At 64.8% G+C, this 42,115-nt stretch carries 35 protein-coding genes; 8 read left to right on the top strand and 27 right to left on the bottom strand.

The genetic code is table 11. The features are described from left to right. Positions 1-447 precede the first annotated feature (447 nt). Both AC1VXC_RS13090 and AC1VXC_RS13085 read right to left on the bottom strand, forming a co-directional pair. Positions 448-1,209 carry a porin family protein gene (locus AC1VXC_RS13090; RefSeq protein ID WP_481539579.1) on the bottom strand — a complete coding sequence of 254 codons (762 nt, stop codon included), beginning with the start codon at positions 1,207-1,209 and terminating at the stop codon, positions 448-450. Positions 1,210-1,261: 52 nt separating this feature from the next. Continuing rightward, positions 1,262-2,326, bottom strand: a complete 1,065-nt coding sequence (locus AC1VXC_RS13085; protein ID WP_481539578.1) for a linear amide C-N hydrolase — start codon at positions 2,324-2,326, stop codon at positions 1,262-1,264. Between the two features lie 161 nt (positions 2,327-2,487). Here AC1VXC_RS13085 and AC1VXC_RS13080 point away from each other — a divergent pair, with 161 nt between their 5' ends. Further along, on the top strand, positions 2,488-2,814 hold the full coding sequence (locus AC1VXC_RS13080; protein WP_481539577.1) for a hypothetical protein: 327 nt from the start codon (positions 2,488-2,490) through the stop codon (positions 2,812-2,814). A 114-nt stretch (positions 2,815-2,928) separates the two neighbouring features. Here AC1VXC_RS13080 and dcp read toward each other — a convergent pair whose 3' ends face one another. From dcp to AC1VXC_RS13040, 8 genes are all read right to left on the bottom strand, one after another. Then, positions 2,929-5,088 (bottom strand): peptidyl-dipeptidase Dcp, encoded by a 2,160-nt coding sequence (gene dcp / locus AC1VXC_RS13075; protein ID WP_481539576.1) that lies wholly within the window; start codon positions 5,086-5,088, stop codon positions 2,929-2,931. Positions 5,089-5,194: 106 nt separating this feature from the next. Beyond that, positions 5,195-5,797 (bottom strand): lysophospholipid acyltransferase family protein, encoded by a 603-nt coding sequence (locus AC1VXC_RS13070; RefSeq protein WP_313174041.1) that lies wholly within the window; start codon positions 5,795-5,797, stop codon positions 5,195-5,197. A gap of 3 nt (positions 5,798-5,800) precedes the next feature. Further along, positions 5,801-6,232: an alternative ribosome rescue aminoacyl-tRNA hydrolase ArfB gene (gene arfB / locus AC1VXC_RS13065; protein ID WP_481539575.1), complete on the bottom strand. Its 432-nt coding sequence runs from the start codon at positions 6,230-6,232 to the stop codon at positions 5,801-5,803. A 522-nt stretch (positions 6,233-6,754) separates the two neighbouring features. After that, positions 6,755-7,690 (bottom strand): hypothetical protein, encoded by a 936-nt coding sequence (locus tag AC1VXC_RS13060; RefSeq protein ID WP_481527278.1) that lies wholly within the window; start codon positions 7,688-7,690, stop codon positions 6,755-6,757. Further along, positions 7,687-10,047 (bottom strand): LTA synthase family protein, encoded by a 2,361-nt coding sequence (locus AC1VXC_RS13055; RefSeq protein WP_481539574.1) that lies wholly within the window; start codon positions 10,045-10,047, stop codon positions 7,687-7,689. The genes AC1VXC_RS13060 and AC1VXC_RS13055 overlap by 4 nt, the downstream gene beginning before the upstream one ends. Positions 10,048-10,061: 14 nt before the next feature. Beyond that, positions 10,062-11,339, bottom strand: coding sequence for a YaiO family outer membrane beta-barrel protein (locus tag AC1VXC_RS13050; RefSeq protein WP_481539573.1), 1,278 nt, complete (start codon positions 11,337-11,339; stop codon positions 10,062-10,064). Between the two features lie 17 nt (positions 11,340-11,356). After that, the gene (locus AC1VXC_RS13045; RefSeq protein WP_481527275.1) at positions 11,357-12,880 is read right to left on the bottom strand and encodes a glycosyltransferase family 2 protein; all 1,524 of its coding nucleotides are present in this window, start codon (positions 12,878-12,880) and stop codon (positions 11,357-11,359) included. Continuing rightward, positions 12,877-13,938 (bottom strand): HEAT repeat domain-containing protein, encoded by a 1,062-nt coding sequence (locus AC1VXC_RS13040; RefSeq protein ID WP_481539572.1) that lies wholly within the window; start codon positions 13,936-13,938, stop codon positions 12,877-12,879. Before AC1VXC_RS13040 ends, AC1VXC_RS13045 begins: the two co-directional genes overlap by 4 nt. A gap of 374 nt (positions 13,939-14,312) precedes the next feature. Here AC1VXC_RS13040 and AC1VXC_RS13035 point away from each other — a divergent pair, with 374 nt between their 5' ends. After that, positions 14,313-14,774, top strand: coding sequence for a DUF2059 domain-containing protein (locus AC1VXC_RS13035; RefSeq protein WP_313174097.1), 462 nt, complete (start codon positions 14,313-14,315; stop codon positions 14,772-14,774). A gap of 301 nt (positions 14,775-15,075) precedes the next feature. Here AC1VXC_RS13035 and AC1VXC_RS13030 read toward each other — a convergent pair whose 3' ends face one another. The 3 genes from AC1VXC_RS13030 to AC1VXC_RS13020 are packed head-to-tail and all read right to left on the bottom strand — an operon-like array spanning position 15,076 to position 18,130. Continuing rightward, a complete protein-coding gene (locus AC1VXC_RS13030) occupies positions 15,076-15,819 on the bottom strand; it encodes a pseudouridine synthase (protein WP_481539571.1) in 744 nt (247 codons plus the stop codon). Further along, positions 15,816-17,483: a ubiquinone biosynthesis regulatory protein kinase UbiB gene (gene ubiB / locus AC1VXC_RS13025; RefSeq protein ID WP_481539570.1), complete on the bottom strand. Its 1,668-nt coding sequence runs from the start codon at positions 17,481-17,483 to the stop codon at positions 15,816-15,818. Before ubiB ends, AC1VXC_RS13030 begins: the two co-directional genes overlap by 4 nt. Further along, a complete protein-coding gene (locus tag AC1VXC_RS13020; RefSeq protein ID WP_293705923.1) occupies positions 17,480-18,130 on the bottom strand; it encodes a ubiquinone biosynthesis accessory factor UbiJ in 651 nt (216 codons plus the stop codon). Before AC1VXC_RS13020 ends, ubiB begins: the two co-directional genes overlap by 4 nt. 295 nt (positions 18,131-18,425) lie before the next feature. On the opposite strand from AC1VXC_RS13020, the gene ddlA reads away from it, so the two are divergent. Next, positions 18,426-19,529, top strand: coding sequence for a D-alanine--D-alanine ligase (gene ddlA, locus AC1VXC_RS13015; RefSeq protein ID WP_481527271.1), 1,104 nt, complete (start codon positions 18,426-18,428; stop codon positions 19,527-19,529). Between the two features lie 75 nt (positions 19,530-19,604). Here ddlA and AC1VXC_RS13010 read toward each other — a convergent pair whose 3' ends face one another. From AC1VXC_RS13010 to oleC, 4 genes are all read right to left on the bottom strand, one after another. After that, positions 19,605-19,760, bottom strand: coding sequence for a DUF1328 domain-containing protein (locus tag AC1VXC_RS13010; RefSeq protein ID WP_282269396.1), 156 nt, complete (start codon positions 19,758-19,760; stop codon positions 19,605-19,607). A gap of 102 nt (positions 19,761-19,862) precedes the next feature. Further along, positions 19,863-20,849, bottom strand: a complete 987-nt coding sequence (gene oleD / locus AC1VXC_RS13005; RefSeq protein ID WP_313494333.1) for a 2-alkyl-3-oxoalkanoate reductase — start codon at positions 20,847-20,849, stop codon at positions 19,863-19,865. A gap of 210 nt (positions 20,850-21,059) precedes the next feature. Then, positions 21,060-21,446, bottom strand: a complete 387-nt coding sequence (locus tag AC1VXC_RS13000) for an endonuclease domain-containing protein (protein WP_313494335.1) — start codon at positions 21,444-21,446, stop codon at positions 21,060-21,062. 342 nt (positions 21,447-21,788) lie between these two features. Then, complete coding sequence (gene oleC / locus AC1VXC_RS12995; protein WP_481539307.1) at positions 21,789-23,432, bottom strand: olefin beta-lactone synthetase; 1,644 nt, start codon at positions 23,430-23,432, stop codon at positions 21,789-21,791. A 104-nt stretch (positions 23,433-23,536) separates the two neighbouring features. On the opposite strand from oleC, the gene AC1VXC_RS12990 reads away from it, so the two are divergent. Then, the gene (locus tag AC1VXC_RS12990; protein ID WP_313174059.1) at positions 23,537-23,968 is read left to right on the top strand and encodes a YkgJ family cysteine cluster protein; all 432 of its coding nucleotides are present in this window, start codon (positions 23,537-23,539) and stop codon (positions 23,966-23,968) included. 234 nt (positions 23,969-24,202) lie between these two features. Here AC1VXC_RS12990 and AC1VXC_RS12985 read toward each other — a convergent pair whose 3' ends face one another. The 5 genes from AC1VXC_RS12985 to AC1VXC_RS12965 form a co-directional block, all read right to left on the bottom strand. After that, positions 24,203-24,892 carry a phospholipase D-like domain-containing protein gene (locus AC1VXC_RS12985; protein WP_313174061.1) on the bottom strand — a complete coding sequence of 230 codons (690 nt, stop codon included), beginning with the start codon at positions 24,890-24,892 and terminating at the stop codon, positions 24,203-24,205. A gap of 758 nt (positions 24,893-25,650) precedes the next feature. After that, positions 25,651-26,544, bottom strand: a complete 894-nt coding sequence (locus AC1VXC_RS12980; protein WP_313174062.1) for an alpha/beta fold hydrolase — start codon at positions 26,542-26,544, stop codon at positions 25,651-25,653. Positions 26,545-26,804: 260 nt separating this feature from the next. Beyond that, positions 26,805-27,821 carry a 3-oxoacyl-ACP synthase III gene (locus AC1VXC_RS12975; protein ID WP_313174064.1) on the bottom strand — a complete coding sequence of 339 codons (1,017 nt, stop codon included), beginning with the start codon at positions 27,819-27,821 and terminating at the stop codon, positions 26,805-26,807. A 122-nt stretch (positions 27,822-27,943) separates the two neighbouring features. Further along, a complete protein-coding gene (locus tag AC1VXC_RS12970; RefSeq protein WP_481539306.1) occupies positions 27,944-28,261 on the bottom strand; it encodes a DUF4156 domain-containing protein in 318 nt (105 codons plus the stop codon). Between the two features lie 294 nt (positions 28,262-28,555). Then, positions 28,556-31,411 carry a M16 family metallopeptidase gene (locus AC1VXC_RS12965; RefSeq protein ID WP_482995054.1) on the bottom strand — a complete coding sequence of 952 codons (2,856 nt, stop codon included), beginning with the start codon at positions 31,409-31,411 and terminating at the stop codon, positions 28,556-28,558. 352 nt (positions 31,412-31,763) lie between these two features. On the opposite strand from AC1VXC_RS12965, the gene AC1VXC_RS12960 reads away from it, so the two are divergent. Beyond that, a complete protein-coding gene (locus AC1VXC_RS12960) occupies positions 31,764-32,168 on the top strand; it encodes a hypothetical protein (protein WP_313174069.1) in 405 nt (134 codons plus the stop codon). Between the two features lie 37 nt (positions 32,169-32,205). Further along, on the top strand, positions 32,206-32,685 hold the full coding sequence (gene trmL, locus AC1VXC_RS12955) for a tRNA (uridine(34)/cytosine(34)/5-carboxymethylaminomethyluridine(34)-2'-O)-methyltransferase TrmL (RefSeq protein ID WP_057627589.1): 480 nt from the start codon (positions 32,206-32,208) through the stop codon (positions 32,683-32,685). A 233-nt stretch (positions 32,686-32,918) separates the two neighbouring features. Here trmL and AC1VXC_RS12950 read toward each other — a convergent pair whose 3' ends face one another. The 5 genes from AC1VXC_RS12950 to AC1VXC_RS12930 are packed head-to-tail and all read right to left on the bottom strand — an operon-like array spanning position 32,919 to position 39,711. Continuing rightward, positions 32,919-34,163 (bottom strand): CaiB/BaiF CoA transferase family protein, encoded by a 1,245-nt coding sequence (locus tag AC1VXC_RS12950; RefSeq protein ID WP_481539304.1) that lies wholly within the window; start codon positions 34,161-34,163, stop codon positions 32,919-32,921. After that, positions 34,160-35,557, bottom strand: coding sequence for an amidase (locus tag AC1VXC_RS12945; RefSeq protein ID WP_481539303.1), 1,398 nt, complete (start codon positions 35,555-35,557; stop codon positions 34,160-34,162). The genes AC1VXC_RS12950 and AC1VXC_RS12945 overlap by 4 nt, the downstream gene beginning before the upstream one ends. 10 nt (positions 35,558-35,567) lie before the next feature. After that, positions 35,568-36,965, bottom strand: a complete 1,398-nt coding sequence (locus AC1VXC_RS12940; protein ID WP_481539302.1) for a phenylacetate--CoA ligase family protein — start codon at positions 36,963-36,965, stop codon at positions 35,568-35,570. Beyond that, positions 36,962-38,353: an MmgE/PrpD family protein gene (locus AC1VXC_RS12935; RefSeq protein ID WP_481539301.1), complete on the bottom strand. Its 1,392-nt coding sequence runs from the start codon at positions 38,351-38,353 to the stop codon at positions 36,962-36,964. Before AC1VXC_RS12935 ends, AC1VXC_RS12940 begins: the two co-directional genes overlap by 4 nt. Continuing rightward, positions 38,353-39,711: an MmgE/PrpD family protein gene (locus tag AC1VXC_RS12930; RefSeq protein ID WP_481539300.1), complete on the bottom strand. Its 1,359-nt coding sequence runs from the start codon at positions 39,709-39,711 to the stop codon at positions 38,353-38,355. Before AC1VXC_RS12930 ends, AC1VXC_RS12935 begins: the two co-directional genes overlap by 1 nt. 134 nt (positions 39,712-39,845) lie before the next feature. Here AC1VXC_RS12930 and AC1VXC_RS12925 point away from each other — a divergent pair, with 134 nt between their 5' ends. Both AC1VXC_RS12925 and AC1VXC_RS12920 read left to right on the top strand, forming a co-directional pair. Beyond that, positions 39,846-41,090, top strand: a complete 1,245-nt coding sequence (locus AC1VXC_RS12925) for an acetyl-CoA hydrolase/transferase family protein (protein WP_313174080.1) — start codon at positions 39,846-39,848, stop codon at positions 41,088-41,090. A 16-nt stretch (positions 41,091-41,106) separates the two neighbouring features. Beyond that, entirely contained in the window at positions 41,107-41,847 is a 741-nt protein-coding gene (locus tag AC1VXC_RS12920) for a GntR family transcriptional regulator (protein WP_481539299.1), read from the top strand. The last annotated feature ends 268 nt before the right edge of the window (positions 41,848-42,115 follow it).

Here is a 42,115-nt window from a genome sequence, read left to right as displayed (position 1 = left end):
GGAATGGATACGCGCGACCGGGTATTGGAAGGCGGATCCGAACGAGCTGTAGTGCCGTCCCATGCTCGGCAGAGGCTTTCCCGGTAAGGCTCCAGCCGAGCATGGCTCGGCTCTACACGGCCAAAAGCTACCCCTCCCCAGCCCTCCCCCTTCGCTACGCGAAAGGTGGGGGGCCAAGCTGTAGTGCCGAGCCATGCTCGGCAGAGGCTTCCCCGGTAAGGCTCCAGCCGAGCATGGCTCGGCTCTACACGGCCAAAAGCTACCCCTCCCCAGCCCTCCCCTTCGCTGCGCGAAAGGGAGGGGGCGAAGCTTTGCCCCTCCCCTTTGGCGTAGCCAAGGGGGAGGTTGGGAGGGGGTTGGTTTTGCTTTGGGCATTTGAGGGCTACTGCTCAGAGCACCCCTCCCTAACCCTCCCCTTGGCCTTCGGCCAAAGGGAGGGGACCAAAGCTACAGCCGCTTACCGAACTGGTACGTCACACCCAGCATCGGGCCGGACAGGGACACGTCCAGGCGCTTGCCCCTGTCGCGATAATCCAGGCTCTGGTGGCGGTAGCCCATCGAGACGAACAGGTTCTCCGTTGCCTGGTAGTTGGCCAGCGCCAACAGCTGCCAGGTCGAATCCGAACCCACACCAAAACCGCCCACATCCCCATAGGCAATGCTGCTCCAGCGCGGGCTCAGCGTCTGCCGCCAACGCACGCCGGCAATCGGGTCGACGAAGGTGGAATCCGAACGGGCAGACACCAGGCCAGGCACGTTCACCGCTGCATTGATGTCCCAGTAACGCGCGCCGGCCAACAGGTCGATGCCGGTGCGCTCGTTCGCTGACCAGGCATAGCCTGCCGTCACCGTTGCCGAGGTCTGCTTCACTTTCACGTGTGCTGCCACGCCAATCGGCAGCGGCGTCGAATCCGAGGTGGAGGCGTGGGTGAAATCGGCCTGCAGCACGAAGTTGCCACGGCGCGCGGTGCCGGTGATGAAGGCCGCCGCGTCCAGGTTGTCCATCAGCTCGGAGAAGGACTTTTGTACGTCCGCCATCGGTGCGCTGCGGAACGGCCGAACTTGCCCTTCCATGCCGCTCATCCACACATAAGGCGTGGCCTGGAAGCGCCAGCTGTCGTCGTTGTCGTTGCTCTGTGCGTGCGCGAGCGGCATGCCGCCCATTGCCAACAGCAGGCACAGGCATTTACGGGTGAATCGGGTGTTCATTGAAGCTCCAGATAGTGCGCGCCCGGTTTCCCGGGCACGCCGATTGCTCGCCTTATACGCCCAGGAAACGGAACGGCTTGGCGTCCTTGAACTGGGCGTTGGCTTCACCCGAATAGATGGTGCGCTGCTGGTTACCCAGGTCCAGACGCTTCACCTTGCCCTTGCCTTCGCTGAAATCGATCTTCTTCAGGTCCACCCAGAACACATTGGTCGCCAGCGCCGACTCGAAGTAATAGCGCATGCGCGACTGGTCGGACACTGTGCGCCAGCGCGTCGAGGAAATATTCGGCTGGTCCGGGGTGGTGATGCCGTACGGCACCGATACATTGCGGATCACGCCGAACACGCTGGCGGTGGATTCCACCGGGTCGGTCGACTTGGGAATGGCGTCGATATAGAAGGCAGCGCGCGCAAAGCGGTCCGAGGCGCGATTGGTGCCCGGCAACATCACCGTGCCGCCGATCTGGCGCCAGTAGGTTTCCAGCGCCAGCTGCTCTTCGAAGATCGGCGAGTTGGTCATCACCTTGTAGTCGCGGCTGTGATGGATGACCTGCTTGCCCTTGATGTACTCGATGATGGCGCTGTCGCCACTGGCATCGGAGATGGACAGGTGCAAGGTGGCCAGGCGCTGCTCGCCGGGTGCTGCGTCGCTGACCAGGGTGAAGGGCTCGGTGCTCAGCACCTTCACCGCTTCCTCGACGGTTGCGAAGTTGTCGAGCATGTACTGCGTCCACACCGAGATGGCCAGGCCGGGCTTGCCGCTGTTGCGCTCGGGGTATTCGGATTCGGCCAGCCACAGCAGGTTGGCGACCAGGCCGGCCTCGTTCATGCCGTCGGTGGTGGAAATGTCATAGGCGCTGGCGATGACGCTGCCATAGCGCGAGGTCCACTTCAGCGTATCCGGGCCGGTCTCGCCGCTGCGCTGCATGCCACGCGGGAACATCCACAGATGGGTGCCGGTGTCGATCTTGTAGTCCATCGAACGGCCGGTAAAGATCTCGTTCCCGGCGCCGTGATAGACGAAACGGGTGCAGGCATCGGCTTCGGACTGCACGCCGGCCATTCCGAACAACACGGTGGCACAGGCGGCAATAATGGATCGCTTGGCTGATTTCATGGGGTGAGCTTCCTTTGCTGGATCAGGTCAGAGATGCAATCGGAATGATCCTAACAGCCATTCATTGTCCTATCGCGACAGGGTTGGCAGTCCTGAAAAACAGCAACCAGACAATGGGCCACTGCTATGCTCCGCACATATTCGAACGGAGGAACTGCCCCATGCCTCAAATCACACTGCGTCACACCGCTGCCATCCTGCGCCCGCTGCTGGTCGGTGGCCTGCTGAGCATCGCCCTGAGCGGCTGCCTGAGTGCGCCGCCGGTCAGCGACGACCCCAACTTCGGCCGCTGCAGCGACGCCTCGCTGCAATGGGCAGTGGGCACGGTCAATGACGAAGCCACCGTGCGCCGCCTGAAAAAGGAGAGCGGTGCAGGCCTGGTCAATCCGATCAGCCCGACCACGATTGTTTCCCGCGATATCCGCCAGGATCGCCTGCGCGTCTACACCGATGCCAACAACGTCATCACCAAGGTGCGTTGCGAGTAACACCAGCGCGCTGCAGCCTGCAGCACAGCACGCGCACAAACACGAACGGCAGGGTTTCCCCTGCCGTTCGTCGTTTCACACGCTCACAAGTGCGAGCGCTTGTTTCAAGGCCGCTTACTTCAAACCGCGGTTGTGCAGCAGCGGCTCGACGCTCGGGTCCTTGCCGCGGAAATCACGGTAGGCCGTCGCCAGGTCACGGGTATTGCCGATCGACAGGATCTTGTCACGGAATACCTGGCCGTTCTCGCGGCTCAGCCCACCGTTCTCCTTGAACCACTCGAAGGCGTCGTGGTCGATCATCTCCGCCCAGAAATAGGCGTAGTAACCGGCCGAATAACCGCCGCCCCAGATGTGGTCGAAGTAGCTGCTGCGGTAACGCGGCGGCACCTGGGCCAGGTCTACCTTGTAGCGCTTCAGCGCATCGGCTTCGAACTTGTCCACATCCTGCAGCGGTGCGTCAGCGCCCTGCGTATGCCAAGCCAGGTCGAGCAGCGCCGCCGACAGGTACTCGGTGGTCATGTAACCCTGGTTGAAGGTCTTGGCCTTGGCGATCTTGTCGACCAGCTCCTGCGGCATCGCTGCCTTGGTCTGGTAGTGCTTGGCGTAGTTGGCGAACACCTTCGGGTCCGAGGCCCAGTGCTCGTTGAACTGCGACGGGAACTCGACGAAGTCACGCGGCACGCCGGTGCCGGCCACGCTGGGGTACTTGGTCTTGGAGAACATGCCATGCAGGGCGTGGCCGAACTCGTGGAACATGGTGGTCACGTCGTCCCAGCTCAGCAGCGCGGGCTGGCCGGCGGCAGGCTTGGTGAAGTTGCTGACGTTGTAGACCACCGGCTTGGTGCCGGTCAGGCCGTCCTGCTCGACGAACACGTCCATCCAGGCGCCGCCGGACTTGCTGTCGCGCTTGAAGAAGTCGGCATAGAACAGCGCCAGCGGCTGGCCGTCGGCATCGGTGACTTCAAACACGCGTACGTCCGGGTGATACACCGGCAGGTCCTTGCGTTCCTTGAAGGTCAGGCCGTAGAGCTGGTTGGCGGCGTAGAAGACGCCGTTCTGCAGCACATTGTCCATCTCGAAGTACGGCTTGATCTGCGACTCGTCCAGGTCGTACTTGGCCTTGCGCACCTGCTCGGCGTAGAAGTCCCAGTCCGATGCGGAGGCCTTGAAGCCACCCTTCTGTGCGTCGATGACTTTCTGGATCTCGGCCAGCTCGCCGCGTGCCTTGGCGGTGGCCGCCGGCACGGTGTCGGTCAGCAGTTTGAGCGCGTTGGCCGGCGTCTGCGCCATCTGATCGGTGAGGTTGTAGGCGGCGTAGTTCGGGAAGCCAAGCAGCTTGGCCTTGGCCGCACGCAGCTGGGCCAGGCGCTGGATGATGGCGCGGGTGTCGTTGGCATCGCCGTGCTCGGTGCGGGTTTCCGAGGCTTGCAGCACCTTGGCGCGCACGTCGCGGTCCTGCAGCGAGCCGAGTGCCGGCTGCTGGGTGGTGTTCTGCAGGCTCAGCACCCACTTGCCGTCCAGCTTGCGGCCCTTGGCCGCGTCTTCGGCAGCGGCGATGTCGCCTTCGGACAGACCCGCCAGCTGCGCCTTGTCGTCGATCACCACCGCACCGGCGGCGGTGGCCGCGACCAGCTTGTTGTGGAAGTCGTTGGACAGGGTGGCCTCTTCGGCGTTGTACTGCTTCAAGGTTTCCTTGTCGGTATCGCTGAGCTCGGCACCGGCCTTGACGAAGCCCTTGTAGGTTTCCTCGACCACGCGCAGCTGCTCGGCATCCAGGCCGGCTTCAGCGCGGCCGTCATAGACGGTCTTGATGCGCGCGAACAGCTTCGGGTCCAGGTGGATGGCGTCGCTGTGGGCGGCCAACTTGGGCACCACGTCTTCCTGGATCTTCTGCCGCTCCGGGTTGGTATCGGCCTGCACCACGCTGAAGAACACGCGGCTGACGCGGTCCAGGATGGCGCCGGACTTCTCCATCGGCAGCAAGGTGTTGTCGAAGGTGGCCGGCTGGCTGTTGTCGGTGATCTGCTTGATCTCGGCCAGCTGCTGGCGCATGCCTTCCTCGAAGGCCGGCAGGTAGTCACTGTCCTTGATCTTGTCGAACGCCGGCGCCTGGAACGGCAGCGAGCTGGCGGTCATGAACGGGTTGGTCGAGGCATCGGCCGGCTGGCCTGCCTGGTCAGGGGTGGTGGCGGTCACGGGGGCGGTGGACTCCTTGCCGGAACAGGCGGCCAGCGCAAGGCTGATGGCGGCGGCCAGGACAACGGTACGCGACATGAAACGGCTCCTTGGGAACGGGCTTCGAACAGCCCTTTACCCTACTCCCTTCGCCTGTTTGCGGCATGTGCCGATGGTGGCGCCAAGCCGCGCCCGGCGCGGTGGCTCAGCCGGTGCCGCGGTTGCGCCCCATCCACTGCCGGTACCACTGGCGGATGGCCGCCATATCGGCCACATCGTCACCGCTGGTATGGAAGACCGGACCGAAGCCGATCACCTTTTCCGGGTAGTGGAAATAGGCCGGGATGATGGGCACGTCGGCCATGCGGGCGATTTTCAGGAATCCGCCCTTCCATTCCGTCACCTGCTTGCGGGTGCCTTCGGGCGCCAGCGCATACCAGACCTGTTCGCTGTCGCGGATCATCGCCACCGCCTGGCCCACCGTGCCCTGCGGCGAACTGCGGTCCAGCGGCACCACGCCCAGCCGGCGCAGCACCACGCTCAGCGGCCACCAGAACAGCTTGTCCTTGCCAAGAATGCGCGCCTCCAGGCCCAGCGCCATCTTTGCCGCCAGGCCCCACAGGCCATCCCAGTTGGAGGAATGCGGCGCGGCAATCACCACTGCCTTGGCCAGGTCCGGCACCGGCCCACGGATATGCCAGCCGCCCAGGCGCAGGATGCTGCGGCCCAGCCAACGGCTGAAGGCGGCACCTTTACGCTGCGGGACGGCGGCAGGAACAACCGGAACGGTCGGTGGCGTGTTGCTCAAGCACTACTCCCAATTACGTGTGGAACGGCCGCGCTTGACCTGCGCGCGTTCCTTTTTCTGATCCAGCCGGCGCAGCTTGGAGCCATAGGTTGGCTTGGTCGCCACGCGTGCCTTGGGCACGCTCAGGCTGGCCTGGATGAAGCTGACAAGACGTTCGCGCGCATCCTGGCGGTTACGGTCCTGGGTGCGGAAGCGCTGCGCATCGATCACCAGCACGCCTTCGCTGGTGACCCGGCGGTCGCGGCGGGCCAGCAGGCGCTCACGCAGTGGTTCGGGCAGGGACGGCGAGCCGGCGATGTCGAAACGCAGCTCCACAGCGGTGGAGACCTTGTTGACGTTCTGGCCGCCGGCGCCGGAGGCGCGCACGAAGCGTTCGACGATCTCCGTTTCCGGTATCGCCAATCGTTCCGAGATTTCAATCTGCTCCGTCGCCATCGGCGCATTGTAAGGGCTGTTGCCCCTTCCCTTGCGCGCAGCGCAGGGGAGGGTTGGGGAGGGGTGCTTTTCGCAGCTGACGTTGAGCACTCGAGCCGCCAAGGTAGGCCGGGGAAGCGCAGCTTGAGAGCTGGATTTTGCTGGGCGGCTACGGCTTTAAAAGCACCCCTCCCCAGCCCTCCCCTTTGCTGCGCAAAAGGGAGGGAGCTCAAGCAAGAGCACCCCTCCCCGGCCCTCCCCCTTTGCTACGCAAAAGGGAGGGGGCGAAGCGTGCACTCGCGAGGTCTGCGGGGGCGCAGCCATCTGCCCCCTCCCTTGCGCGCAGCGCAGGGGAGGGTTGGGGAGGGGTGCTTTTCGCGGCTGACGTTGAGCACTCGAACCGCCAAGGTAGGCCGGGGAAGCGCAGCTTGAGAGCTGGATTTTGCTGGGCGGCTACAGCTTTAAAAGCACCCCTCCCCAGCCCTCCCCTTTGCTACGCAAAAGGGAGGGGGCGAAGCGTGCACAAAAAGGACCTCGCCCCCTTTACTCCCAGTAGCGCCCCGCCCAGCGCCGGTAGGCGCGGTAGTGATGGATCGCAAAACCATCAAACGAGGGCTCGTTGCGCAGCGCACGCTCCACCTTGCGCACTTCCTGCTCGAACACCTTCGGGCCTTCTTCGTCGAAGGTCACCTTGTTGATGTCGTTGGGTGAAACCTCCAGCCCAATCACCACCTTCTTGCCAACTTCATTGGCATAGGCGATCTCGCTGGCCGCATGCGACAGGATGCTGTCACGGCCCTCTGCCTTGTCGCGGTAGTCCATCAAGGCCACGTAGTCGTAGATATTGATGGTGTGTTCACTGACCGGGCGATGACGGCCGTTCCAGTCCACCTCGATGCCGTCCAGCCAGAACGGAATCGCCGGGCCGACCGCCAAGGTCGCACCGCTCTCCTGCTTGATGCGCATCACCGCCGCGCTCATGTCCAGGAAACCAATCAGCAGGTCCGCGCGGGTGTCGTCCTCCCATTCGTCGAGGATATGCGGCTCGATGTCGAGGTTGGCGCCATCAAAGCGCGCAGCTTCCGGCACCGAGGCGTTGTAATCCACCACCCGGCGGAACATCGCCTCGGCCTCCTTGCGGTGCTCCGGCAACACGTACTTCTGCGTGCTCAGGTACCAGGAACCCAGCAAGGCATAGACCTTCATGTTCTTGCCGTGCAAGCGCTCGATGAAGGCGCGGTACAGCTGCGGCTGCTCGACGATGAGGTTGCGGTCCTTGTAAGCATCGGCATACAGATACACGGTGTCGATGCGCTGCGACTTGAGATACGCCACCGCCTCATCGGCGACCGCCGGATCCTCGATCATCGCGTACGACTCGGCTTCCCAGGTCCATATCGCGCGGCTGGCCGCTGCCGCCTGCGCCATCGGCAATACACACAGCACGGCCAGCAGGCCCAGGCCAAACGCGCGGCTCATTGCGACTTCTCCGCGGCGGCGGCAACGTCCACCGGCAGGCGATAACGGCCCTGCCCGATCGCCTTGCCGCTGTCCGGGTCGGAAGGGAAGACGGATACATAACAGTGGCCACCGCAATCCTGCGGCAGGCGCAGCTGCAGCTGCACCTGTTGACTGCCACCGGGCGGCAGCTGCATGGCCTGCCCATACACTTCCTGCAGTTCGCGACCGTCTTCAGCGGACATCACCGCCAGTGGCACGAAGACCCGGCTGGGCTTGGGATCGCCGCTGCTGAACACCGCCGTCAGCCGCACCCCGTCGGCGGCCGCCGCAAGCTCGGCCGAGGCCAGCGACAAGCCGTGCGCCAGCGGTGCATCCGCCACCTCGGCTGCGGACGCCGGTGCGCTATACGCCACCAGCCTGGGTGTCGCGCCCTCCGGCGTCAGCGCGTTCTTCTGCATGAAGATCGCATTGGCTTGGGTATAGCGCTGCAGCCGTTGCAGGGCCCAGGCACGCACGCTGGCGTCGTCGGTTGCGGCCAGGTGCATGCCGTCCTGCAACTCGTACAACTTGCCATCATGCAGCCACCAACGCCCGGCCAGATACTCCGGCGCGCTGGTCTTGGTCTGCTTCAGCGGCAGCTGACGCGTGCTACGGAAGCTCTCGGCCATGTCCAGGCCGGTGCCCAACCACGGTGTCTGCGCTGGCCGCTTCAAACCGTAGGTATTGGACAGCAAGGCCATCAACGACGGCGTCACGTCCAGCTGCGAGGACACCGCGCGGATGCGCCTGGACTGCTTGAGCAGCGGCGAGAAAATGATCAACGGCACATGGTAACGATCCACATGCTCGCCCATCGGGATCTCCGGCAGGCGGTGGTCGCCGGTGATGACGAAGATGGTGTTGGCATACCACGCGGTCTTTTCCACCGACGCGAAATAGCGGCGCAGCTGCTCGTCGGTATACAGAATGGTGCTGTAGATATCGGTACTGGCCCGATAGCTGGCACGCTGCGCCTCGGGCACCTGCAGCTGCTGCAGGCGCTGCTCGAACTGCTTGCGGTACACGTCCTGATCGGGGAACTCGTAGCTGGTGTGCATCGAGATGGTCTGGATCGCGGTAAGGAACGGCGCCTGCACGCTGTCATTGTCGGCCAGTACCCGAGAGATCAGTTCCTTGTCCGGGTAACCCCAGGCGCTGAATGGATTGCGTTGATAGCCCTCGCCGAAGTTGTTCATGTCGACCAGCGTCTGCACCTGCTGGCCCTGCATGTAGGCGCGCTCGTTGTCGAAGTTGGTGTCGGTGCCGTTGTAGAAGGCGGTGTTATAGCCCTGCTGGCGCAACACGCTGAACAGACCCGGATGCGCCGGCATGCGATCACCCAGACCGGTAAAACCCTCGTCGGCAAACGGTGCCGAGCCAATCAGGGTCGGCAGCACGCCGAAGGTACGGCCCTGGTTGGCGAGGAAGTTGTCGAAGTACAGGCTGCGCCCGGCCAGCTCATCCAGGAACGGCGTGAAACTGCCCAGCGATGCCTGCGGCCCCGAGAATGAGCGCCCCAGGCCCTCGACCACGATCAACACCACGTTCGGCGGACGGCCATCGCTGGTTGGCGAGAAGTTCGGGCCCAGGGCATCCGGGGTCTGCTCCGGGTGCAGGAACGGGTAGTTCGGATCCAGCGGGGCTTCATTGCTGGCAACGGCACTGGGCACCACCGCGACATCCGTTTCGCCTTTGAACCAGCGCCATACGTCACCACTGAACCAGGCGAATTTGTTGCAGGCCAGGTCGCGTGAGGCGACGTCCTTCAAGGCCTCCGTGCCACTGGGCAGTGGCAGGATCCAGGCAATACCCGCAGCCACCAGCAGCACCGTGCTGCCTACGGTCGAACCGCGCGCATCACGGCGCGCCAACCACAGCAGCCCCACCCACAGCACCAGCAACGGCAACGCCATCGCCAGTACCCCGCGCAGCCCCAACGGCGCGCCATCGGCCAGGGTGGTACGGATCTCGGCGATGCTGTAGCCGAACAGGTCAGCGCCCAGCGGCACGTGCGCCACCTGGAAGTACTGGTCCAGCAGCACCTGTACCACGATGAACAGCGACCACAACACGCCCAGGGCGATCGTGCGCGGCAAGGCACGCTTGATCATCAACAAGGGCAATGACAACAGCATCAGCAGCGGCACCGTGCGCAACAGCATCAACAGCGCCTGGACCCCGGCAATGCCGGCAATTGTCCCGGTCTGCAAACCACCGCCGGCACCTGCAACACCGTTGCTGACCGCCATCGCGACCAGTACCAGCTGTGCCAGCAGCAACACCGGGAAAACCGAGGAAAAGCGCGCCCAGGCGCCGCCATCATGCGTGGATACCATCGTCGACTGCTCCGTTACCAACGCGTATAGATGGAGCCCGATACACGCTGCTCATCAAAGCCAGCGTCATCATCGGCGTAGCCGGCACCCAGCTTGAAGCCCCAGCGCGGGCTGACCTGGTGCCGCCAGGCGACGCCGATGGCGGCGTTGTTGTCACGCACGACGCTGCCAAAACGGTCCAGGTCGGTACTGCGGCCGCTGCTGACGCTGACTTCCAGATAGTCGTCGGCATCGCCCTTGTAGTAATTGCGCAGCAACACGCGGTGACTCCAGCTGCCCGAACCGACACCCGGCACGTGCTGCAGCTTGTAGCGGCCATACCAGTTGCCGACGTAGCGGCCGACACCGATGCCGTAGAACTCGGTGTTGTCGGAGAAGCGCAGGTGGTCGACGCTGGCCGACAGCTCCCAGCCACTGCCCACACCCTGGAACACTTCCACGCGCCAGGCCTGGCGGGGCAAGACGCCACTGGAGGGGCCGTGCTGGTAACGCAGGTTGGCGTAGGCACGCGACCACAGCGGCGCATAGCCATCCAGGGCCCACGCGGTGTCGGCGGTGTTGAAGTGATCGGCGCGCAGCAGTTCCAGACCCAACGAACCCCGCGGGAAATAGCGACGGATGGTCAGGTCATTGTCGTTCCAGCTTTGTCGGCCACCGCTGAAGCGAGTGTGATCCCAGCCCAGGCTTGCGCCCCAGCGGTAGCCGTTGCTGGCCACCACGTCGGGATTGGCCATGCGCGGCAACAGGCTGTCACGCAGTTGGGTGACCTCGGCCGGGTCTGCCCCCAGGCTGGCGGCGGCATCGAAGTCGGCACGCGCAGCGGCGGTCTGGCCCAGCGCACGCAGTTCGCGGCCCCGTGCGATGCGCGCCGCCGGATCCTGTGGCGCCAGCTCCACCCAGCGCGAGTAGGCATCGGCGGCCTGTTGTGGGCGGTCGCTCCAACGATACATATCGCCCAGCGCCGACCAGGCGTCGGCATAGGTCGGGCTGTTCTGCACCACCTGTTGCAGGTCGGCCTCGGCAGCCGCGTACTGGCCATCCCAGGCATAGGTGCGGCCTCGCGCCAACAGCACGTCGCCGTTGCCGGGGTGCTCGGCCAGCAGCGCGCTGTAGCGGGCGATGGTCGCGGCGCGGTTGTTTGCGTCGGACTGCGCGCGGATCTGCTGCAGTTGCAGGGTCAGGCTGTCGGGGGCCTCCTGGGCAAACGCCAGCAGCGGCGCAGCGGCCAGCGCCAGCAGCAGGCAGCGCGACAACGCATGCCGGGAGGCGCCAAGGGTAGTGGGCTGGGTCATGGAGCGGTTCCTGGAAATCATTGGTGGGTACTCGATTCACTGACCGCCGACGATGACGCTGCCATCGACACCGGCACTTCTTCCTTGTGGCTCTGCTGCCATGAGCCATCGCGACTGATGCGGCCCCAGCTATGCCGCTTGCGGCGGGTGAACATCCAGCGCAGGGTGGCGGAGAAACGCCAGATGGAATTGAGCTGGCGATAGCCGAAGTTCTCCAGGATCGCGACCACGAACAGGCGCAACTGCTGCGCTGGCCGCGAGTACAGACCGAAGGACAGCTCCTCCAGCAGCATCGCGTTGACCGACAACAGGATGCCCATGCCGACCGCGGCGGCGAGGAAGATCAGGAACACATCCAGCTGCACCAGCCCGCACAGCGCCAGCACGATCATCGAGACATAACCCACCACCTCGATGATCGGCCCGAGGAATTCGAAGAACAGCATGAACGGGAAGGCGACCCAGCCGGCGGCGCCGCTGCGGCGATTGCACAGCATGCCGATGTTGGTCCATAGGCTTTCGGCCAGACCGCGCTGCCAGCGCATGCGCTGGTTGCGCAGCGAGGCCAGGTCGGTGGGTGCCTCGGTCCAGCACACCGGGTCGGGCACGAACACGATGCGGTAGTCGCGCTGCTCCTCGCGCAGGTTGCGGTGCAGGCGGATAACCAGGTCCATGTCCTCGCCGACGGTGTCGGTGCGGTAACCGCCAATGGCGATCACCCGCTCCTTGTAGAACACGCCAAAGGCACCGGAGATGATCAGCAGCGCGTTCATCGGCGACCAGCCCATGCGCCCGAACAGGAAGGCACGCAGATACTCCACCAGCTGGAAGCTGGGCAGCCAGCTGTTGGGCAGGCCGATCTTGTCAAGCATGCCGTCGCGCACGGTACAGCCGTTGAGCACACGCACCACGCCGCCGCTGGCGACCACGCGGCTGTCTTCCAGGAACGGCCGCACCACCCGTGACAGGCTCTCCGGCTGCAGGATGCTGTCGGCATCGACCACGCAGAACAACGGATAGCGCACGCAGTTGATGCCGGCGTTGATCGCATCGGCCTTGCCGCCGTTATCCTTGTCGACCATGCGCACGCGCGGGCAGCGTGCCGAGGCATAGACGCCATGCACCGGCTCGGTCTGCAGGCGGGTACGGTAGGCCTCGGGCACCCGCACCAGGCCAAATGCCTCGATCAGCGCATCGCGCGTCCGGTCGCTGGAGCCGTCGTTGACGACCACGATCTCGAATGCCGGGTAGCTGGTCTTGAGCAGCGAGCGCACCGAGGAAACCACCGAGGTTTCCTCGTTGTACGCCGGCAGGATGATGCTGACCGGCGGCTGGTACTCGCGCAGGCCGGCCGGCAGGTAATTGGCCCGGTACTCGCGCATGTAGCGCACGATCTGGTAGGCCGAGATGTAATTGAGCAGCAGGTAGGCCAGGTTGATCGCGACGAAGTAAGCCATGAAGAACCACTGCAGCGAGTCGGCGATACTCACCCAGGGAATCTGCTGCACGTAGCTCACCAGCATCTGCCAATAAGCGCTCATGTCGCACTCCTCATCGCGTTCTCGGACAGCACCTGTTCGATGATGTCGCGTCCGTAGCCATCGCTCTGCCGCGACTGCACTTCACGCAAGGCCTCGGCACCCATGCCCGGCAGGCCGAACAAGGCCTGTGCGGTGCGATAGCGCACCCACCAGACGCTGTCTGACAGCAATGCTTCCAGCCGTCCGGCATCGCCCAGCTCGCCGATGCGGCCCAAGGCCGCTGCCGCGTGCATGCGCACATGCCAACGTGACGCCGTAAGGAACCCAATCACCCGCTCGCGATCCTGGCGATCGTTGATCAACTGCAGGCATACCGAAATGATGTGGTCATCGACGTGCCCTTCCAGCAACTGCCGCACCACCACCGCCGCACGCTGCGGATCGATGTCGGCAAGGAAGCGCACCAGCTTCACCGTCGAATCGGCATTTGCACGCAGCAGCGCGTTGCTGATCTCACGCGCAGCGCTGCCGTCATTGTTCTCGGCCAGGATCCGCGCCACGCTGCCCGGCACCCAGTCCTCGCGCTCGGTGATCATCGGCACGAAAGCGGACATGGCGCGCGGCGGATCCACCTGCGCCAATGCCCGCGCTGCACATAGCGAGACGATCGGGCTGCGGTCGTTGAGGAACTTGGCCAGCAGGTCGTACAGATGCCGGTCGCGCAGGTGGCCCAGCGCAATGATGGTCATGGCGCGGTCGTGGTAGCTGCCACGCAACATGCGTTGCGCCGCCTCTTCCAGGCCCACCCGGTGACCGAGCGGGGCCAGGCGCCGTACCGACGCCTCCGGCAGGCTCTCGCAGACGCTGTTCCAAGCTTCGAGGAAACCAGTGACCTCGTCGCGTTGCAATCGATGTACCGGCACCGTTTCGCCGGCAAGCTCACGCTGCAGAACATCGTTCCAGTACAGCCGGGCCTGGGTATCGCGCTTTTCGCGGCGCTGCGCCCGGACCCGCAGGAACACAATGATCAACAGCAGTACCGTGGCCAACAGCAGGGTGAGAATCGCCACCCAACTGGCCACGACGATTACGGTCGGCCCCTCGAACAGACTGTCCATCGCATTTTCCTACTTGTTGCGGGTAGGTGGTTTGCGAGACCACTTACCCCCCCTGAGTACAACTCCTGGCCCCAAGCATAGACAGAAACGTGATCTACGTCTCTATTTTTCGCAATTTCAGTAGGTTTTCCGCAACACAATTATGCTATTAGCAATACCCTGAATGTAAATATTTCATTAAAAGTAGGGATTTATTGCATCTGCACCTGTACCGGTTGTGCTGCCGTTCTGTGAAGGGGGCCGGGGAAGCTGTCTTCGGCTGTGGCCTGCCCGCGGTTATGCTCGAAGCCTGCCCATCACAAGGACGATCCATGCAGCGCTGCCGCCCTACCCTTCGCACCCGTTGCGTCCCGTTGCTGGTCGCCGCCGGCCTGATGTTGGCCAGCATCGCACCGGCCTGGGCCACGCCCGCCACCGACGCCGACGTCAATCGCCTGTTGGCGGCCTCGCGAGCGCAGAACATGCTCGACGCGATGCTGCCGCAGATGGAGGCGATGCAGGCACAGCAGTTCGCGCAGATCGCCGAGCAGCAAACACTCAGCGCAGAGCAGCGGGCATCGCTGCAGCGCATCCAGCAACGCACCTCGCAGACCTTGCGACAGGCCCTGGCCTGGTCGCAGATGCGGCCGATGTATGTGGACCTGTACAAGCAGTCGTTCTCGAAGGAAGACGTCCTGGCGATGGCCGAGTTCTACGAGAGCCCGGCCGGCCAGAGCCTGCTCGACAAGACCCCGGCGCTGATGCAGAACCTGATGGTGGCCATCCAGCAGAAGATGACGCCGCTGATGGCGGACCTGCAGAAGGACCTTGAAAAGATCAACAGCGAAGTCAAATAAGCGCGCACCGTAGTGCCGAGCCGTGCTCGGCAAGGGGCGTTACCGGCGCTGCCGCTCCGGCTTTTTTTGTGGGAGCGGCGTAAGCCGCGAAGCTGGCGATGTTGGAATCGGCATTCCCGCAATCTGATGACTTGGGAGCTTCGCGGCTGACGCCGCTCCCACAATCCTGCGCGTGTTGATGGGCTTCTGGGCAAGCCCCTGCCGAGCATGGCTCGGCACTACGCTCCCTCCCTTTGGCGAAGCCAAGGGGAGGGGTGCTTTTCGCGGGGAAAGCCCCTTCCGAGCATGGCTCGGCACTACCTCAATGCGGCAGCTTCCAACCGAACAGGTCCATCGCTTTCTGGAACTCGCGGTCCAGCGGGGCACGTACTTCAATGCGGCGGCCGTCCTGCGGATGCGGGAAGGCCAGACGCTCGGCGTGCAGAAGCATGCGGTGTATGCCCTGCATGCGGAAGGTACGGTTGTGCCGCCCGTCGCCGTGGCTGGTGTCGCCGATCATGTGGTGGAACATGTGCTTCAGATGCCGGCGGATCTGCCGGAAGCGTCCTGTCTGCGGCTGGCACCGCAACAAGGCATAGCGCGAGGTCGGGAAGCCCGTCGACGGAATCGGCAACTCGCCTTCCAGCAACTTCTGGAAGTGGGTGATGGCCTGCTTCTTGACCGGCTTGCCGGGGCCGCCGTCCAGGTCGTGATCGACGGTAAACGCATCCTCCGCCGGCCAGCCACGGCACACCGCCAGGTAGTCCTTCTCCACCTCGCCACCCATCAAGGTCTTGCCCAAGGTGCTGGCGCTTTCTCGGTCGAAGGCCAGCAGCAGGCAGCCACTGGTGGCGCGGTCCAGGCGATGGACGAGGAAGATCGGCTTGCCCAGCTGCTCGCGCAAGCGGTCGGCGAGGAAGTCATCCTCGCCGCGCGCCAGCTTGCTGTCATGGACCATCAGCCCGGCCGGCTTGTTGACCACCGCCAGCCACGGGTCTTCGTACAGCAGCGGCAACGGTTCAAAGACAACCGGCGCTTCCACTACTACATCGACAACATCACTCATCGACGCAACCACGCTGACGCCACGGCAACCGCGCCGACCACACCGCTCACCCACGACCACACCGGGATGGACGCCAGCTGCGGGCCGCCTGCTTGCAGGCCGTACAACAACGCCGACACCACCATCAGGCCGGCGCCAGCCACTGCGGTAACCACGCGTCGCTGCATGCGCTGCAAGGTGCCTTCCAGGTTGACGATGTCCTGCGAGCGCATCGCCAGCTCATGCTTGCCTTCTACCTGCTGGCGCAACCAGCTGTGCAGCAGGGCCGGCATGTCCGGGGCCTGGGTCATGATCTCCGGCAGGCGCTTGCGCAGCTCCTTCAGCGCGCGACGCGGGCTGTAACGCTCGCGCAGGATGCGTTCCAGCACCGGCTTGGCCACTTCCCAGATGTCCAGGTTCGGGTCGAGCTGGCGGCCCACACCTTCGATATTCAGCAGCGTCTTCTGCAGCAGGATCAGCTGCGGCTGCAGGGTCAGCTGGTAACGCTGGGCGGTGCGGAACAGCTTCATCAGCACTTCGGCCAGCGAAATCTGCGACAGCGGGCGGGTGAAGTACGGTTCGCACACCGCACGCACGGCTGCTTCCAGCTCGTCGATGCGCACGGTGTTCGGCATCCACTGCGCCTGCAGGTGCAGCTCGGCGATGCGGCGGTAGTCACGGTTGAAGATGGCCATGAAGTTCTCGGCCAGGTAGAACTGATCCTCTTCCGAGAGCTGGCCCATGATGCCGAAGTCCAGCGCGATGAAACGCGGGTTGTCGCGGCGCGCCGGATCGATGTCGACCCAGATGTTGCCGGCATGCGCATCGGCATGGAAGAAGTTGTCGCGGAACACCTGCGTGTAGAACACGCGCACGCCCTTGGCGGCCAGCGCCTTGCGGTCGATGCCGGCCTTGTCCAGCGCGACGATGTCGTCGGAGGGAATGCCCCAGACCCGCTCCAGGGTCAGCGCGCGCTCGGCGGTGTGGCTCCAGATCACTTCCGGCACGTACAGGTCGTCCGAGTTTTCCCAGAAGCGGCGCAGCACGCTGGCGTTGGCACCTTCGCGCTGCAAGTCCAGCTCTGCCGCCAGGGTGGTTTCGATCTCGGCAACCACTTCGCGCGGACGGATCTTGTCGGCGCGCGGGTGGGTGCGCTCGACCAGCGCGGCCAGCGACTTGAGCAGGGCGATATCGCCAGCAATCTGCTTTTCGATATCCGGGCGCAGCACCTTGACCACCACCTGGCGGCCACCGTCCAGCGTGGCGGCATGCACCTGCGCGATCGAGGCCGAGGCCAGCGGCGTGGTATCGAAGCTGGCAAAGGCCTCGGTGATCGGCAGGCCCAGCGCCTGCTCGACGATCTGCAGCGCGCGCTCGCCGTCGAACGGCTTGACCCGGTCCTGCAGCAGGGTCAGCTCAACGGCCACATCCGGCGGCACCAAGTCGCGGCGGGTGGACAGGATCTGCCCGAACTTGACGAAGATCGGGCCCAGCTCCTGCAGCGCCAGGCGCAGGCGCGCACCGCGCGACTGCGAGGCGATATCGGCGCTGGCGCGCGGCACGAAGGGCTTGGCCAGGCGCAACCAGCGCTCGACCGGGGTGCCGTCGAGCAGGTCGTCCAGACGATAGCGCAGGATCACCCGGCCAATACGGCTGGCGCGGAACATGGCGCGGGTCGCCTTCATGCGGCACCTCCGGCGCGCTGACGCAGGCGCGCGATGCGCGCGGCCATGCGTTCGACGTCATCGCGGATCACGTCCACATCATCATGGAAGGCGTCCAGTTCGGCACGGGCAACAACATCACGCGACTCCTCGGTTACGTATTCAGCGGCGGTCTCGGCCAGGTCCTTGGCACTGCGCCGGGCCTGCAACAGCGCCGCACGCAGGGTCTGCGCGATCTGCACGCCGAGGATCTCGCCAAAGGCTTTGACAAAGGGCTGCTGCCAATCCGGATCAAAACGGCTGGCCAGCTGCTGCAGGCGGCGCGCCAGCTCGGCATCGCCGGAGACCTTGACCCGGCCGGCCGGCGCGCTGTTGCCGCGCCGTGCATTGGCGAGGAACGGCAACTGCGCCAGCACCCCGCCCAGGGTGCTGCGCACGGCCAGATCCGGCTCCAGCGCGGGATCGACCGGGCCCACGGTCAAGCGTTCACCGGCGACCCCGATCTGCATCGCCAGCGACGGCGATTCCAGGGTCAGGGCGATGCGCTGGCCATCCAGCGAGGCCAGCGCGGTGCGGGTATCCGGGTCCAGCGCCAGGGCGCGGTTCAAGGCCACTTCCAGCGCACGGCCGGCCAGCGGCTTGATCATTTTGAGGGGGGATGCAGGCATGCGGGCATTCTACCGGAGGGGCGCAGGCCCGTAGGGCCGGGAATGGAGAGCCCCGTAGCCCGGGTAAGCGCCGCGCACCCGGGGGCCATTCGCGGACGCGTGGAAAGCCGGCGCTGGCTTGCTCCCGGGTGCGCTGCGCTTACCCGGGCTACGGGCTCTGATGCATCGTTCGCACAGGGTTTGTTCATGTCAGCGCGCCGCGATAAACAAATCCCCAATCTCGCATCCCCATTCGCGGCTTTTGCGTTCATGCTATGCAGACACCACCAAACACAGCGGCAGGAGCACACAGGCAATGGGCAAGACCCGGGTTGGCATCATCTTCGGCGGTCGTTCGGCCGAGCACGAGGTCTCGCTGCAGTCGGCGAAGAACATCCTCGATGCACTGGACAAGGAGCGCTTCGACGTCAGCCTGATCGGCGTGGACAAGCAGGGCCTGTGGCACCTGTGCGACACCGCCGGTTTCCTGCTCAACGCCGATGACCCCAAGCGCATCGCGCTGGATACCTCCGGGCCGATCCTGTCGGTGCTGCCGGGTGCCGAGCGCGGCCAGCTGCTGGCCGCCGATGGTCGCGAGGTACCGCAATTGGATGTGGTGTTCCCGATCGTGCACGGCACCCTGGGCGAGGACGGCACCCTGCAGGGTCTGCTGCGCACGCTCAACCTGCCGTTCGCCGGCCCCGGCGTGCTGGGCTCGGCGGCGGCGATGGACAAGGACATCGCCAAGCGCCTGCTGCGTGATGCCGGCCTGGCGGTGGCACCGTTTGCCTGCTTCAACCACGTCACCGCCGCAGCGGCCGATTACGACGCACTGGTCGCCCAGCTTGGCCTGCCCTTGTTCGTCAAGCCGGCCAACCAGGGCTCGTCGGTAGGCGTGAGCAAGGTGCGCAATGCTGACGAGTTCGCCACCGCGATGGCGCTGGCGCTGTCGTTCGACCACAAGGTGCTGGTCGAATCGGCCATCGTCGGCCGCGAGATCGAATGCGCCGTGCTGGGCAACAACCTGCCCGAAGCCAGCGTCTGCGGCGAAGTGGTGGTGCATGACGACTTCTACGCCTATGACACCAAGTACATCAGCGCCAGCGGCGCGGAGACGGTGATCCCGGCCGATATCGCCGCGGACGCGCAGCAGCGCATCCGCGAGATCGCTGTGCGCGCCTACCAGGCGCTGGACTGCATCGGCATGGCCCGCGTTGACGTGTTCCTCACCGAAGCCGGCGACGTCGTCATCAACGAGCTGAACACCCTGCCCGGCTTCACCAAGATCAGCATGTATCCCAAGCTGTGGGGCGCCAGCGGGCTGGGCTATACCGCACTGATCACGCGCCTGATCGAGCTGGCGCTGGAGCGTCACGCTGCAGACAAGGGTCTGCGCAGCTCGATCAGCACGTCGGCCTGATCGAAACCACTGAAACGACGCGGCCCGCACCCTCCAGGAGGATGCGGGCCGTTCTGTTTCTGGCGTCAGGAACGATCAGCCTTTCTTGCGGAACATCGACACCACCGCAAGGATCAGGAAGACGACGAACAGGATCCACGCGATATTGCTGGCCGCACCGGCAATGCCACTGAAGCCAAGCACGGCGGCAATGATGGCGATGACGAAGAAAACGACGGCGTAATGCAGCATGGGCTGGGTCCTCTGTTGGAATCAGGGCTCCATCCTCGGCAATCGCCGGTAGTGAGGCAGTGATGGGTACGTGAGCGCGAGATGACGATCACCCCCCTGCGTTCAGCGTGCCGCCGCCAACCGCCGCAGGCCTTCCTCGATGGAGACCCGCGGCACATAGCCGAAATCACGCCGTGCCGGCTCCATCGAGTACCAGTGCGGCGTGCACAGCTGCTCGGCGAGGAAGCGGGTCATTGGCGGTTCGCCGGACAGGCGCAGCAATGGCCACAGTTTTTCGCAGACCGAGCCGATCCGGTAGGCGGTCTTGAACGAGATCGACTTCTCCACGCCAGGCGCGCCCACCGCTGCAAGCAGGCGGTTGAGCAGTTCGCGCATCGGCAGCGGTTCGCCGTTGGAAATGAAGTAGGCCTTGCCCGCACAGGCCGCACCAACCACCAGATGATCGAAGGCATCGAAATGCGCCTGCGCGGCATTGTCGATGAAGGTGGTATCGACCTTGTTGTTGCCATCGCCGACAAAACGCAGGCGGCCGGCGCGGGCACGCTCGGCCAGGCGCGGCACCAACTGGTTGTCACCCGGGCCCCAGATCAGCCTCGGGCGCAGGGCGATGGTGGCCAGATCGGCACCATTGGCAGCCAGTACTTCCTGCTCGGCAATGGTCTTGGTGGCGGCGTACGGTGCCTGGAAGTCCTCACCATAGGGCACTTCGTCCGCCCCCAGACCTTCCACGGGATGGGTGGCACGATGGGTGACGCTGGGCGTGGAGGTGTAGACCAGGCGACCGATGCCATGCGCCTTGCAGGCGGCCAGCACGTTGCGGGTGCCGACCACATTGGCCTGGAAGTAACTGTTGTAGCTGCCCCAGGCGCCGGCCTTGGCGGCATTGTGGAAGATCGCATCAACACCGGCGGCCGCGTGATGCACGGCATTGGCGTCGGCCAGGTCGCCACGGATCTGGCCGACCCCGATTTCCTGCAATGCCGGGTAGTGCCCGCGATTGAAGCTCAGCACCTGATGACCGCGTTCGACCAGGCCACGGCACAAGGCCTGACCGAGAAAACCACCACCACCGGTAACCAGAATCTTCATTCGTTTGATCGCTCTGCTGCTGGGCTTCCGCGCCGACCTGCGGTGGCGGAAGCGATGAGATTTGTCCGTCAGTATCGCAGCAGTGGTGTTCGGGTGCTTTGCCGGGGATGTTGGCGGAGAGCGTCACCCCTCCCCAGCCCTCCCCTCCGCCTTCGGCGCAAGGGAGGGGGCAACAGCAGCAGCGCTGCGGGTGCGTCGAGCAGCCAGGCTTTAGCCCTCCCTTTCGCGCAGCGAAGGGGAGGGTTGGGAGGGGTGCTCTTCGCCGTACGCCAAGGCCCGCAGAATATCCTCCAACACAGCCGGCATCCGCTGCAGAACCTCGTCATTCCAGTAGCGCAGCACCCTGAAGCCCAATCCCTGCAGCACCTCGGTTCGCCGTTGGTCATAGGCAAGCTGCTCAAGATGCTGCCCGCCGTCCAGCTCGACGATCAGCCGTGCATCAAGGCAGACGAAGTCGGCGATGTACCCGGCCAAGGGCATCTGCCGACGGAAGCGGAAGCCAGCCAACTGCCGTCGGCGCAGTTGCTGCCATAGACGGTCTTCTGCATCGGTGGGTGTGTTGCGCAGGGCTCTTGCGCGCCTTCGCAGCTTGTCCATTGCAGCGCCCCGTTTTTATTACGGAAAGCCTGCGATTGGTGGTAATGGGAGCCTGTGAGGGAATCACTGGATTAAAGCTATCCCTCGACTCAAAGAGCACTGCGCTTTACCCCTCCCAACCCTCCCCTCCGCCTTCGGCGCAAGGGAGGGAGCAAGAGCACCCCTCCCCAACTCTCCCCTCCGCCTTCGGCGCAAGGGAGGGAGCCAAAGCACCCCTCCCCAGCCCTCCCCTTGCCTGCAGCAAAGGGAGGGGGCAAAGCTTTAGCCCTCCCTTTCGCCTAGCGAAGGGGAGGGTTGGGAGGGGTGCTCTGGCTTCATGCCTTTAAGCCCGAGCCCCGTGCATCACCCCAACTGCGCCTGCGCCCACACCGCCAACTTCTCACGCCCGATCTTGGCGTTGTGGCGGATATCCACCGGGAAGCCCGGATGACGCAGGAAATGTTCGATACCTGCCAAACCTGGATGACGCAATGCCATGGCCCGCAACTGCGTTTCGATTTCAGCGAAGTGCTGATCCGGCAGCAGTTCGTAACACAGCACCGGCACCTGCTGGCCCAGCTCACCAACACCGACCAAAGCCGTGCGCCGCACACCAGCCACGGTGTTGAACACCGGCTCCACCTGCTCGGTATACAGCGCCCCCGCTGCCGTCTCGACGCGATGGGTCTTGCGCCCGCAGAACCACAGCCGCCCTTCGGCATCGAACCAGCCCACGTCGCCCATGCGGTGCACGATGCGCTCGCTGCCATCGGCCAGCACTTCACGGATCTTGGCTGCGGCGGTTGCCTGCGGCCGGTTGAAGTAGCTGTCAGTCGTGGTCGGCCCGACCACGGAGATCTCACCCACCTCCCCGGCTGGCAGCTCACGCACGCCATTCCAGTCAGCGATGGGTTCGTCGGTGATGGCAATGATGCGCACGACATTCGGCGTGACCACGCGACCAACGCAGGTCCCCGCACCAGCCTCGGTGGCCTCACGCGTATCGACCAGTTCGCGACCTTCAATCACGGCAACCGGCAGGCATTCGGTGGCGCCGTATGGCGTCCAGAACTGGCCGTCCTCCGGCATCAGCGAACGGATCTTCGACACGATCTCCGGCGGCACCGGCGCACCCGCCGAGGTGGCGCGGGTCACCGTTGGCAGCGGTTGGCCGTGCTCGGCCAGCACCCGCATCAATGCCGGCGAACCGAACAGCTGGGTCACGCCGAAACGGGCAATGGCATCGTGCAGCTTGCGCGGATCGGCGCTGCCCGGCCGAGTCGGGTCCATGTCCGGAATCACCGAGGTCAGGCCAAGCGCCGGGTCGAACAGCGCGAACGGCGGGAAGGTCGGCAGGTCGATGCCACCGGGCTGCATGCCGAAGGCATTGCGCAGCAGCTCCACCTGGCCGACGAAATGGCGATGGCGATAGACCACGCCCTTGGGCACGCCGGTGGAGCCACTGGTGAACAGGATCGCGCCCACATCGTCCGGCGCGGTGGCAGCCAGCTGACTACCCGCACCGGCGCCGTCAGCCTCGATCTTTGCCAGGGTGATGCCACCCCAGCCCCAGCGCCGGCCCACCGTGACCTTGACCCTGGCCGCCTTGGCCCAACCCAGCAGTACCCGCGCAAATTGCGCCAGCGGGATGCCGATGAAGGCCTGCGGCTGCGCTTCGTCCAGGCACTGCTTCAGCGCGCGCTTATCTATGCCCGGGTCGACCAGCACCGGCACCGCGCCGATCTTGAACAGGGCGAACATCAGCAGGAAGAACTCCGGCCCCGGCCGCACCATCACCACCGCGCGCACCCCGCGGCCGATGCCGTTGGCCGCCAACCCAGCGGCAATGGCGTCGCTGCGGGCATCCAGCGTGCGGTAGTCCAGGGTCACGTCGTAGGCGGCCATGCCGTTGGCGGCAGGCTTGCCGGGGCAACGGATGGCGATCTGGTCGGGCCGTTCACGCGCCAGCTCGGGCAGGCGCGCGGCGATATTGCAGGTTTCGTTCATCTTCCTATTGTCGCCAATGCAGAAAAATCTTGCGCGCAGGCCGTCACCGTGGAAAATTTCGCACCTTCCTTCTGTCCTGTTCCTGCCGCCAAGGCCGGTATCCCATGCCCCATCCCTGCCTGACCTGCGGTGCCTGCTGCACCCAATACCGCGTTGCCTTCCACTGGATGGAATCGGACGAAGTCACCGAAGGCGGCGTGCCCCATCAGCTGACCCAGCGCCTGGACCCGCACCGGCTGTGCATGCAGGGCACCTACTCGGACCCGATCCGCTGCGTGGCCCTGGATTCGGAGATTGGCGTGTACTCGCGTTGCACCATCCACCCGAACCGGCCCAGCGTTTGCCGCGAGGTGGACGCCTCCTGGGAATACGGCAAGGCCAGCTCGCAGTGCGACCGCGCCCGCGTCGCCCACGGCATGGAGCCACTGACCCTGGCCGATTGGCGCTGGCGCGATGATGCAGACAACGACGACAACCATCCCGACGACAACGGCAACAGCCCGTCGTCACCGCCGAATACGCCGATTGCGGCTTGAGGATGATGCGGTAGTTGTTGGCTTTGGGCTTTGGGCTTTGGGCTTACACCGTCATTCCCGCGCAGGCGGGAATCGCTCTTGCTGTTGCTCTTCGCCCTTGCCCTGTCCAAAGCCAAGGCAGAAGCCGAAGCAAGAGCCAGAGCGATTCCCGCCTGCGCGGGAATGACGGCAAATAAATCAACGACATAAAAGCAAAAAGTCAGAAGCGAAAGGCGAGAAGCGAAAGCCCGCCCTTCAAAGCGCCTTGTAACGCCCCCAAAGCACCTCGAACTGCTGCGTGAAGCTGCGCACCAGGTTGCGGTCATTGCTGACCACCAGATTCTCATCGTTGTGCTCGGTCGCGGTGCGGGTCCAGTTGAAGCTGCCGTTGGCCAGTTGCTTGCCATCGAACAGCGCGAACTTGTGGTGCATGTGGTATTCGCTGTGGTCCACCCGTACCGGTATGCCGCTTTCATTCAAACGACGGATATCGTTGCCATCGTCGTAGACCTTGTCGTTGTCGCTGATGATGCGCACCGTCACGCCGCGTTTGTGTGCGTCCAGGATGACCCCGCTCAAGCGGTCATCGGAGATGGTGAACACGCAGATGTCCAGGGTCTGCTTCGCGCTGGCGCACAGCGCGCGCAGGCGTTGCATGCAGGCATCGCCCGGCGAGAAGTAGGTACTCGTCAGGGTTTCAATCGGGCCGGCGTTGACGTCCAGCGTGCGCACCACCTGTTCTACCCACTTCAGCATCGGCAGCGCTTCGGCAGGATCACTGGTTATCTGCTCGCGGGCGATATCGAAGGCGCGATTGCGCAGGAAGCGCAGGCGGTCGGGCGGTAGTTCGACGCCCAGCTCGCGCAGTGCGGAACGTTCCTCGTTGCTCAAGCTGAGGTCCTGCGCGCTGTCGCGCAGCTGACGGTCCAGGCTGTCGAAATCCATCCTTCACTCCCTGTGCAAAGAAGCACAGAGCTTCGCATACCCGCGCGCGTGTGGGAGCGGCGTTAGCCGCGAAGCTGGTGCAAGAGGAAAGGCCACAAAAGCTCACCCCTCCCCAACCCTCCCCTCCGCCTTCGGCGCAAGGGAGGGGGCAGAAGCAGGCATCGCGCGCACTCAGGGCTTTTGTGGGAGCGGCGTAAGCCGCGAAGCTGATGCGATGGGAACGACCACAAAAGCTCACCCCTCCCCAACCCTCCCCTCCGCCTTCGGCGCAAGGGAGGGGGCAGAAGCAGGCATCGCGCGCGCTCAGCTTTTTTGTAGGAGCGGCGTAAGCCGCGAAGCTGGTGCAAGGGGAAAGGCCACGAAAGCTTACCCCTCCCCAACCCTCCCCTCCGCCTTCGGCGCAAGGGAGGAGGCAGAAGCAGGCATCGCGCGCGCCAAGCTTTTTTGTAGGAGCGGCGTTAGCCGCGAAGCTGGTGCAAGGGGAAAGGCCACGAAAGCTCCCCCCTCCCCAACCCTCTCCTCCGCCTTCGGCGCAAGGGAGGGGGCAGAAGCGGGCATCGCGCACGCTCAGCTTTTTTGTAGGAGCGGGGTAAGCCGCGAAGCTGACAATGCTTCAGGCCACTAAAAATCAATCGCGAGCGCGCTGCGCGAAAAGCTGGGCGGTGGTCTGCAGGATCGAGAGATAGCCGTTGCCGATGTTCCCCTGCTTCGCGGCTGACGCCGCTCCCACAACAGCTCTTGGAGCTTTCGCCCCCGGCTCAACCCAGCGGGTTGCGCTCCAGGAAGGCGCGCACAGCCGGCACGATCACTTCGTGCTTGTCTTCCAGCACGTAGTGGTTGGCATCTTCAAATGCCGTCACTTCCGCCTGCGGCAGTGCCTTGCGGAAGCCGGTCAGGAAGTGATGGTCGAAGCAGATGTCACGCAGGCCCCAGGCGATGTAGACCGGGCGATCGGCGAACGACGGCAATGCCGCCGCTGCACGCTCCAGCAGCGACCAGGCCTTGTCGGCCGGCGACAGCGGGATGTCCTGCATGAAGCGGATCGTGGAAATGCGGTTGTCCCAGTTGTTGTACGGCGACACATAGGCGCGACGCACATCCGCCGGCATGCGCCGGCTCACGCCCAGCCAGGAGGCACCGGACGAGAACGCATTGAAGGTGCGGATGAACCACTCACCCAGCTTCCAGTGCCGGCCCATGGCGATCTGCCACGGCATCGGCTTCTCCGGCGGCAACGGGAACGAGGCGGTATTGGTGATCACCAGGCGCTTGACCTGGTCGTGGTGGGACAGCGCCCAACCGAAGCCGATCATGCCGCCCCAGTCGTGCACGGCCAGGGTCACCGGGCCGGTGATGCCCAGGTGTTTGAGCAGCGCATCCAGATCATCCACACGTGACTGCAAGGTGTATTCGTAGTGGCTGTCATCGGGCTTGTCGGACAGGCCCATGCCGATATGGTCGGGCACGATGCAGCGGTATTTGTCGCTGAGGCCATTGACCAGGTGCCGCCACAGATAGCTCCACGACGGGTTGCCGTGCAGCATCACCACTACCTCGCCATCGCGCGGGCCTTCATCGATGTAGTTCATCGACACGCCGGGGCGCACTTCGAAGCGATGGGTCTTGCTGGGGTAACCGGGAAGTTTGTTCATCGGGCTGCACCTGCGGCTGCTAAGCCCCGCTCCCGTCGGGAGAGGGGTTGGGGAGAGGGTTGGTCGGAGTGGAGGAGCTTGAACAACTGCTCGAACTCCAGGCGCTTGCGTGCTGCGCACGCGTCCCCTCTTCCGCCCTTCGGGCACCCCCGCCTTCGCGGGGGCAGGCCCTTTGCTTCTCCCGCAAGGGGAGAAGGGAAAAACCTGCGACCTGACAATTGCGCCTCCTACGGAAGCCAAGCCGTCAGACCACGGCCTTGTTACCAGACCACCTCGGCCATCGTGCAGTTCAAGCCCGAGCCAATGCCCATCAGCGCGACGCGGTCGCCCTTCTTGAGCTTGCCCAGCTGGCGCAGCTTGCTCAGCACGATCGGTACCGAGGCCGGGCCGATGTTGCCGTGCTCGCCGAAGATGGTCATCACCTTCTTCGGGTCGATGCCGAAGGCCTTGATGAAGGCATTGGTATGCGGCTGGCTGACCTGGTGGATCACGAACTGGTCGATCTCCTCCACCGCCCAGCCCAGCGCTTCGCGCGTGGCTTCAAAGGTCTTGGTGGCCAGCTTGATGCCTTCGATCAGCAGCATGCGGGTGTCGGTGACCATGCGATCCAGGTTGCCCACGCACAGCTTGTTCCACTGGTTGGCCGCACGGGTCACGCCGCCCTTGTAGCGCGGGGCGTCCGGCACCAGCTCCGAGCGCGCCATCACCATTGCTGCCGCACCGGAACCGGTGGTCAGCGCGGCCACTTCGTCGCGCAGCTGCTGGGCGGTGATGTCCGGGGACATCATGCGCTCCAGGGTCTTTTCATAGACCAGGTTGGAGGTTTCACCGTCCACGATCAGCGCGTAGTCGATGTCACCGCGCTCCAGCATGCGCGCGGCCACGTCCATGCCGTTGATGAAGGCCAGGCAGGCGTTGGCGATGTCGAAGGTGACGCAGTCTTCGCCGATGCCCAGGTTGCCGGACACGATGGAAGCGGTGGACGGCTCCAGGTAATCACGGCTGACGGAAGTGTTGACCAGCAGGCCCACCTTGTCGGCGGTGATGCCGGCATCTTCCAGCGCCTTGCGGCCGGCCATGGTGGCGGCGTCCGAGGCCTGTGTACCCTGGTCCCAAAGGCGGCGCGCGTGGATGCCGGCGATATCGCCCAGCACGTCGGCACGGATGCCCAGGCGTTCCAGCGTGGGCTGGAGCCGCTCGTTGATTTCCTTTGAGGTCAGCGTATGCGGCGCATCAATATGCGCCAGTCCCGCGATCGAGACATTTTGAAAAGGCATCAGAAAGCGCCAAGACTCAGGCGAAGGGGTCGCTATTCTAGCGCCTGCGCCTTTTTACCGCATCTTTACAAATCGGCGGCCCGGCGTATGGAGCCGCCGGGGCCGTGAGAGGGCCTGGGACCTCAGCGCGGCGGGCACTGGAAGGCCGCGAAGCGCTGGCTGCCATCGGCCGGCTGGCCACTGGCCTGTACGGCATTGGCAGCGGCACTGGGGGCCTCGTTGCGGGCCAGGGTTTCCAGTTCTTCCTGCACGCGCAAGGGGTTGCGGTTGTAGAAACCGACCTTGCTCTTCACCGATACCACGATCTCGCCCTTGTTCACGCAGCCCGGGGCCACCGGGCCGGCAGGCAATACCCGTACGGCCTTGCCGCCGGATTCAATCGGCACCCAGGTGCAGGCGGCGGTGCTGGCGATCAGGGCGGACAGAAGCAGGACGCGCATGGACTATTCCTTGTGAAGATCAACCCGGATTGTGCCGCGAATGGATGAACAGGTGGTGATCCCGGTGATTGGGCGCGCGGCAAAGACAAAACCTACTCCTCCCCGGCCGCCCCTTTGCTGCGAGAAAGGGAGGGGGCTGTAGTGCCGAGCCATGCTCGGCAGTGGCTTTACCTGCGAAAAGCTGCCCTCACCCCAACCCCTCTCCCGCAGGCGGGAGAGGGGCGTAGTGCCGAGCCATGCTCGGCAAGGGACTTCCCGGTAAGGCTTCAGCGCAAGACGGCTGCGCCCTGCCGCTTACTTCTTCTCCACCGGCTTGCCGTCGGCGTCGATCACGGTCACTTCGCCCAGCTTCAGGGCGCGCACCGGGGCCTCGGTCTGCTTCAGGTCGCCTACCACCACCCAGGTCAGCTTGGACGGATCCAGGGTCTTGGCGGCCTCGGCAACCTGCGCCGGGGTCATCGCTTCGATCTCGGCCTTGCGCTTGAACACATAGTCGTCCGGGCGGCCATAACGCACGATGCCACCGATGGTGCTCATCACCGCCGATGCGGTTTCGTAGGCACCGGGCAGGCTCAGCGTCTGGATGTTGCGGATACGGTTGACCTCGGCATCGGTCGGCGGACGCTGGCCGCTGGCGAACTGGCTGATCTCGGCGTTCATTTCCTTCATCGCCTCACCGGTCTTGTCGATCTGTACCGGTGCCACCGCCATCCACGGGCGCTGGCCCAGCGCATTGGAGGCCGACGAACGCGCGCCGTAGGACCAGTGCTTGTCCTCACGCAGGTTCATGTTCAGGCGCGAGGTGAAGTCGCCACCCAGCACGCCATTGGCGATGTCGAAGCGGGTGGTGCCCGGGTCCATCGTCGACGGCGCCACTTGACCGGCGAACAGGTTGGCCTGCACCGCGCCCGGCTGGTCGATCAGGAACACGCGCGATGCCTGCGGGCGATCCACATTGGTCAGCGCCTCCACCTTCGGCCGTGCACCCTCGCCCTTCCAGTCACCGAAGCTGCGCTCCAGCAGCGGCACCAGGTCCTTCATTGTGGTGTCACCGACCACGATCAGGGTGGCGCCTTCCGGACGAATCCACTGCTTGTGGAAGGAGGTCAGGTCGTCGCGGGTCAGCGACTGGATCGCCGCTTCATTGCCGCTGCCAGTGAACGGAATCGCATACGGGTGGCCGGCGCCGTACAGCAGCGGCGGCAGCACGCGCATCGCCACCGCGTTCGGCTGCGCCTTTTCCTGCTGGATGCCAGCAATCCAGGTGGCCTTGATGCGGTCGATCTCGCCCTGCTCGAAGCGCGGTGCACGCACCACGTCGGCATACAGCGCCAGCGACGGCGCCAGGTTTTCCTTCAGTGCCGACAGGTACACGTTGGAACCATCCAACGACGCACCTGCGCTGACGCGGGCACCCAGGCTTTCCACGGCATCGGCGAACGCCAGCGAGCCGAGCTGGCCAGCGCCTTCGTCCAGCATGCCCATGGTGAAGTTGGCGGTGCCCGGCTTGCGGCCACGGTCGGCGGTGAAGCCCCCCGGGAACTCATAGCTGAACTGCACCACCGGAACATCGTGACGCTCGGCCAGCACCACCTGGGTGCCGTTCTTCAGCGTTGCACGCTGCAGCTGCGGGAACTTCAGTTCCGGGAAGCTGGTGGTCTTGGGCACGCCGGCGCTGCGGTCGACCTGGCTCGGCAGGGTTTTGTACTTGCTGTCCACGGCCGGCACGTTGAAGGGCGCCGGCTTGACCGACGGCAGCTCGGCCAAGGCAACACGCTCGCCCGGTTCGACCACCAGGGTGTGATCGCCAACGCCCAGCCACTTGGCACCGGCCGCCTTTACGTCTGCAGCGGAAGCGGCTTCCACATTGGCCAGCGAGGTGCGGAAGCAACCCGGGTTGCCTTCGTAGACGGCGCACTGTGCAAGTGCATCGGCCTTGCCGCCGAAGCCGCCAATACGCTCGATGCCGCGCACGAAGCCGGCACGCGACTGCACCTTGGCGCGCTCGAGTTCATCGGCGGTCGGGCCTTCGGCGATCAGTCGCTTCAGTTCTTCGTCGATGGCCGCCTCGACCTTGGCCGGGTCCACGCCCTGCTTGACCGTGGCCATGATCAGGAAGTTGGAGCCAAGCTGCGAGGCATCGGTCATCGCGCTGATGTTGTCGACCAGCTTGTCCTTGTGCAGCAGGCGCTGATCCAGGCGTGAGGACTTGGCGCCGCCCAGCACGTAGGAGAACAAGTCGAGCTGATCGATATCGGTGGTGCCGACCTGGGCCACGTTCCAGGCGCGGTAGATGCGCGCCTGCGGCACCTTGTCGGTCATCACTTCGCGGGTGGTGGCAGCGCGCTGCGCAACGTTCACCGCCGGCTGCGCCATGGTCGGACCAGCCGGGATGTCACCGAAGAACTTGGCAGCCTTTTCCTTGGCGGTGGCCACGTCGATGTCACCGGCCAGCACCAACACCGCGTTGTTTGGGCCATACCAGGTGTGGAACCAGGTTTTGACGTCGTCGAGCGAGGCGGCGTTAAGATCGTTCATCGAGCCGATCACGCCGTGGTGGTACGGGTGACCTGCCGGGTACATGGCGCGGGTCAGCTTGTCCCAGACCTGGCCGTAAGGCTGGTTTTCGCCTTGACGCTTTTCGTTCTGCACCACGCCGCGCTGCTCATCGAGTGCAGCCTGATCGATGGCGCCGACCAGATGGCCCATGCGGTCCGACTCCATCCACAGCGCCATGTCCAACGCGGTGGTCGGCACGTTCTGGAAGTAATTGGTGCGGTCGGTATTGGTGGTGCCGTTCTGGTCGGTGGCGCCGACCTGCTTGAAGGGTTCGAAGAACTCGCCGTCGTGGTTTTCGCTGCGCTGGAACATCAAGTGTTCGAACAGGTGTGCGAAGCCGGTGCGGCCAGCCGGTTCGTCCTTGGCACCGACGTGGTACCAGATGTTCACCGCCACGATCGGTGCCTTGCGGTCGGTGTGCACCACCACGCGCAGGCCGTTGGGCAGGGTGAACTCTTCATACGGGATGTCCACCGACGCAGCGGTGGTGGCCGGCTTGGCCTCCGCAACCAGTGGCATGCCAACAAATCCGCCGAGGGCGGCACTCAGGGCCAGGGTCAACAAGGCGGTACGGGGCATAGCTGCGTTCATTCCATTTCCCTTGGGTATGAAGGTGAACGCAGATCCTAACCGGGCACCGTCACAACGGCATACGCCATGCGTCATGGGTAACGAAGCAGCTGCGCCAGTGTCCGTCCGGCCACTGCAGACGCGGGGAGTGTCCGGACAGCGGACACTTTCCATGAGAAATAAATCTTTATTTATCAACTAGATGCGATTGGCACGCATCCTGCTGCCCATTACTCGCAGCCAGATCACTTCAGACAACAAATGACTGATTGCTGAACGAATCAAAAAAAACAGCGAAAGTTCTTGCACTACGAAAATCACTGTACTACCTTACTACCACACCACTGACCACACACACCAAACAGGTCCCGCCATGAACGCCAAGTCTCTCGCTCTTGCCATCGCCCTGGTCGCCAGCACCGGCTTTGCTTCTTCGGTCCAGGCTTCGGATATCGTCACCCTGGACGCCGTACAGGTCCGCCCTTCCGCTGATCAGCTGGCGCAGGCCCAGCACGAAGCCAACAGCAACATCCCGACCCTGGCTGTCGTGCAGGTCCGCCCGACCGTCGGTCAGATCGTCGAACTGATGGCCGAACAGACCGCCAGCCAGTTGGCCTCCGCCAGCCCGGTCGCCATCGGCACCCGTGCCGGCCAATGGATGGTGTCGCTGCCGGCCATCACCGTCCGCCCGGAGGTGGAGCAGGTGCAGGCCATGGCTGCTGAAGCCGCCGCCGAAGCCATCGGCAAGGTCGTCGCGCAGGGCATGGTTTCCAACTAAGCCAGCGATGACGCAATACCCGGCGTAAACTGCGCCGATGACTTCTGCCCCTGTTTTCGATGTAGTGCTTTACCAGCCCGAGATCCCGCCGAACACCGGCAATGTGATCCGGCTCTGCGCCAACACCGGCGCGCGGCTGCACCTGATCGAGCCTTTGGGTTTCGACCTCAGTGACAAGCAGCTAAAGCGCGCCGGCCTGGACTATCACGAGTACGCACAGATGCAGGTCCATCCGGACCTGGAAACCGCCTTGGCGCGCATCGCCCCGAAGCGTTTGTTTGCATTGAGTACCCGCTCCAGCGTTCGCTATGACACCGTGCAGTTCGCCGATGGCGATGCCTTCCTGTTCGGCCCCGAGACCCGTGGCCTGCCGCAGGACCTGCTTGATTCCCTGCCGGATGGCCACCGCCTGCGCCTGCCGATGCAGCCCAACAACCGCAGCCTGAACCTGTCCAACTCGGTCGCCGTGGTGGTGTATGAGGCGTGGCGGCAGCAGGGGTTCCCTGGCGGGGCGTGATTGGCGCTTTGTTTTTTTTATTTTTGTGGGAGCGGCGTAAGCCGCGAAGCTGGCAATGCGTCGGCTGACAATTGATCGCCAAAAGCACCCCTCCCCAACCCTCCCCTTGGCTACGCCAAAGGGAGGGAGCAGAGCGGGTCGCGGCGACCTGACAGATTGCAGGCATGCGCCCCCTCCCTTTGGCGCAGCCAAGGGGAGGGTTGGGGAGGGGTAACGCTTTTAGCTTTTAGCTTTTAGCTTTTAGCTTCAGCAGCAAACCCAACCACACCCAGCTCCTGCAACACCCGCAGCCGCTCGCCATCAACAGCAAGAACCTCACCCAACACCTCAGCGGTGTGCTGCCCCAGCACCGGCGCCGCCTGCTCATGACGCAAGGGCGTCGCCGAGAACTTCAGCGGGTTGCGCACCATCGCCACACTGCCGCCGCCGGCATGCGGCAATTCGATCCGCAAACCACGCGCCTGCACCTGCGGATCGGCAAACACCTGATCGATGCGATTGACCGGATTGGCCGGCACCACCGCTTTCTCCAGCGCCGCCAACCACTCAGCCGCCGGCCGCGTGCGCAACACCTGCTGCAGATGCGGCACCAATATCTCGCGGTGAGCAACCCGTGCGTTGTTGCTGGCATAGCGCGGATCGCGCGCCAGCTCCGGCTCACCGATCACCCCGCACAAGCGTGCGAACTGGCCATCGTTGCCCACCGCCAACATGAAATAGCCATCAGCGGCCGGCATCACCTGGTACGGCACGATGTTCGGATGCGCCGTGCCCTGCCGGGTCGGCACCACACCGCCGATCAGATAGTTGGAGGCCTGGTTGGCCAACCAGGCGACCTGGGTATCCAACAATGCCAGATCAATCTGCTGACCCACGCCAGTACGCTCGGCATGACGCAACGCAGCCAGGATCGCCGTCGCCGCATACATCCCGGTCATCAGATCGGTCGCCGCCACACCTACCTTTTGCGGGCCTGCACCCGGCGCGCCGTCCGGTTCGCCGGTGACGCTCATCAATCCGCCAATGGCCTGGATCGCCGCATCGTAACCAGCGCGCTGCGCATAAGGACCATCCTGGCCGTAGCCGGTGATCGAGCAATACACCAGCTTCGGGTTGATGGCCTGCACGCTGGTGTAATCCAGCCCATACTTCTTCAGGCCACCAACCTTGTAGTTCTCCACCAGTACGTCGCAGTGCACGACCAGCTCGCGTAGCAGCGCCTGTCCTTCGGCGGTGGTGAAATCAATCGCCACCGAGCGCTTGCCGCGGTTGGCGCACAGGTAATACGCCGACTCGCTGCTGTCATTGCCCTCGGCGTCTTTCAGATAGGGTGGCCCCCAACTGCGGGTATCGTCGCCCACGCCAGGCCGCTCGACCTTGATGACATCGGCGCCGAAGTCCGCCAGCACCTGGGTGGCCCAGGGGCCGGCAAGGATGCGCGACAGGTCGAGAACACGAACACCATCGAGCAGCTTCATTGCGGCCACCAGGTCTTGCAGGCTTCCGGCAGCGCGGGCTGCCAGCCAATCGCTTGCTGGAACGCCTCCGCCAGCGCAATCAGCGTGAGTTCGTCGCCCACATTGCCGATCAGCTGCATGCCGGCGGGCAACTCTCCCGCAGTTACCGGCAGCGGTACCGACAAGGCGGGGTTGCCGGCAAGGTTGGCGTAAGCCGTGAGGTCGGCCTGACTGGCCGGCACCGGGGTGCCGAAGGCGAATGCACGCTGCGGCGCAGTCGGCATCACCAGCACGTCGCAACGCGCCAGCCACTGCTGCAGCTGCACCTGGCCACGGTCGGCCAGTTGCGAGGCGGCAGCCAGTTCGGCAGCGCTGCGGCCTTCGGCCCAGGACATCAGCTTGACCAGCAACGGCGAGAATTTGCTGCGATCACCGGCCCAGGCATCGGCGTGTTCGACCAGCAGTTCGGCTTCGCTCATCAGCAGGCCGGCGCGACGTGCGCGGGCCGAGGCAAATGCCGGCGCCGCCAACGGCTTCAGTTGATGGCCCAGGCCAACCAGCACGCGCAGCCCATCCTCGAATGCGGCCTGCACGTCTGGCGCGACATCGGTTGCGTCGAACAGGTCCACTACGCCGATACGCAGTCCCTGCACATCTGGTGCTGCGTATTGGATGAAGCGCGACTGCGCGCTGTCCGGATCGAACCCGGACATCAGCTGCAGCAATAGACGCAGGTCACGCGCCGAACGCGTCAACGGGCCGATGTGATCCAGGCGCCGGCACAGGGCCACCGTGCCGCGCGTGCTGATCGCGCCCCAGCTCGGCTTGAGCCCAACCACGCCGCAATAGCTTGCCGGGATGCGCACCGAACCCATGGTGTCGGTGCCCAGCGCCGCTGCGCACAAGCCCGCCGCAACCGCTGCACCGCTGCCGCCACTGGAACCGCCCGGCGTATGACCGTGCCTGTGCGGGTTGTGACAGGCACCGTAGAACGGGTTGTCGTTGTCGGCGCCCATCGCCGCTTCATGCATGTTGAGCTTGCCGACAATCACCGCACCCGCCGCCCGCAATGCCGCCACGGCAGGGTTGTCGGTGACAGCCGGAGCACTGTGCCGACGGGTTTCCATGCCGGCGGTGGTGACCATGCCGGCCACATCGATATTGTCCTTGACCGCGATCGGCAGGCCTTCCAACGGACGCGCCAGGCCACGTTGGCGGCGTTGCTGGGAGTGCGCGGCCGCAGCCAACGCGCCTTCCGCATCGATGTGGATATAGCTGTTGATCTGCGCCTGGCTGGCGGCAATGGCCGCCAGCTGCTGCTCGATCAGCTCCGTGCAGCTGACGTCACCGGCAGCCAGCAAGGCTGCCTGCGCCGTCATGTCCATGCTCAACAACTGCGCATCGGCCTTGCTCACGCGGTCTTCCTCAAGCGAAACGTTTATCGATCAGGCGCACCGGCTTCTGCCGTACCTCGATACCGGTCAATGCCGCCAGCGCACCCGGGGCGGCCAGCACGATGCTCATTTCAACACCGAGGCGCTGGCGCAGCAACGCAGCGAACTCCGCGGCCAGCTGTGCGTCATCCAGTGCGCCTCGGGTTTCGACGTGCACGGCCAGATCATCACGGCCGCCTTCGTCGCGGCTGGCGACACAGATGAACTCACCGGCGAACGCGGCGTGTTCTTCCAGTACCGGCGCCATCGCCTGCGGGAATACGTTGATGCCGCGGATCTTGACCATGTTGTCGCTGCGGCCGAGGAAACCCTCGATGCGGCGCAGGTTCATGCCCAGCGACGACGGCGTGGTCAGCACGCGGGTCACGTCGTGGGTGTTGAAGCGAATGATCGGGTAGATGTCGTCCTTGTACAGGCAGGTGACCACCATGTCGCCGGTGTCACCGTCAGCCGCCGGCGTACCGCTGTCGACGTCGAGGATTTCGACGTACTGCGCGTCTTCCATCAGGTACAGGCCATCCTGGTCCGGGCCCTGCCCGGCAATCGCACCGGTGTCGCCCACGCCATACCAGTCGTACAGCTCCACTCCGCCCCAGGCCGCCGACAGCGACTCGCGCGATTCACGACCGAGGTGGCCGCAGATCATCCGCACCGGAATGTCCTTGCCCGGCACCAGGCCGTTCTCGCGGGCCACGTCGGCCAGCTTCTTGATGTAGTCGGCGAAGCCAACAATCACATTGGCGCCCATGTTCTTCATCAGCTGCACCTGCTGCGCCGAGCGCATCTCGATGCCGGTGCCGGCCGAGCAGAACAGCGCCTGCGTGTAGTGCGTCACCGCCTCGCGCACGTAGTGGCCGCCGTTGATCATGCCGTGGCCGTAGACCGAGTGCACCACGTCACCGGGCTGCATGCCCTGCCAGCGGTACAGGCGCGCCAGCAGCAGGCTCTGCACTTCGCGCGAATGCGGCGAGAACACCAGCGGCTGCGGGCGGCCGGTGGTACCGGAGGTGGTGTGGAACACCAGCGGCTTGTTGCCGGCTTCGGTGCCGTCCTGCCAGCCGTGGAAATCACCCAGCGGCGGATTGGCTTCCACCGACGCCATGATTTCGTGCTTGCCGAATACCGGCAGCTTGGTGATGTCATCCAGGCTCTGGATGTCTTCAGGCTTGATGCCTGCATTGCCCCACAGGCGCTGGTAGAACGGGATCTGCCAGGCGCGGGCCACGCAACGCAGGAACATCGCGTTCTGCTCGGCACGTAGTTCCTCGCGGCTGATGTTTTTGAACTTGTCGGTGAAAGCCTGGTCCAGCGGGAACTGTTCAAGCAGCTCCTTGACATCGAACGACTCGAAATAGGTGGCGTAGTTCATGGGGTCTCGACAATCAGCAGGTCGACCAACCGCCTGACATCGTCGATGTCCTGCAGGTGGTCGAAGTGGGAGATCAGGGCATTGCGGTGGCCGGCATCGAACGGACGCGCGGCGTGGTCAAGGCAGTGGTGGAACTTTTCCAGTTGCTGGGCGCGCGACAGCGGCCGTTGCGGCGAGCCGATGGCGGCATCCCGGTGGTTGTGCAACACCTGGCCATCACGCAGGGTCACCGTGATCGACTGCGGCACCAGTGCATTGGGGTCTTCGCAGTCATTCGGCATCAGGCTGACCTGCGTGGCGAACGCCGCCAGCCGTGCGTCGGCCAACTTCTCCGGCGCATACGCCGACAGGCCGACCTTGCCATCCAGCAAGACGGTGCCCAGCAGGAATGGCAGGCAGAGCCGTGCGTAGCTCGTCTCCATCGCGGGCTGATAGCTGCGGCCGACCAGCCGGCGCACCAGCGGCGGTGCCTGCAATTCGATGCGGGCAACATTGTCCAGATTCAGGCCGTGCTGCTGGCGCAGCTCCATCAGCATGTCCTGCGCGGCATGCGCGGCGCCGCCGGTCGGGAACACCTTGTGGCTGACGGTGAGGATCTGCGCTTCGCGTGCGGCCAGTTTCCGCAGCGCCGGGCCGACGTCGAACTCACCTTCAATCAACGGCAGGTAGCCGAACGGACCTTCCAGCATCTCGCGCGGCGCCGGGAAGCCATTGCGCGCCAGCTCCCAGCAGCTCAAGGCGGCGCGCGCGTTCAATGCGACCTGCAAGGCCAGGGTCGGCGAACCTTCCACATGTGCCTGCATGGTGCCGGACAGATGGCTGTAGGTCAGGCCGAGCGCGCGTCGCAGGAGCTCCTCATCGGCGCCGTGCAGGTGGGCGATACCCGCTGCCGCACCCAGTGCGCCGCACATCGACGGGCGGAAGAAACGCATCGGTGCCCGGCCGCTGATGCCGATCAAGGTAGCTACATCGACCGCAACATTGAGCGCTGCGATCAAGGCCTTGCCATCGACCGCCACACCATCAGCATTCGCTCGTTGCTCGGCGGCGGCAAACAGCGCCGACTGGACCACCGCCAGTGGATGCACAACCGCCGGCATATGTACGCAATCAAATTCCTGGCTGTGTATCTGGTAGCCATTGACCATCGCCGTGCTCGCTGCAGGCATGGCTTCACCGGTCACCCAGACCCGCGCGGCATTGCCGCTGCCGAAGCTCGCGGCAGTGCGTCGAACAGTTTGGGTCAGTGGCACCTGCGGACCGGAGCCGGAGATGCCCACCGCCACCGAATCCATCACGAAGACCCGCGTTGCCGCCACCGCTTCCGGTGACAGGTCGTCAAAACGCAGCGTGCTTGCATGCTGCAACAATGCTTCAGTCAATCGCATCAGGCCACCCGCGCCAACATGGCGTTCAAGGCATCCAGACTGCCGCCTTCGGCCAGCGCCTGCACCTGCCCAAAGAGGGGTTGCGCCAGGCCCGCGGATACGCCACCCCATTGTGCCAAGGCCAGCGCCTTGGCCAGCACATCCTCGGCCGACATTGGGCATTCCGGGTCGCCCCAGGCATCGACGCGCTCGGCCTGCACGCTGCGGCCATCGGCCAGCCACAGCTGCACGCTGGCGCCGTAGTGCGTTGGGAAGCGTTGGCTGCAGGCTGCATCCTCGATCAACGCGATGCGCTGTCGCCACGGCGCCAGCTCGGCATCGCTGCAGGCTTCGGCGGTGTAGTGCTCCAGTTGCGGCCGACCATTGACCAGGATCGAGGCCAGCGCGTGCTGCAGGCTGAACTTGGCCTCCAGCTCGGTCTGCGGCTGGGCGCGGTCGCAGAAGCGCAAGGCCTCGGCATAAGTGCGTACTTCGATGCGTTCAATCTGCGCAATGTCTGCTACATCGAGCTGCGCCATCGCTTCCAGCATCGCATCGATCGCCGGATGTGCATGCCGGCAGGCCGGCCACGGCTTCAGGCTGGTGCTGTGGATCAGCCAGTCGTCCTCATCGGCAACCACCAGTTCCGGCACGGCGTCCGGCGCGGTAGCGGCAAACAGCCCCTGCTCGCCTTCCAGTATCCCGCGCGGCCCACGCATGCCAGCCAGCGCCAATTGTGCCGCCAGCCAGCCACTGCGTGCGGCCTCTGCGTTATGCAATGACTTGGTCGGCACCGGCTCGTGGCGCATCTGCCACAGCCCGCCGGTGCGACTGCCGGCATTGCCCAGCGCGTCGGCCAGCGATTCTTGTGGCAGGCGCAGTATTGATGCTGCCGCTGTGGCGGCACCAAAGGCGCCAGCAGTCGAGGTAGGATGCCAGTAACGGTAATGCGCCTTGCCCAACGCACGGCCGACGCGGATCGTGGCCTCATAGCCACGCACGATGGCATCGAGCAGCGCCGTCGCATCCGCGCCTTCGGCCTGCGCCGCAGCAAGTGCAACCGGGATCACTACCGGGCCAGGATGCAGGATGGCCCCCCGATGCACATCGTCCATTTCCAGCACATTGCCGAGTGCGGCATTCAGCAGCAGGGCGTCGGCGGCAGTTCGCCGGCCCGCCCCCAGAGCAACCACATTGCCACTGGCCTGCGCCTGCACCACCGCGCGCAGCTGGTTTGCAAGCGGGTAGCGCAAGGCAGCCAAGGCGCAGCCCAGCCAATCGACCAGCAACAACGCGGCGCGTTGCCTGGCGGCGGCATCCACCGGCCGTTGCAGGCGCCGGGCAAGCTGTTCGGTAAGGCTGGCAGCAGGCGTGGTCATCGCGCGATGAGGTCTCGGTGCAGGCCCGCAACAGCGGGTTTGGGTGGTGGGAACGGCAACCGCGTGAAAGGAGCATAACCGACTTTGTCCGGACATATCATATGATCCGTCTCCCGAACGCTGCAATCCGCCCCATGCCCCGAATTCTGGATGTCGACACTTTCTTTGATTACCTCGCGCAAGGACCCGAAGTCTTCGCGCCCGGCTGTGCCGGCCATTCCTTGCTGTTCGAACACTGGCTGCGCAGCGGTAGCGAGCGCTGCGGCGGGCTGCGCTTCACCGGCGTGCACATCCCCACGGTCAATACCTTCGACTTTGCCGGCCTGCACGCACAGGCACGCCAGCGCACGATCTTCCTCAGCGGCGATCTGCGCAGCTCGTGGCTGGATGGCCGCGTCGACTACCTGCCGATGACCTATACCGCCACCTGGCGCTGGCTGCGCGAAAGCGTGGCCTTTGACACCGTCCTCGTGCAGGTGGCCCCGCCGGACGAGGATGGCAACTGTTCGCTGGGCATTGCCTGCGACTTCACCCCCGCGGTATGGCCGCGCGCCACCCGCATCCTGGCGCATATCAACCCGCGCATGCCGCGCACGCGCGGGCCGTCGATCCCGTTGGCGCGGTTTACCGCCGCCATCGAGCAGGATGCGCCGTTGCTGGCCATTCCCGATCCGCCTGCCGATGCCGCGATGGACGCGGTCGCCGCGCAGGTCGCCACCCTGGTGGAAGACGGCGCGACCCTGCAGCTCGGCCTGGGCCGCCTGCAATCAGCGGTGCTGCGCGCGGTGCGCGAGCGCCGCAATCTGCGCATCCACAGCGGCATGGTCTCGGACGGGCTGCTGGGCCTGCTCGAATCCGGTGCGCTGTCGGCAGCACCGGATGCAGTGGTGGCCGGCGTCGCGCTGGGTACACAGGCGCTGTACGACATCGCCCCGCGCAGCATCAGCTTCCGCGAGGTTGGCCATACCCACGACCACAACGTACTGGGTGGTATCCCACGCCTGACCGCCATCAACAGCGCGTTGTCAGTGGATCTGCTGGGCCAGGTGAACGGCGAATTCCTGTCTGGACGCCAACTGAGTGGTGTGGGTGGCCTGCCCGATTTCCTGCAAGGCGCTCGCCAATCGAGTGCCGGTCGCGGCATCATTGCACTCCCTGCCAGTACCCCGAAGGGCGAAAGCAGGATCGTGCCGATGCTACCCGCCGGTCCCGTAAGCCTTGCCCGCGTAGATGCCGACTGCATCGTCAGCGAACATGGCGTAGCCGATCTACGCCATCTCGATGTCCATGCACGGGCCCAGGCCCTGATCGCCATCGCCGCACCCGAACACCGTGAACCCCTGCAGCGCAGCTGGCAGGAACTCTCGCTCAGACTTTGAACAAGGATCTGTACATATGACTGGTACGCGACGCAGCAAGCCCCGCTATGCCGAACTGGGCGACTTATTGCAGGCGGCAATCGAGAAGGGCGAGTACGCCGTTGGTACCTTGCTACCCACCGAGCTGGAGTTGTGCGAACGCTTCAGCGTCAGCCGCCACACCGCACGCGCAGCCTTGGCGCAACTGATCAGCGCCGGCCTGGTGCAGCGCCGCCCCGGCGCTGGCACGCGGGTGATCGCACAGAACTCGGCAATGCGCTACGAGCACGAGATCGACACCGTCGACCTGCTGATGCAGTACGGCAACAGCACCCGTCTGCAGGTGCTGGAGGCCGAGCGCAAGCTGGCCGATCCTGCGATGGCGCAGCGCCTGGACATCCACGAAGGCAAGGAATACCTGCGCCTGCACTGCCTGCGCCTGGAAGAACAGACCCGCGAGCCGATCGCCGTCACCGAAATGCTGATCCCAGTGCGCACCGGGGTGCCGACCGAGAAACTGCTGGAAGTGGCCGGCGCCGCGCGTGCGCTGGCCAAGTTCCTGGACCCGACCAAGCTGTCGCGGGTGGAGCAGGTATTCGATGCAGCCTCGTTTGAAGCGGCCGATGCCAAGCTGCTGGACATCAAGAAGAGCGAGCCGGCAATGCGCGTGCAGCGCCGTTACCGCGATGCCAATGGCCGCCTGCTGCTGGTCGCGACCAGCCTGCACCCACCGGGGCGGTTTGCGTACTCGATGGTGCTTTCGCGCAATCACCGCTGATCGAAGCCACCCGTATTTGCGCCACCCGAGACCCGATGTCAGATCCCTGGCATCGGGTTTCTTTTAGGTCCCGCCAAGGAAGTAGCCCGGGTAAGCGCAGCGCACCCGGGGGATGCGGTACCCGGTGATCTTGCCGCCCCTGCTGAAAGCCCCCGGGTGCGCTGCGCTTACCCGGGCTACGCGGTCTAGGCCCCCGCCCAGTGACTGCGGGGCCGCCCCCCCAGCCGCCCCCCCGCCCCCGTTGGAGAGCGGCGGGGGGGCCCGCCCA

This window comes from Stenotrophomonas sp. STEN033, assembly GCF_056856655.1.
This window is presented reverse-complemented; position numbering and strand designations above follow the sequence as displayed.

Coding starts and splice junctions, on each gene's coding strand:
- AC1VXC_RS13090 (WP_481539579.1), bottom strand. CDS start 1,209: ATGAACACCCGATTCACCCGTAAATGCCTGTGCCTGCTGTTGGCAATG.
- AC1VXC_RS13085 (WP_481539578.1), bottom strand. CDS start 2,326: ATGAAATCAGCCAAGCGATCCATTATTGCCGCCTGTGCCACCGTGTTG.
- AC1VXC_RS13080 (WP_481539577.1), top strand. CDS start 2,488: ATGCCTCAAATCACACTGCGTCACACCGCTGCCATCCTGCGCCCGCTG.
- dcp (WP_481539576.1), bottom strand. CDS start 5,088: ATGTCGCGTACCGTTGTCCTGGCCGCCGCCATCAGCCTTGCGCTGGCC.
- arfB (WP_481539575.1), bottom strand. CDS start 6,232: ATGGCGACGGAGCAGATTGAAATCTCGGAACGATTGGCGATACCGGAA.
- AC1VXC_RS13060 (WP_481527278.1), bottom strand. CDS start 7,690: ATGAGCCGCGCGTTTGGCCTGGGCCTGCTGGCCGTGCTGTGTGTATTG.
- AC1VXC_RS13055 (WP_481539574.1), bottom strand. CDS start 10,047: ATGGTATCCACGCATGATGGCGGCGCCTGGGCGCGCTTTTCCTCGGTT.
- AC1VXC_RS13050 (WP_481539573.1), bottom strand. CDS start 11,339: ATGACCCAGCCCACTACCCTTGGCGCCTCCCGGCATGCGTTGTCGCGC.
- AC1VXC_RS13045 (WP_481527275.1), bottom strand. CDS start 12,880: ATGAGCGCTTATTGGCAGATGCTGGTGAGCTACGTGCAGCAGATTCCC.
- AC1VXC_RS13040 (WP_481539572.1), bottom strand. CDS start 13,938: ATGGACAGTCTGTTCGAGGGGCCGACCGTAATCGTCGTGGCCAGTTGG.
- AC1VXC_RS13035 (WP_313174097.1), top strand. CDS start 14,313: ATGTTGGCCAGCATCGCACCGGCCTGGGCCACGCCCGCCACCGACGCC.
- AC1VXC_RS13030 (WP_481539571.1), bottom strand. CDS start 15,819: ATGAGTGATGTTGTCGATGTAGTAGTGGAAGCGCCGGTTGTCTTTGAA.
- ubiB (WP_481539570.1), bottom strand. CDS start 17,483: ATGAAGGCGACCCGCGCCATGTTCCGCGCCAGCCGTATTGGCCGGGTG.
- AC1VXC_RS13020 (WP_293705923.1), bottom strand. CDS start 18,130: ATGCCTGCATCCCCCCTCAAAATGATCAAGCCGCTGGCCGGCCGTGCG.
- ddlA (WP_481527271.1), top strand. CDS start 18,426: ATGGGCAAGACCCGGGTTGGCATCATCTTCGGCGGTCGTTCGGCCGAG.
- AC1VXC_RS13010 (WP_282269396.1), bottom strand. CDS start 19,760: ATGCTGCATTACGCCGTCGTTTTCTTCGTCATCGCCATCATTGCCGCC.
- oleD (WP_313494333.1), bottom strand. CDS start 20,849: ATGAAGATTCTGGTTACCGGTGGTGGTGGTTTTCTCGGTCAGGCCTTG.
- AC1VXC_RS13000 (WP_313494335.1), bottom strand. CDS start 21,446: ATGGACAAGCTGCGAAGGCGCGCAAGAGCCCTGCGCAACACACCCACC.
- oleC (WP_481539307.1), bottom strand. CDS start 23,432: ATGAACGAAACCTGCAATATCGCCGCGCGCCTGCCCGAGCTGGCGCGT.
- AC1VXC_RS12990 (WP_313174059.1), top strand. CDS start 23,537: ATGCCCCATCCCTGCCTGACCTGCGGTGCCTGCTGCACCCAATACCGC.
- AC1VXC_RS12985 (WP_313174061.1), bottom strand. CDS start 24,892: ATGGATTTCGACAGCCTGGACCGTCAGCTGCGCGACAGCGCGCAGGAC.
- AC1VXC_RS12980 (WP_313174062.1), bottom strand. CDS start 26,544: ATGAACAAACTTCCCGGTTACCCCAGCAAGACCCATCGCTTCGAAGTG.
- AC1VXC_RS12975 (WP_313174064.1), bottom strand. CDS start 27,821: ATGCCTTTTCAAAATGTCTCGATCGCGGGACTGGCGCATATTGATGCG.
- AC1VXC_RS12970 (WP_481539306.1), bottom strand. CDS start 28,261: ATGCGCGTCCTGCTTCTGTCCGCCCTGATCGCCAGCACCGCCGCCTGC.
- AC1VXC_RS12965 (WP_482995054.1), bottom strand. CDS start 31,411: ATGAACGCAGCTATGCCCCGTACCGCCTTGTTGACCCTGGCCCTGAGT.
- AC1VXC_RS12960 (WP_313174069.1), top strand. CDS start 31,764: ATGAACGCCAAGTCTCTCGCTCTTGCCATCGCCCTGGTCGCCAGCACC.
- trmL (WP_057627589.1), top strand. CDS start 32,206: ATGACTTCTGCCCCTGTTTTCGATGTAGTGCTTTACCAGCCCGAGATC.
- AC1VXC_RS12950 (WP_481539304.1), bottom strand. CDS start 34,163: ATGAAGCTGCTCGATGGTGTTCGTGTTCTCGACCTGTCGCGCATCCTT.
- AC1VXC_RS12940 (WP_481539302.1), bottom strand. CDS start 36,965: ATGAACTACGCCACCTATTTCGAGTCGTTCGATGTCAAGGAGCTGCTT.
- AC1VXC_RS12935 (WP_481539301.1), bottom strand. CDS start 38,353: ATGCGATTGACTGAAGCATTGTTGCAGCATGCAAGCACGCTGCGTTTT.
- AC1VXC_RS12930 (WP_481539300.1), bottom strand. CDS start 39,711: ATGACCACGCCTGCTGCCAGCCTTACCGAACAGCTTGCCCGGCGCCTG.
- AC1VXC_RS12925 (WP_313174080.1), top strand. CDS start 39,846: ATGCCCCGAATTCTGGATGTCGACACTTTCTTTGATTACCTCGCGCAA.
- AC1VXC_RS12920 (WP_481539299.1), top strand. CDS start 41,107: ATGACTGGTACGCGACGCAGCAAGCCCCGCTATGCCGAACTGGGCGAC.